The sequence below is a fragment of the Bradyrhizobium sp. WYCCWR15520 genome (genome assembly GCF_056174665.1).
On sequence record NZ_JBWBWM010000011.1, the window covers coordinates 115344 to 169996 of the forward strand.

A 54653-nucleotide genomic window follows, 5' to 3' on the forward strand; every position below is an offset into this window, starting at 1 on the left:
GCTCGGCGAAAAGCAGGCGGTCATTGTCGGCCATGACTGGGGCGCGCCGGTCGCCTGGCACGCGGCGATGTTCCGGCCCGATATCTTCACCGGGGTCGCTGGCTTAAGCGTTCCGCCACCCTCCCGCGGGCGCGGCCTGCCGCTCGAGACGCTCAGGCAGAACGACATCACCAATTTCTACTGGCAGTATTTTCAGGCTCCCGGCGTGGCGGAGGCCGAGTTCGAGCGCGACGTCGCGGCGACGATGCGAATCGTGCTGGCCGGGCGCGGGCTCTCCGATCCGGCGGCCCATCAGTTCGTGCAGGAGGGCAAGGGCTTCCTCGGCGATACCGACCCGAATCGACCTTTGCCGAACTGGCTGACCGAGGCCGACCTCGCCTATTTCGCGGCCGTCTATCAAGGGTCCGGCTTTCGTGGCGGGCTGAACTGGTATCGCAACATCGACCGCAATTGGGAACTGACGGCACCCTGGCAGGGCGCGCAAATCCACCAGCCCTCGCTGTTCATCGCGGGATCGAAAGACGGCGTCATTACCGGGCTGATTGGCGCCAAGCAGATCAAGGAAATGGAGCGCGTGCTGCCGAACTTGCGGCAGAAGCTGATTCTCGATGGGGCCGGACACTGGATTCAGCAGGAGCGGCCCGATGAGGTCAACGCCGCCCTGATCGCCTTCTTGAAGGGCTAGTAGAGGCCGCGGCCGCTGAGGACTTCGCTTGGCCCCCGCGGATCGACCGGCAGGTAAGCCTGGCTCGGGGCCGCATAGTTGGCCTCGTTCTCGTAGGACACCGCGCGCGGATTTTCCGCGGCACGGCCACGCGAACGGCTGGAGGCCGACATTTCCGAGGTGGCATTGACCGAGGCGTAGTCCGCCGAGGTATTGCCGAGGCTATAGGGCCTCCCCTCCGGCATCGGCACTTCGCCACGGATACGGCCCGCGGACGACGGCATCTCCGGAACAAACGGACGGGCCGAAGCCACCCGGACCGTGGCGGGGGACGGCGCGGGCTCGCCGGTCCGCAGCGTCGCCAGGAGCTGGCGGTCGTCGGAACCCTCGAGCGGGGCCCGGCCGACATATTCAACGCGGACCTTGGCGACGCCATTGGCTTTGAATTCAAGCAGTTCCGCGGCCTTGTTCGAGACGTCGATGAGCCGGTTGCCGTGATAAGGGCCGCGGTCATTGACGCGGACGATCAGCGACTTGCCGTTCCGGACGTTGGTGACACGGGCATAGCTTGGGATCGGAAGGGTCGGATGGGCTGCCGTTAGCGAGGTCATATCGAAGACTTCGCCATTGGCGGTCAGCCGGCCGTGGAAGTCATCGCCATACCAGGAGGCCATTCCCTCGGCGCGGTAGTTCGGGTCCTCTTCCGGCACGTAGACCCGGCCTGCGACGGTGTAGGGCTTGCCGACGCGGTAGGTTCCCCCGCCCTTCGGCACGGGATCGCCAAACGCCACGACGCGGGGGCTGGAGGAGACCCCGTATTTGGGATCGATGCGGCTGGCGAATTTCTCCGACGAGGCGCAATTGGCGAGGACAAGGCATGTTGCCACGGCAACAGTACCACGAACCGCCCGAACGATCGTTGTTGGCCGTCGAATCCCCATCACCCCAATTACCATTTTCAGCGGCCTGCTGCCTACGTTGAAGCGCTACGGCCTGATCCCCACGATGCGGCCCACCTCCGCATCACGTGGTGAAGATATCGCAACCGGAACACGGCGGAAATGGGGTGTGGTCGCGCGTGACGAATGATCTGGTCGCGTGTGGTGAATGAATGGTTGCCTGCTCTATCCGTTGATTTACGGGCACAGCGCCACGATTCATCGTGTATGCATCCTTCGTCTTAGGCCTTTCTGTGCCGCTTTCAGACAATCTGTTGCATCAAATCACCACTCACGACCGATCTGCGATTCCGCCCGGTGAATCTTTTTGACTGTGCAACGGTGGAGTCGTTCTGTGGATTGCAGGGGCGCAAAGGATTTGTGCGATGATCGAGACGGTTACAGCGGTGATGGGCCTGGTGAGCGCAGGCATTTTCTTAGCCCATGCATTTGAAGGCTATCGTTACAGAGCTTGAGTTTTGACGGCCGGGGTTCGGGTAGCCCGCCCGGACTTCAGACAGAGAAATGGCGATAGTTCGGATCAGGGATTCGGAAAGCTTTAATAAATTCGGACGAGCATCTGGTGTGGTAGGTGTCCCATGCGCAGCCACGACATAGTCTCCAACGGATTTCTCGCTCTGACGACGGCCAGTTTCGTGCTCCTCTGCTCGGGCCTGCTGGCAGTTGCATTCGGCTAGCGAAACGCCCGAACCAATTGGGGCAGCGATGCCGGGACGATGCGTCCCGGCGAAATTGGCAAGTGCCGACAGACCGCCGGCTAAGCGAACTGCCGCTGATCCGTCACCACCCTTTCCCGGTGCGTGCAGGGTGGCTTCTCCGGCTCAACCAGCGATACTGGTTCTTCGTGCCTACCGCCCCGGTGTTTCCCGACGAATCCAGTTTTCTTCTCTTGTGCTCCCACCTTCGCATCGGCTAAGCGCTTGATCGTAAAGGCAAGGAAGGGTGGCCGAGTGGTTTAAGGCACCGGTCTTGAAAACCGGCGTGCCTGCAAGGGTACCGTGGGTTCGAATCCCACCCCTTCCGCCAATTTAGCTAAATTACCGAAATTTCTGACCAATTCAGTCTTCTTACCCACACATCTGCCCACCCAGGTTCGCCAGCGGCGACTACCCCGAAGCAAGTAAATGCTGGTGTCGAGCGAACCTCTCGTATTCAAGCCGCGACGGAGTGATCATGGACACTCTCCTCATCGGCGCAGCGATCATCATCGCGCTCTATATCGCGCTCCGTCTTGTGCTGCGGTTCTACTTCCCGCCGGATACTTGATCTTGAATAGAGAGGCTAACCCCGCTTTCGATCTCACCCTCACCGGAAGTAGCAACGATCAAGAGTGGCGAATGGATATTGTCCGGCTCGCCACGTTCGTTCACCCACCAACGACTTCTCAGGATGAGGCTCTCAACGAGGTATGGGTAGTTCCCGGTTCGGACATTGGCAGGAGGCTCGATCACACGAGCGGCGATGCCGGGGAACGTGAGTCGGTAGACCTTCCCGATCTTTAGGCTTGATCCACGTCGCATCCAGCTCTCCTCCGTTCTCGCATTTTTTCAGCACGCATCTGAACTCGGTACCTTAACGATAGTTACGAGGGAGAATGGTTAAGAGAGGATTAATTTGGCCACCAAGCGAGACCTCCCCCTCTTCCGTCGACATGCGCCGGGGCGGCCGTCCCACTCGGGTCACCCACTGGAATGGTCTGGTCAGGCTGCGGGTGATCCTTGGCAGAAACAAGCGCCAACGAGCCCGAGCACCTAATGACGCCCGCTCACCGTCGAAGACGCCGTCTCCTCCGAAACTGGCTCATCATCGACAATCGCGCGCCACCCTGCCCCCTCCAAGTCGTCGTACTGGCCGTTCTTGAGCGACCAGAGAAAACCCGCCAGGCCGAGGGCGCCGAGCGTGAGTGCGAGCGGCACGAGAAATACCAGGACTTCCATCAGCAAAGCTCCCTCGCGCCGCGATGGGCGCGCAGCGCGTTCAAGATCACCAGCAGGGACGAGCCCGACATCGCGGCGGCGGCGACCAGCGGCGTGGCGAGGCCTGCGATGGCCAGTGGCACGGCAAGCAGGTTGTAGCCGGCGGTGAGCCACAGGTTCTGCCGCATCAGCAGCAGCGCCTTTTGCGAGAAGCCGATGGCCGCGACGACCGGCGCAAGGCGGTCGCCGAGGAACACCAGATCGGCGGTTGCCTGGCTCAAATGGGTCGCGCTGACCGGCGACATCGAGACATGCGCAGCCGCCAGCGCCGGCGCGTCGTTCATGCCGTCGCCGACCATCAGGACCTTGACGCCCTGACGTTTCAATTGCTCGATGCGGACAATCTTGTCTGCCGGCGTGACGCCTGCGCGCCATTCATGAATGCCGAGCTTTTCGGCCGCATGGCGCACCGCAGGTTCGCGGTCGCCCGACAGAATCTCGACTTCGATCCCGGCCCTGACGAGCGAGGCAATAGCGCCGGCCGCATCGGGGCGCAGGCGCTGCCTCACCGCAAAGACATGCCGCGTCTCGCCGTGACGGAAGGCGACGACGGAGGCCTCCGGATCGCGGTGCAGGATCTCGTTGGCGATCTGGTCCGCGCCGCAGAACGACGGCCGGCCCAACCGGACTTCGAGCCCGCGGACGAAACCGCGCACGCCCAGGCCGGCTACCTCCTCTACTCCGGCCAAGGGCGTCCTGGCGCCGGAGGCGCGGGCCACCGCGGCGGCGACGGGATGATGGCTGGCAAGGGCGAGCCGCCCGGCGAGCTCGAATACGTCTTGTGGCACGTCGACCGCATTGGTGACGTCAAGCTCCGGCAAGGTCAGCGTGCCCGTCTTGTCGAACACGGCGCGATCGACGTCGGCCAGCCGCTCGATGGCATCGCCGGAATTGAGCAGCACGCCGGTGCGGAACATGGCGCCCGAGACGACGGTCTGAACTGCCGGTATCGCCAGGCCCAGCGCACAGGGACAGGTGATGATGAGGACCGAGATAGCGGTAACGATAGCGTCGTGCCAGGTGGCGCCATAGGCCGCCCAGCCCAGCATGGTCAGCAGCGCCGCCGTATGCACCACAGGCGCATAGAGCCGCGAGGCGCGGTCGGCGAGCTGTACGTAGCGGGAGCGCGCCTGCACGGCATTGTCGAGCAGCCGGCTGATCTCCGCCAGCAGCGTGCCTTCGGACGCCGCCGATACCCGCACCCGCAAGGCGCCCGACAGATTGAGCGTGCCGGCATAGACGGCCGTGCCCGGCCCAGCCTTCACGGGCAGAGTTTCTCCGGTGATCAGGCTCTGGTCGATCTTGGACTGTCCCTCGATCACAGAGCCGTCGACGGCCGAGCGCTCGCCCGGACGTAGCAGGACGATGTCGCCGGCCTGTACCGCGGCAATCGGCACGACGCTGATTTCATCGGCGCCGATGAATTTGGTCGCCGTTTCTCCCTTGAGTGCGGCGAGGTTTCCGGCGACCGCCCGCGTCTTGCGGCGCATGCTCTGGTCGAGATAGCGGCCGGCCAGCAGGAAGGCGAGCAGCATCAGCGCGGCATCGAAATAGGCATGCTCGGCGTGGTGGATCGTCTCCATCACCGACATCGCCAGCGCCATCACGATGCCGATCGAGATCGGCACATCCATATTGGTGCGGCGCGCCCGCAAGGCGGTCCAGGCGGAGCGGAAGAACGGCTGCCCTGAATAGGCCGCCGCGGGCAAGGCAATCAGCGCCGACAGCCAGTGGAAGAAATCACGCTGTTCCGGGATCATGTCGCTGACGTTGCCGGACCATACCGGAATCGACAGCATCATGATGTTCATCGCGGCAAAGGCGGCAACACCGAGGCAGCGCAGCAGAAAGCTCGCCTGCTCGGTTTCGACAGCCTCGGCGCGGACAGGCTCGAACGGATAGGCTTTGTAGCCAAGCTCGGCCAGCCGGTCGATGAAGCGGGCCGGGTCGAGCGTGCCCTCCTTCCATTCCAGCGCCACGCGGCGGTCGGTCAGGTTGACGCGCGCCAGCGTGACGTTCGGCAGCGCGGAAAGACCGCGCTCGATCTTGGACATGCAGCCCGCGCAATTGACGCCCTCGACTGCCAGATCGATATGCGACAGCCCGGAGCCGAGATGCCGGACATAATGTGAAAAGTCTCGCGTCGCCTGCATTGATCGGGCCTTCCTAGTGCAACAACACGCGGTTTCTGGACAGGAACATCCGCTGTCCCGACGCGACACCTTCAAGCACCAGATCCCACTGCCCCGGCGCGATGGCGTCCGCGCTGCCGCGATAGATGCCGATCCCGACTTCGGCGAGCGATACCGGCAGATCGGCACGGCGGTCCGTCGGCCGCTCGAACCGGCCCTGGAATTTCAGGCCGGACATCGGCCGGCCGTCATGGTCGCGGGCCTCGACCTGTAGCGTCGCGCCGCCCTGCCCGCTGCGCTCGACATGGGCGTCGACCTTCCAGTTGCGCGCGCTCTGGGCATGGGCGGTAGCGATCTCCTTCTGATAGGCAAGGCTGGCAGCGTAGGCGCTGTCGACCTCGGTGCCCGGCAGGGTCTGGATCGCGAGCCGCATCATGAGGAGGTTGACCCCGATCACGACGCCGAAGAACACCACCATCATCACGAACACCGTGCGCCCGGTGATCGGTCTCGGCGTCCATGCCCTGTTCATGTGAATGCTCCCAAGGAATGTCATGGCGACACGAAATGGTCAGTCGCGGAGGCCACTTCGCCGAGCCCGATGTCGGTCACGCGGAAATTCACCGGAACGGATTTTCCGGGATTGCTCTCCGCAGGCGCTGTCACCAGCATCCGCAATTCCGTGGTGGTGTCGCGCGCCAGGATGATCATGGGCCGGTCCTGCGTCACGGAATCGGCTCCGATGACATGGAGCGTGGCGTTGACCGGGCCGTCGATATCGATCGCGATCACGCGGTCGAAGCCGCGCTTGTTCAATAGGCGCACGGTATAGGCGTTGCGGATCGATCCGTCGGAGAGTTTTACCGCGACTGGATTGCGGTCATGCAGCACGTTGATATCGAGCAGCGAGCGCGTCAGCAGCACATAGAGCATCACCGCGCCGACCGCAGCGATCATGGCGGCGTAGGTGACGGTGCGCGGCCGGATGATCCGGTAGATCGGCGGCTTGCCTTCCTGCCGCCGATGGATGTTGATGTCGTTGTCGTAGCCGATCAGGCGGGTTTCCCGACCGATCTTGGTCATCACGGTGTCGCAGGCATCAATGCAGAGGCCGCATTGGATGCAGTCGAGCTGCGGCCCGTTGCGGATGTCGATGCCGGTCGGGCACACGGCCACGCACTGATAGCAGTCGATGCAATCGCCGACTGGCTGACCGAGCGCGCGCAGTTCGTTCGCCTTCTTCAGCGATGTCCGCGCCTCGCCGCGATCGTATTTGTAGGTGACGTTGAGCGCCCATTCATCGGTGAGCGCGGCCTGGATGCGTGGCCATGGGCACATGTAGACGCAGACCTGCTCGCGCATGAAGCCGGCGAGCAAATAGGTCGTCGCGGTGAGAATGCCGATCCAGATATAGGCAATCATCGGCGCCTGGAAGGTGATGAGCTGCTTCACCAGTGTCGGCGCGTCGTTGAAGTAGAGCACCCAGGCGCCGCCGGTCCACCACGCGATCATCAGCCAGATCGAATGCTTCAGCAGGATCTCGGCAAAGCGCTCGAGCTTCATCGTGCCTTTGGCCGCATCCTTGCGCATGCGCTCGCGCCGGTCGCCTTCGATCATCCGCTCGATGGCATAGAATAAATCGGTCCACACCGTCTGCGGGCAGAGATAGCCGCACCAGATGCGGCCGCCGACAGCGTTCATCAGGAACAGCGTCAGGGCAGCTATGATCAACAGGCCGGTGAAGTAGTAGACTTCCTGCGGCCACAGCTCGATGAAGAAGAAATAGAAGCGGCTGTTCGGGAGATCGACCAGCACCGCCTGATCCGGGGCGCCGAGGCCTCTATTCCAGCGCACGAACGGCAGCAAGTAATAGACCCCGAGGCAGAACGCCATCAGTCCCCATTTGGTCCGGCGAAACGTTCCGGAAACGCTCTGCGGATAGACTTTCTTCTGCGCCGCATAAAGCGGCGCGTCGTCGTCAAGCTGCAGGTCGGTCGGGCTCACGGATTTGTTCATCGCCGGGTTGGTCTCGTCTCAGGCGTTCACTCTAGACCCAGCTCCATAGCCGCGTTTGATCCATCTCAAACAGAACGGCGACGCCGCATCGCCCTGTCGCTATTTGCCTCCACCGAGCGAGTGGACGTAGACCGTCAGCGCCTTGATCGTGGAGGGATCGAGCCGGCCGACCCAGGCGGGCATGACGCCGGCGCGGCCGTTGCTGATGGTCTCCACCAGCGTCGCCTCGTCCGATCCGTACAGCCAGATCTTGTCGGTCAGATCGGGCGCGCCGAGTTCCTGATTTCCCTTGCCGTTATCGCCGTGGCAGGACGTGCAGTTTTCCGCAAAGATCTTCGCGCCGGCGGCCTGATCGTACCCCGGCGCCGTCGGCAAGCCGGACAACGACCGGACATAATTGGCGACGGTCACGATCTGGTCCTTCTTGAGAACGCCCTCCTTGCCGAACGCCAGCATCGCGCTCTCATGCGCCTTCGGATGCCCCGAGCGGGCGCCGAACTGGATCGTCTGCATGATCTGGTCGAGGCTGCCGCCCCACAGCCATTCGTCGTCGTTCAGATTGGGATAGCCCTTGGCCCCCGCCCCGCCGCTGCCGTGGCAAGGCGCGCAATTGTCACCGAACACCGTCTTGCCGCGCGCGCGGGCGAGCGCCAGCAACGCGGGATTCTTCTCGATCTCCTCCAGCGAGGCAGCGCCAAGCGCCACCATCTTGTCGCCGCGGATCTTTTCCAGATTGGCCAGCTCGGCGGCAACCTCGGCGCGGGTGGAATAATTCCATATGCCCGTCGTGTGGCTCCAGAGCAGCGGCCACGCCGGATACACGATCCAGTAGCCGACCGCCCAGAGAATGGTCAGGTAAAAGGTGATCAACCACCAGCGCGGCAACGGCGTGTTGAGCTCCTTGATGCCGTCCCACTCGTGACCGGTGGTGGTTCTTCCGGATACATGATCGAGATCGCCGTGTTTCGTCATGATCGCATTACTCCTCGCGCAAAGGCATTTTCGCCGCTTCGTCGAAAGCGGCCTGGTTGCGCGGCCAAAGCGCGTAGGTCAGGATGGCGATGAAGATTCCGACGAAGATCGGCGTCCAGAACGTCGTGACCAGGTCCGACGCCAGGTTATGGACCGTGAGGATTGCTTTCATCGTTCTGCCTTCTCAGCGAAGATTTGCTTTTTCGTTGTAAAGTTTGAAGTCGACCAGCGTGCCGAGCATCTGTAAGTACGCGACCAGCGCATCCATTTCGGTCGGCGCGCCGCTCTTGCCGTCGAAATTGCGGGCAACCGCCTTCGGATAGCGCTTGGTGAAGGCATCCACGCCGGCATTGTCAGGATCGGCCTGTGCCTTGAGGTCGGCGATGGCATTGGCCACCTGGTCGTCCGAATAGGGCACGCCGACGGCGCGGTTGGTGCGCAGATGACCGGCCACGCTCGCCTCGTCGACTTCCGTCCGCGACAGGAAGGCGTAACCGGGCATCACCGACTGCGGCACGATCGCGCGCGGCTTGTTCAGATGCGTGACATGCCATTCGTCGGAATATTTGCCGCCGACACGAGCCAGATCGGGCCCGGTACGCTTGGATCCCCACTGGAACGGATGGTCATACATGCTCTCCGCCGCGAGCGAATAGTGGCCGTAGCGCTCGACCTCGTCGCGCAGCGGGCGAACCATCTGCGAATGGCAGAGGTAGCAGCCTTCGCGGACATAAACGTTGCGCCCGGCGAGTTCGAGCGGCGTGTATGGCCTGACGCCGTCGACCTTCTCGATCGTGCTCTTGAGATAGAACAGCGGGGTGATCTCGACGAGACCGCCGATGGCGATCACCACCAGAATTCCCGCGACCAGGACGATCGAGTTCTTTTCGAAGATTTGGTGCCGTGCCCAGAAAGACATTGTTGCGCTCCTCATTCCGCCGGCTGAAGAGCGACGGGCGAATGCACTTCCGCTTCGCCAACCCGCACCGTCATCCAGAGATTATAGGCCATGATCAGCGATCCGATCAGGAACAGCCCACCGCCTGCGGCGCGGATGATGTAGAAGGGATGCATCGCTTCCACGGTTTCGATGAAGGAATATTCGAGGAAGCCGAGCGAGGTGTAGGCGCGCCACATCAGGCCCTGCAGAATTCCCGACACCCACATCGCCGAGATGTAGAGCACGATGCCGATGGTCGCGGTCCAGAAGTGCCAGTTGACCAGCTTCAGGCTGTAGAGTCCCTTGCGATCCCATAGCCATGGAATCAGACAGTAGAGCGCACCAAAGGACACGAACCCGACCCAGCCCAGCGCACCGGAATGCACATGGCCGATGGTCCAGTCGGTGTAGTGGCTGAGCGAGTTGACGACCTTGATCGACATCATCGGCCCTTCGAAGGTCGACATGCCGTAGAAGGCGACCGACACGACCAGCATGCGCAATACGGGATCGGTGCGAAGCTTGTCCCAGGCGCCCGAGAGTGTCATCAGGCCGTTGATCATGCCGCCCCATGAGGGCATCCACAGCATGATCGAGAACGTCATGCCGAGCGTCTGCGCCCAGTCCGGCAGTGCCGTGTAGTGCAGATGGTGCGGACCGGCCCAGATGTAGAGGAAGATCAGCGACCAGAAATGGATGATCGACAACCGGTAGGAATAGACCGGCCGCTCGGCGCGCTTCGGAATGAAGTAGTACATGATGGCAAGGAAGCCGGCGGTCAGGAAGAAGCCGACGGCGTTATGCCCGTACCACCACTGGAACATGGCGTCCTGGACACCGGCCCAGGCAACGTAGGACTTCGAGCCGAATATCGACACCGGCAACGCGGGATTGTTGCCGAGATGCAGCACGGCGATAGTGACGATGAAAGCCAGATAGAACCAGTTGGCAACGAAGATATGCGGTTCTTTTCGCTTGATGATGGTCCCCAGAAAGACCAGCAGGTACACGACCCAGACGATCGTCAGCCATAGATCCGCGTACCACTCCGGCTCGGCATACTCCTTGGACTGGGTCACGCCGAGCAGATATCCGGTGCCGGCGACAAGAATGAAGAAGTTGTAGCCGATGACGACGAACCAGGGGGCCAGATCGCCCGCCAGGCGCACGCGGCAGGTCTTCTGCACGACATAGAGCGAGGACGCGATCAGCACGTTGCCGCCGAAGGCGAAGATGACGGCCGATGTATGCAGCGGTCGCAGGCGACCGAAGCTGGTCCATGGCAGATCGAAATTGAGCGAGGGCCACGCGAGCTGGGACGCGATCAATACCCCGACCGCAAACCCCGCGATGCCCCAGATCACCGACATCACGGCGGAGAACTTGATCGGGCCCATGTTGTAATTGGGCCGGCCGTTGATTTCCTGCGGCGGCAGCGACGGGCGGGCAAAGTACCGGTTGACGATCGCAATGACCGCCCAAAGGCTTGCGGCGGACGACAGCGCGGCATGGAATGCAAACGCCGTATCCTGCGCCATGGCCATGGCGAGCAGGCACAAAAATGCCATGAGCGAAAAGACCAGCACCAGACCGGCCTCGCCGTGTGTCATCGATTTTGCGGTTGAAGACTGGGTCATGAGCTAGCTTCTCTTCTGCGGATGCCTGACCTCACTGATCACAGCCTCGCGAGCGGGAAATTGATCGAGGTCAATCTTCTTGCGGTTTTGCGCAGTTTGTTGCTGATAGAGCTGGGCTGCGAGGATTCAGCAGCAACACGGGCCAATCGGCAGGCAAGCCTGCGTTGCCTTGGCACGTTTCAAAGGAACGTCGGCCCTGCTCACGGGCTCCTTCGCGAGGGAAGCAGCGCGTTCGGTCGACCCGTAAGCTTCCAGATGCGGGAGATCGGCATCCCGGACCGTCCGCTTGAATTCCGCGCGAGCGATGCGTTTGCTGAACTTGGTGATCATCGCGCGCCACCGGCGGCCCATGGCGGCAGCCAACCTTCCCGTATCGGCGGTCATGATTGTCACGACGAGACCTCGATGATCATGCGCGACCAGACCGCAGCCTGGCTGTGTCGCGCCCTGTCGGCGCGGGGTGACGATCAGCGCGATCAGAACGCACGGCGCTTGGCGGCGGAGGGACTGGCCAATTGTTTCGGGCGGGTTTGCAGGTCGCCCCAGAACAGCACCCCAGCAAACACCACGAACATCGTGACGACGAAGACGGTAACGAGCAACGAATCGGTCGGCATGCGGTTGATCTCCCCGTGATGGAGGCAGCATGCACGCGGGCTTCGATCGGGGCTTTGACCAAGATCAAATGCAACGTGACTTCCGCGGGATTTCTCATGCCGCAGCCATGGCGACAGCCCGGCCCGGGTCCAGCAGGCGGACACCACCCGCGACGATGATGAGCATCTTCTCGCGCTCGAACCGGGTCAGCGTCCGGCTCACGGTTTCGATCGTCAGCCCGAGATAATCCGCGATATCCTGCCGGCTCATCGGCAGCGTAATGGTCTGCCGTTCGTCGCCGATGTGGGCCAGACGCTTTCGCCAGCCGACAAGGAAGGACGCAACTTTCTCCTCCGCAGTGCGGCGGCCCAACAGCAACATCTGCTCCTGCGCCAGCATCAGTTCCCGCGCCGCGAACGCGTTGATCCGGATCAGGAAGTGCGGCCTCTGCTCGATGAAATGCGTGAACGTTTCCCTGGAGAAGCGGCACACTGTGATGGAATCGACTGCATCCGCCGAGAAACTGTAGCGATCGGACGGCGCCATGCCGAGAAAGTCGCCCGGCAGCGCAAAGCCGACGACCTGACGCCGCCCATCCGGCAGCAGCTTGTACAGACGCGCGACACCCGCCGCCACATTGTGGACCGAATGCGCGAGCTGACCCGCCGTGAACAGCGCTTCATTGGGAGCGAGATGAACGTGGCGGGCGATCCGCTCGAACTCGGCAAGGTCGGCCTGGTCAAGCGCGCCGCAGATGCTGAGCGAGCGCACGGTACAGGCTGAGCAGCGGCCGAAACTTGCCCGATTTGGAGAGATGGTTCGTATCATTTGCCGCTGTCCGTTCAAGCGCCGGATTGACGTCCCTGTCCGTGGCCGCCCCTCAACAACCAGGAGATATAGTTCATTGCAGTGAATCCAGCATGGGCTGGTTGATCCAGGTCAAATTCGCCGACGATTAAACCCTCACAATAGCAACCGGCTGGAGAATCCATTCGCCACGAGTTGGAGCTGCGATGATCAGACGAATCCTGATGCCACTGGCGTTCACGTTGATCTCGTTGGTGCCGGCAGCGGCTGCTTCGCCTCAGGAGCAGCGCGGCAAGACCTACGCGCTGAACAATTGCGCGCGCTGCCATTCGATCGACAAGGTTTCGCCAAGCCCGCTGAAGATCGCGCCGCCATTCCGGACGCTACACAAGCGCTATCCGATCGAGACCATTGCAGAGGCGCTGGCGGAGGGTATCTCTACCGGCCATCCCACCATGCCGGCCTTCCAGCTCGACCCGGACCAGATCGGCGACCTGTTGGCGTATCTGAAGACGCTCGAATAACGGCGCGGGTCATACGCCGCGCAAGTACGCGAGCAAAGCCTCATTGCGATGGATCAACTCTCGCAAACCGGCAGAGCGCTAGGTTGCGCCTCGGAAAAGGAGAGCCCCATGGCGTACAAGGACATTCTGCTGACTTTGACGAGTTATCCCGATCCCACCCCGACCTCGATCACCGAGGATGCCGTCGCGATCGCCGCGACCTTCGGAGCTCATCTGGCGGCGATAGCCTGCGAAGTGCATGTGGAGATACCCGGCCGTTTTCTTTCGGGCTCCATGGCCAACATTCCCGGCATCATCGCCGGCGAAGTCGAAAAAAGCCGGAATAGCGCCAAGGCCATGCTGGCCGCTTTCGACAATGCTGCGAACAAGGCCGGCATTCTGCACGAATGCTATCTCGAGAAATGCCCGACCTTCACCGTGCCGGACCTGTTGGTAGACCACGCACGGCTTCGCGATCTCACTATCGTGCCGGCGCCGGAAAACTATGATCAGTGGTACGCGGAAGCCGTCATCTTCGGATCGGGACGACCGACGCTCGTTTTGCCCGAGACAGCGCGTAAGCGTGGTTTCGAGTTAGGGACCGTCGCAGTCGCCTGGGATTTCAGCCGTGCTGCAGCCCGCGCGGTTTCCGACGCGCTGCCGCTGCTCGAAAAGGCCAGAAAGGTGCGGATCGTCACCGTCACCAACGAAAAGAAACTGGACAACAAGCATTCCGCCGAAGCGCTGGCCAAAAACCTGGCGCGCCATGGCATCGACGTGGTGCTCGACAAGGTCGATGCCGACGGCCGGTCGATCGGCGAGGTGCTCGAAGCCTACACGGTTTCGCATCAGGTCGACGTCCTCGTGATGGGCGCCTACGGTAATTCGCGATGGCGCGAGTTCATCCTCGGCGGCGCCACCAAGAGCCTGCTCTCGAAGCCGCCGCTGCCGATTCTGTTCTCACACTGACGACGGCTGGCTCCGTGCCGGAGAGATAGCAGCATCAGGCTGGCTCAAAGCGCCAGCCTGACATTGCAGATGTCATGCTCGACCGGGTCTGTCTTAACCTCGAAGCCGAGGCTACGGCACATCGCCAGCATGACCGTGTTCTCGGCGAGTACGTCGCCCGAGATCGCTTTCAGGCCTTCTGACTTCGCGTATTCGATGATCAACTGCATCAATACCCAGCCGAGGCCCCTGCCCTTGAGGTCCGAGCGCAACAGGATCGCGTATTCGCCGCTCTCGTAAATCGAGTCGGAATGAATCCTGACGACGCCGACGAGTTCATTGGTCGCTCCGTCGAAGGCGACAAAGGCCATTGCCCGGGCGTAATCGAGCTGGGTCAGGCGGGCGATGAACTCGTGGGAAAATTCCTTCATCGGAGCGAAAAATCGCAGCCGCAGATCGTGCATGGTGACGTGTTTCAACATCTCGTGGATCAGCGGCTCGTCCTCGGGCCTGATCGGGCGAACAAATACGCGCCAGCCGTCCTTGACCTCGATATGGCGCTGCCACTGCGAGGGATAGGGCCGCACGGCGAAATTCGCAGGCCCCGAACCGCGGAACTTGCGCTCGACCCGTCCGATCGCGACGCGTGCATCGACCGCCAGCACGCCGGCTTCATCAGCCAGCAGCGGGTTGATGTCGAGCCCGCGGACTTCGGGAATGTCGGCGGCCAATTGCGCGAGCTTGACCAGAACCATCGCCACCGCGTCCTGCTTCACCGCCGGCACGTCGCGATAGGCGCGGAGTAGCCGGGAGACGCGGGTGCGCTCGATCAGGCCGCGCGCCAATTGCAGGTCAAGCGGCGGCAGCGCCAGCGCCTTATCGTTGATGATCTCGACCGCCGTGCCGCCGCGGCCGAACACGACGACGGTACCAAACGTGGGATCGTCGGCGAGGCCGAGAATGAGTTCGCGCGCCTTCGCCCGCACCACCATCGCCTGCACCATCACGCCCGAGATCCGTGCCTCCGGCCGCAGCGATCGTGCCCGCGCGAGAATATCTGCGGTCGCCTTGCGCACCGCGTCGGCGCTGGTGAGATTGAGCACGACGCCGCCGACATCGGATTTGTGCACGATATCGCGCGACATGATCTTGAGCACGACCGTCGATCCCTGCGCAAAGATCGCATTCGCATGCGCGACCGCCTCCTCGGCATCAGCGGCGGCGAAGGTCGGCACGGCCGCAATATCGTAGGCATCAAGGAGCTGTTTAACCTCGATCGGATCAAGCCATGAGCGATCATCGGCCAACGCCGTGGCCACGAGCTTCCGCGCCGCGCCCACATCGGGCGCAAACTCGCTCGGCATCGCGGGCGGAACCTGCGCCAGCGCCTCCACGACTTCGCGATGCCGGACCAGATGCATGAAGCCGCGCACCGCGTCGTCCTCGGTCAGATAGTTCGGAATGCCAGCATCACTCAGCAACTTACCGATCGATGGCTCGGCGCCGACCCAGACTGCGAGTACCGGTTTGGGCAACATGCGGCGTTCGGCGCGGTACTTCTGGACCACGCCGGTCACGGCTGCGGCGATCTCATCGGCAGGCGCGATTGCGGTCTGGACATTCATGACAAGCACGGCGTCATTGCTCGGGTCGGCCAGCAGCGCCTCCAGCGCCACGGCATAGCGCTCGGCATCGGCGTCGCCGACGATGTCGACCGGGTTAGACTTCGACCACGTCGGAGGCAGCACCGCATCCAGTCGTTCCCGCGTCTCCGGCGAGAGCTGGGCGGAGATGCCGCCGAGTTCGGCCAGCCGGTCGATGGCCAGCACGCCGATGCCGCCACCATTGGTCAGGATCGCCAGCCGCTTGCCGGGCGGAGATTTGAGCCGTCCAAGCGTTTCCGCACAGTCGAACAGTTCGCCAAGATCGGAGACGCGCAGGACGCCGGCGCGCTGAAATGCGGCATCGTAGACGGCATCCGCCCCGGCCAGTGCGCCGGTATGCGTTGCCGCCGCCCGCGCGCCTTGCGCCATGCGGCCCGACTTGACGACGACGACGGGTTTGACCCGGGCGGCGGCGCGCGCCGCTGACATGAACTTGCGGGCGTCCTTGATCGCTTCGATGTAAAGCAGAATGGCGTGGGTCTTTTCATCCAGCGCGAAGTAGTCGAGCAGATCGGCGATATCGACATCGAGTTGGTCGCCAATCGAAACAATGCCGGAAAAACCAACAGAGCGCTGCGCCGCCCAGTCCACCATCCCCGCTGCAATGGCGCCGGACTGCGAGATCAGCGCCAGATGTCCCGCCACCGGCATGTGCGCCGAAAAGCTGGCATTGAGGCTGACGCCCGGCATCATGATGCCCAGGCAATTTGGGCCGATCAGCCGCATGCCGTATTTTTGCGCGGCTCGTTCCGCTGCCTCCGCCAGCGAATCCGGACCATGGCCGAGCCCGGCACTGACGATGACCGCACCTGCCGCGCCGCGGCGGCCCGCTTCATCAATCAGACCTGCGATGGTGCGGGCCGGCGTGGTGAGGACAACGAGTTCCGGCACAAATGTCAGTTTGGCGATGCTGTCAGCGGTCGCCACGCCATCGATCTCGTGATAGCGCGGATTGACGAGACCGAATTCGCCTTTGAACTGAGCTTTACGAATATTGTTGAGAATGGCGCGGCCGACCGAGCCCTGGCGCGGACTGGCCCCGACCAGTGCGACGGAATGCGGCGAAAGCAGATTGTTCAGACGATAGGTGGACATCGTTCTCCAGTATCGGCAGCTCGCGACCCCTGTGCGACAGGTTATCCGGAAACGGTCACGGCGCGATGATATATCGCGCCATGATCGTCAATTTCTGGGGCTGTTTTCCGATCAGTTCAGCGAGCGTCCGCTGATCAAGTTCGACGTAGCCGCGATCATCCGCTCACCATGCCTGAACAGCCGTTCGGAGTCGCGACGGAAGAAGTCGAGCTGGTGCTGGCTGCAGTCCTGGCACGTCGTCTTGATATCATTTACGGAGTGTGCGCTCGCCATCTTGGTGACGAACTCCGTGAACAAATGCATCTCGGTCTGCGTTCGCTCCAGCATCTCGTCGCCGAGGAACACCAGCTCCTCGAGCATCATCTTCTGCGCGCCAATCATGAACTCCAACGCGCCCTGATTCAGTTTGGTGGCTTCCGCTTCTGCATTTGCGGCTGCTGGAAGGGAGCCGGAAGCGGTCCGCTCAGACAACTCTGACATGACGATCTCCGATTTCTGAGTTTCCGCCGAAACGATTACCGGGGTCGGGGTGAACATTGAGGCGCATCAAACTGGCGTCATTGCGACCGCAGCCAGAGCCAGCGAACACAAGGCAAGGAACTCACCGGGACCAAAGGTCACATCCCTCCCCCGGGATCAGTGCGACATCAGGACCGGCACGGTCATGCAATCGAACATGCTGCGCGTGACGCCGCCCAGAATTCGTTCCTGCAAGCGCGAATGGCCGTACCCACCCATCACCAGAAGGCCCATACTGCTTTCGGCCGCGATCGACAGGATCGCGCCCTGGACGGCGCCGCGGTCCGTCGTCAGCCGTTGCACCCGGGCCGCAATGCCACGCCGCCCCAAATGCGCGGCGAGTTGGTCCGAGGAGGCGTCGCCCGCTTCCTCATTGACCGCAATCACGGTCACGGCGTTCGCGCCCATCAGAAACGGCATCGCATCGCGCAACGCGCGGGCCGCAAGGCGGCTGCCGTCCCAGGCGATGCCGACGTGATGGGCGTCGAGCGGTCCCTTGTGGATATAGGGAACCATCAGCATCGGCCCGCCGGAATTGAACAGGATCTGCTGCGGAATCTCATTGTCGTAGCTGGCTTTCGAGGGATCGGGCTGCAGCACGATCGTCATGTCGTAAAGCCGGGCAAGCGCGCTGATGGTCTTCCCGGCCTCGGCGGGAATTGCCGCAAAGGTCCTGATGCCGTAGGCGATCTTGGCAAGCTTGGCCTCGATCTCGAACACGGCGATCGCAGCGTTCGCCCGTTCTCGAGCGCGCTCCAGGTCAGCCCCCATGACGGCGGCTACGGCGGCGCCGCCGCCTTCCACCATCAATCCGGCGTTGCCCATCGCTTCATAGCCGATGGCCACGGCATCGAGGTGCGACCGGCGCGCAATGGTCAGCGCGACAGCGACGTCGATCACCGGCCTCACCTGACGCTCGGAGGGAATATGAACCAGAATGTTCCTGAACATCGCCGTTCTCCCACACATTCGCGGGGCGCTGACGCCCCCGTCCCGATTATGCCGGTAAAGATAAACGATGGACGGAGGGCCGGGGGTTGACCCACATCAAGCTCGAATTCGATCGCCTCCTCCGTGCTATCGCGGAATGAGCTGCAGCTCCAGCAGCGCCAGTCGTTGCAAGGCTACCGGATCGCACTCTCCGCCGTGAGCGGCGCGCAGAATCGCCTCGGCAATAGCCTGAACGTGACTGGAGCTGACCGGCTCGGGAAGCGAAGCCACCGCGGCATCAAACGCCGCTTCCATTACCGAGATGATCTCGGGCGGGAAGGACGCATTTGCAAAATCCTTCATGACGGTGGCTACAAAAGGAAGCGGCTGCCAATGCATCTTGGGGGGCGGGACTGCTATCAGCAGCCGCTCGAGTTTGCTGTGTCATCCCTTGGACACATATTGCATAATTTTCCCGAAGGTGAATCGTTCCCAAATTCAAGGAAATCAAATGGACAAAGCATCATTTCGCGGGACAGTTTCGCCATCCGCGGTCTTGCATATCTATTTCAAAGCGACGGATTCTGGTGGAGGTAACGGTCGTCGAACTGCGCCAATTCCCCGAGCTTTGCTTCGTCGAGTACCGTCACTCGGCCCCGGTTGATGTCTACGATCCGCTCCTCGCGCAGTTGCTTGATCACGCGGTTGGCATGCACGGGCGTGATGCCCAGTGCCTCGCCGATTTGTTCCTGCGTCAGCGGCATTTCGAAATTGTCGCCCGCCAGCCGACCGGTAACTTCAAGCCGCCTGCGAAGTTCGAGAACGATGTGGGCGAGCCGCCCAGTCGCCGGTCGCTGTCCGACATTGACGATCCATTCCCGGAACATCGCGGCATCAATCAGCGTGTCGCGCCAGAGCACTTCCGCGACGTTCGGCCTCGTCCGCGTCAACGCCCGCAACGACGCGTGGCTGATGAAGCCGAGCGTGGACGCGGTCAAGCTAACGAGATCGTGGTCCATACGGTGCAGGTGCAAGCTCTGCAGGTCGGGAATCTCCCCCGGAATATGGATCGAGAGAATTTGCCGCTGGCCGCTGGCTATGACCTTGGACCGAACGCAGAAGCCTTCGATTATCAGGCAGCATTCTGTCGGGCGCTCGCCGTCGGATACGATGGCTCTGGCCGCTTCCCAGTGACGAACGGCAATCGGAAGCCCTCGCAATGCAGCAATGTCCGCTTCTTCCAATCCTGAGACGGTATTGAGTCGTCGCAGCAACGCCGCAAACACAAGCTCCCGGTCCAAACCCCTGTCTCCTCCGTTCGGACGACCGTTCTCCAGTGAACGAAACGGACCGCTCGATGCGGGGTTCCCAACAAACGTTAAGGACGCCGCCGATGTGACGTGGGAGGTTTCAGGCCCCGCACGGAGGTCCGTCATGAAGAAAAAACGCAATCGCAGCCGCCCCGCCCTCCCGCTTCAGGAGCGGCTTGGCCAAGTCGCCCTTCGCGCGCGGGAAGAGGCAGCTGGCCTGCCGCCCGGTGAGGAACGCGACCGTCTGATCGAAATAGCGATGGCAAACGAGGCTGCAGCCACCATCGACCGCTGGCTTTCATCCCCGGGTTTGCAGGGCCCCAAATAGTCCAGCTTTCTGAATGTGCCTGCCTGCTCCCCGTTCCCGCCCGGCCAGGCGAAAGGACTCACGCTTGCGTTCATGCGGGACGTGACTTGGACTTACTTCGGGGCTTTTACTTCGGCTTTTCGGCGCAGACGTGAATGACGTAGACCGGATTGGAGAACTCGTCGGTTACCTCCATCCGCCAGTCCTTGCCCGGGCGCAACTTTCCGTCGAGATCCTGGATGATCTGCCCTGCAGTTACCGTTGCTTCCCGCCATGCTGCCCGCACGTCGGGTAATTCTTCCCCTTCCTCGTCAAGTTCGATCCTGTCGTAATACACGTTGAAAAAGTAACGTGGCATGAGGGCATTCCCTTACGGCGCATCCTTCTCGACCGTATGCAACTAAACTCCCTGGCTGGTGCCTACTTTTCGGCCGGCTTCGTCACCACCATCGTCAGTTACTTTAATGCGTGTTCGATTCCTGCCATTTGTCCGGGTCGGACTTGGTCGTGCCGGACCTCTGTTCCTTTTCGGGGTTGCCCTTCCACGGCTTGTCGGTTTGCCGGTGCGTTCCCCAGTCGGTCTGCTGACGCGGGTCGTCCTTGGGAGTTTCTTTGCTCATGCCGCTTACCTCCTTGGGGAGAATAGCCGTCAACCCGGCCAAAGGTTCCTGCGGCAGCGACCGCAGTACGCCCTGCCAGACGGCAGGTTCGTGGATCCCAGCCGGCGAGGCCCCGCGCGAATTTCTTGCTGACTTGGAGGAAGTTTCGTCCTCACAACGGCTTAGGTTGAATTCTGGAGAACGGAACCACGGAAAGACTTGGCCATGTCGCGATGAGACGCGAGCGCCGCACCGAGCAATTTTTCCGTGCGGCGGCGATAGCCCGGCGGACGCTTCTTGCTTGTTTTGCCCTTTTTTGCTTGCGGCCCGTCGCCCGCAAGGCTGGCAAAGCTCTTGATATCGCGGAGGTCGCCCAATGCGCGCTGCAGCTGCTTTGCCGGCTGATGCAGATGGCGCAATTCGCGGCGACCCCACAGATTGACAGTTTCCGTCAGTGCTTCAAGCATGTAGCGGAAGCGTTTGAACTTGATCCGTAGCCGGTGACGGCGCGACGCGCCCAAGGTATTCAGGCGCCGTCCCTTGCGGACCAATCGCCCGTGCCAGCGGTTGAGTTTACGGGCGCAATAAATTTGCAGAGCCTCCGCGTCCTTGCGCTGCTGGCAACGCGCGAGCCATGGCCCCTGTCTGATCCAGCCTGCCATTGCCGAGATCAGATGTTGCGTCCGAACCGAGCGCAGGGCGCGAACCAGTTGGCGATGGTTCCGCATCTGGCGTTGATCGAGCTGCTCCCCGATCATGCGCTGCGCCCATGCGCGGTATCGCTTGCGGCGCGCATATTCCACCAGGACATCGCTGTCGCGCGCAGCGCCGAGCGAGCCATTCAGCCACGCGATCTCCTTCTTCAGGCGCACCCATTCCTCATCGACCACGATCGGCGCGAAGAACGCCACCGCGGCGCGCAACCGCGTGATGGCGATGCGGATCTGATGCACGGCCTCGGCGTCGCCGGCGCATGCGCTACTGTGATGGGCCTTGATGGCCGCGACGCAATCGAGCGCCATCGTTTGGAATGCGGTTGCACAATCGAGGCTTGCCGCCGCGGCGACCTTGCGCCGGTTGGACGTTCTGGTCGGCACCGCCATCGTCAGCTCACCCCCCGCGCGACCAGCGCAGCACAAGCGTTGCGCAGCGACTGGTCCGGTGTTCCTGAGGCGTCAATTATATGCCAGTTTACCGCGCCGGTCGTATCCTGTTTCAGGGCGATATGCCGCGTCGCGTCGGATGCATCATCCCTGCGCTGCTCGATCCGCGCCAGCCTGGTCGCTAGATCAGCCGTCAGAAACAGGCCGACAAACCTTGCGCCCCGCTTGGCCGCGAGGCCGGCGATTTCGGTCCGTTCTCCTTCCTGCAAATACATGGCATCGAGCACGACCGAACAGCCCTGGGCAAGGATACGTTGCGCGGTGCTCGCGAGCGCATCGTATACACGTTTCGAAATATCAGCCCGATAGGCGGATTCCGGGAGAGCCGTGGTTTCGCTGGTACCGAACAGGCGCTTGCGGATGACGTCCGAGCGGACGATGACCGCGCCGGGTGGAGGCTCGATCAGGCCCGCGAGCCCGCGTGCAAGCACCGATTTGCCTGTTCCCGACAACCCACCGATTGCCACCAACAGCGGCTGCTTGGGCATGATGAGGCGCCCGGCCAGATCGAAATACCGTTTGGCCTCCCGCCACACCACGTCGCTCGCTTCGGCATGTTCGCTCTTCACGAACAGCACATGCGCCCGGATCGCTGCCCGCACCGACAGGAATAGCGGCAGCAGCTGGAGGCCATCGATCTGTTCCTCCCCCGCCTCCGCAAGGTAGCGATTAAAGACCGTGCTTGCCGCCGCAGGTTGATCGAAATGGATCAGATCCATCAGCGTAAAGGCGAGATCGTAAAGCACATCCGTCGTGGCGATGACGGGATCGAACTCGATGGCATCGAACAACAGCGGCCGGCCGTCCACCAGGGCAATATTGGCAAGATGCAGGTCGCCATGGCAACGGCGCACGAACCCCTGCTCGGCACGCTGCCTGAGCAACGGCTGCAACGTCGTTGCACATTCGCGGCTCGCTGCATCGAGCTGATCGATGGCCGCGGCAGCAAGCCCGCGCACCCGGCGAAACTTTGCGGTATTGCGGTCGATGATCGGGCGAATGGAGGCTAGCCAGCTTTCTCCGTCCGCGCGCGGCGCCTTGCCATGGGATTGCAGAATTGCGTCGGCCGTGGCCGTCGCAAGCGATGCATCGATCATCTTCGATTTCGCGACGCAATCCAGCGACTGCGTCTCGTCGAACCGCGCCATTTCGACCGCCCATTCGACCGGAGTGCCGGCGCCGCCGATTTCGAGAGCACCGTCGGAATTGCGCGTGATGGCGACGATGCGCCGGTAGAGTTCGGGAGCGTTGCCGGCGTTGACTTTCAGCTCTTCCTCGCAGGCGCGCTTGCGCTTCTCCAATGACGAGTAATCGAGGAATGGCAAGCGCACGGCGCGCTTGATTTTCAAGGCCCGGTCCGCGCCGAGAAAAACTATGGAGGCATGGGTATCGATCCGCCTGCCGCCCCTGGCCGGATCGAAGCTGGAGCCCTCGAGGAACTTCAGCACCTCCCGTTGCGGGTCGGCCTCAGTGGCGGCCGCATTGGCGGATGGCGGCACCGTCATGGCTGCAGCACGGCGGCGCCGGTGAGGTTCGCGACTGAAAGCAGTTGCCGTTCCTCCCGGAGCAGGCGGTAGTGCATTTCGTCGGATATCCTCCGCGAGTGCATGCAGCCTATCCCCGCGCGCTCTCGGTCAGCGCACGCATGATGTCCCCGCGCGAGATGATCCCGACCATCCGCTGCTCGGCATCCAGCACCGGCAGGCTCTTCATCCGGTGGTCCACCATCAGTTGGAGGACGCGGGTCAGTTTCGTTGCGGGGTCGACGTAGATGAATTCCGACGTCATCACATCCACCACCATCCGCGACAAAAGGTCGTCATAGGCCGGAACCATGCGGCCGGGGTTGAACGCGAAGCATTTCAGAAAATCGAAATTGCTCACGACGCCAACGATGTCATCGCCCTCGCGCACCGGATAGCAGTTGAAATCATCGGCCTCGAACATCCGATGCAGCTCGCGCATGGTGGTGTCGCGCGTAACCGTCTTCACCTGGCGCGTCATGAATTGCCCGGCGGTCGCTTCGAGAAATCTATGCACGGCGGTTCCTCGGGATGCAGATACTTAACGGGACAGGAACGCGCAACGGCGGGATTCAGTTGCAAGGTGGCGTGTCACGCCGCTCAGCACCCATTCGCGCAATCGCGAGTGACCGTAAGCGCCGGCGATCACCGCGCCCGCTCCGACATTGCCGGCGATCTTCTCTAGTTGTTCGGTCACGCCGCCGGCCTTTTCCGGAACGAGGGTGTTCGCCGCGATGCCGTGGCCGCGCAGCCATGCCGCCACGTCGGCAACATGCGACAGCGCATCCGCGCGACGGCCATCCTGCTCCGGAATCTCCGCAACCGTGACTTCCGCTGCAGCAGCCAGGATCGGCAGAGCATCGAACACGGCCCGGCGCGCTTCCCGCACGTCCTTCCAGGCGATCAGAACGCTTCTCAGATCGAGCCATTCGGCTCTGGGCGGCACCACCATGAGCGGCCGGCCCGCCTGCATCACCAGATCGCTCGGGTCGGGGCCCCACTGGGATCCACCTGGGCCTCGGAGCGGGCGCCGACCACGAGGATATCGGCGGCTCTTGCCTGCTGCAGCATGTAGGGGACCGGTAACATGCGGGTGGCGCGCCACTCCACCGCTGTTGCGCGCCTCTCGACCGATGCACGAAACTTCGATTCGAGTTCCGATAACTGTCGCTCGATAGCAGCGGTCTCCTCTTCGAGCAGCTTTTGCGCAAAGGCGCCACTCGCGAAGTACATTGGCGGCCTGAGAGCTGAAGCCGCAACGCCAATAATCCGCGCCCCGAATCGTTCGGCGATATCTCCGGCCACCCTGAGGCAGGCATCGTTGGGCCGGTCCAGCGCCAGACCGACCATGACGGTTTTGTAGTCCATAAACCTGCTCCACGCCTTCGGGCGAAATGCCGAACGGCCCCAACCCACACAGCGACATCCTAGAGGTCCGTGCCGATTTGAAGCTGACCTAGATCAAGAAATCTCGTTCGCCTCTTCGAGGCGTGCACTATCGCAGCATGGCGCTGGTGGAAATTCGAAAAATTGCGCATATTATCAAATGGATATCGAACCTTTATGATGTCGCTTCGCCGCTGTTTCCCACGCCCGATCTAATGCGGTATCTGATGAACCAGAGCAGCCCAAGGCGAAGCATGTTCAGCGCCGACCGACCCTTTCGAGATCAAGACCCGCTCGACGCGAACGCGCGCAGCGGTGCCGAGGGATCGGGCGTAGGCGCGTGGGATCTCGAGCTATCGACTCGCAAGTTGAGCTGGTCCAGCGCCGCACGGAAGCTCTTCGGCGTCGAGCCGGATGCCCCTGTCGATTACGATCTTTTCCTGTCCCTGCTCGATGCGCAGGACCGCGACCGAACAGCAGAGGCTGTACAACAGTCGATCGCTACCGGATGCAGTTTCGACGTTCAATACAGGGTGCGCCAGCATTCGGATGAAGGTCATTGGGTACGCGCGCTAGGCACGACCATCAATGGTCCCGACGGCGCTCCCGCCCGGCTTAGCGGCGTGATGATCGACATCAACCGCGAGAAGCGTCTTGAGGATGCGGTCAGGACGCGCGAAAGGCACTTCCGCTCGATTCTAGACACGATTCCGGATGCGATGATCGTGATCGACCAGCATGGCATCATGCAGTTCTTTTCCAGCGCCGCCGAGCGTCAGTTCGGCTACAGCGAACCCGAAGCGATTGGAAAGAACATCAGCGCGCTGATGCCAGAACCGGATCGCAGCCGTCACGACGGCTATATCGCGCGTTACCTGAAGACGGGCGAGCGGCGCATCATCGGCATCGGGCGTATCGTCACCGGCATGCGCAAGGACGGCACGACATTTCCGATGCATCTCACCATCGGCGAGATGCATTCCGCGGGAAGGCCTTTCTTTACTGGGTTTGTCCGCGATCTCACCGAGCAGCAACAGACCCAGGCGCGGCTGCAGGAGCTGCAATCCGAACTCGTTTACGTCTCCCGGCTGAGCGCGATGGGCGAGATGGCCTCCGCCCTCGCCCACGAACTCAATCAACCGCTGTCGGCCATCAGCAATTACATGAAGGGATCGCGCCGCCTGCTGGCCGGCAGCAGCGACGCCAACGCTCCGAAGATCGAGGTAGCGCTCGATCGCGCCGCGGAGCAGGCGATCCGCGCCGGCGACATCATCAGGAGATTGCGCAATTTCGTCGCCCGCGAAGCATCCGAGAAGCGCGTCGAAAGCCTTTCAAAAATGATCGAAGAGGCCGGCGCGCTCGGGCTCACCGGCGCCCGCGAACAGGGCGTATTCCTGCGCTTCAACCTCGATCCGACCTGCGATCTCGTGCTAGCCGACAGGGTCCAGATCCAGCAGGTGCTGGTCAACCTGTTCCGCAATGCGTTGGAAGCGATGGCGGCCTCGACGCACCGCGAACTGATTGCCTCAAATACCAGGGCCGCAGATGACATGATCGAAATTGCCGTTTCCGATACCGGGTCCGGCTTCGCGGGCGATGCGCTTGCGCACCTGTTCCAGCCATTTTTCACGACGAAGGAGACCGGCATGGGCGTCGGCCTTTCGATCAGCCGCACCATCGTCGAAACCCACGGCGGCCGGATGTGGGCCGAAACCAACCGGTCCGGTGGTGCGACCTTCCGCTTCACGCTGCCTGCCGCGCATGCCAAGGATATGACCGATGCCAGCGAACGCTAAGGTTTATGTCATCGACGACGATCCGGCGATGCGCGACTCGCTGGATTTCCTGCTGGGTTCGGCCGGCTTCCGCGTGCGTCTTTTCGATTCCGCGCAGGCTTTCCTGAGCGAGGTTGCGACCCTGGAGGCCGGCTGTGTGGTCACCGACGTGCGCATGCCCGGTATCGACGGCATGGAACTGCTGCGCCAACTGAACTCCGGCTCGCGAAAACTCCCGGTGATCGTCATGACCGGCCATGGCGACGTGCCGCTGGCCGTCGAAGCGATGAAGCTCGGGGCGCTCGACTTTCTGGAAAAGCCGTTCGACGACGACCGGCTGATCGGCATGGTCGAGACCGCCCTTGCGGAACGCGAGAGCGGCTCGAAAAGCGACGCGCTGTCGGCCGATATGGCAGCGCGCGTCGCCAGTCTCACCCAGCGCGAACGCCAGGTGATGCAGGGGCTGGTAACGGGGCAATCGAACAAGGCCATCGCCCGGGAATACGACATCAGTCCGCGCACGGTGGAGGTCTACCGGGCGAACGTGATGACCAAGATGCAGGCCGGTAACCTTTCCGAACTGGTACGGTTTGCGATCCGGGCCGGCTTCGTCGAAGATTGAGCCAAGTCAATTCGGGGACCGGAAAAGCGTCTATTTTTGTCGGCATGATCGACACCCGAAGCAGCACCACAGGTGAAGCCAGCGTCGGCCTTCAGCCCAGGAAGGCAATGATTTACGTTGTCGATGACGACTACGACGTCCGGACATCGCTGCGATTTCTGCTGGAGACCGAGGGTTTCGACGTCCGCACCTTCCGTAGCGGAACCGCGCTGCTCGGATCCTCCACGCGCAATCGAGCGGATTGTCTAGTCGTTGACTACAAGATGGCGGAACTCGACGGACTGGAACTGGCCTATCGGCTGCAAAGGCTCGACGTCTCCACCCCGATCATTCTGATCACGGGCTATCCAGACCAAGGCATTTCGGCCAAAGCGCATTTGGTCGGCGTGCGCCACGTGCTCTTGAAGCCCAACCTGGACGGCAATCTGGTCGATTGCGTTCGAAATGCCATCAATGCGCCGAACGTGGCGAGCCGGCCCTGAGGCCGGGCGCCCTCCGTGAAACCCCGTAGGGGATCTCCCTTAGGATATCGCCCCAAATATCGGACAGCTAAAATCCCAATTACACCAAGGCCATCCCGCATCGAGGAGATGGCAAAATGCTCACCCAGACGATCACCACCCCGGCAGTCCCGGCAGCCAAGGTTTTCCCCGCCCCGCGCGCCCAGAATGTTCCGGCCGTCGACCAGTTCAGCGTGATCGCGACCTGCGCGGGTGTAATTGCCAGCGAGTTCTCCTACCGCAAGGACGAGGAAATCTACGGCGAGGGCGAGCCTTGCGAATATGTCTATCAGGTGGTCCGCGGCGCGGTGCGCACCTACAAGCTGCTCAACGACGGACGGCGGCAAATCGGCGCGTTCCATCTGCCGGGCGACGTGTTCGGCCTCGATGCCGGTTCGATCCATCGCCTGACGGCCGAAGCGATTGGCGAGACCACGGTTCGCCTCGTGAAGCGGCGCAGCCTGGAAGCTGTCGCCGGGTTGAATGTCCAGGTAGCCCATAACCTCTGGATGATGACCGCAAGCGACCTCCGGCATGCCGAAGACCATATGCTGCTGCTGGGCCGGAAGACCGCGATGGAAAAAGTTGCCACCTTCCTGCTGGAGATGGACCGCCGGCTCGCCAAGGCCGGCATGGTGGCGCTGCCGATGTGCCGCCGCGACATCGGCGACTATCTCGGCTTGACGCTGGAGACCGTTTCGCGGGCGCTTTCACAGCTCAGCGACCAGGGCATTCTGGTGTTTTCCAGCGCCCGTCAAATCGTGCTGCGCAATCGCCAGCGACTGGCGGATCTGGACGCCTGAGAGTAAGCTGGGGGCACGATGCCGGAAGGATGGGAGTGCAGGATGAACAATTATCGCGTCTCCTTCTACAAGTACCTCTGTAATTCCGACGGGCACAGCTTCAAATGCCTGCAGCGCCAGATCGATGTCCAATCGGACGAACCTTCCCAGGCGATAGTGCTCGCAGCGCGGTTGGTCGATAACGAACGGATCAACGCCGATTGCGTCGAGGTCATGCACCTGAGCGGCCATCACGAGTTCGAACATCCCGCGGTCTATTCGCCCGCGCGCAGCAAGCAGGTATGGAACCGCGTCGCGTGACGAATTGATCGCGACGTTGATTGAAGCTCGAGCAGTTGCGAGCCTGCGCGGTCGGCTGCTCGTTGCGCGATGTGATCTCGTGCTGGCGGCTATTTGATCCACGTCAATGCGAAACCGGCGAAACGCAGGGATAGTCGATCTGCATGCCGGACGAGGATGTCCCGCATCACTCGGCGATCTCGCCGTTTTCTCCTAAGACTGCCCCGCCATCGTCGGTCATAGCGACCGCGTTGCGGGGCATTTTATTGATGTCCGCAAATTCGTTTACCGATTGGGTCCCGCTTCCAACTCGCGGACGGCCTTGAAGCCATGCGAAGCCGCCTGCAACGCCTCATCGATATCGGCTGCACGATGCGCCGAGGACAGGAACATGTTGTGCTGGGGATGAAAGAATGCGCCGTGACGTAGCGCGGCCGAGCAGAACGCCCTGCCCTTGCGTACCTCCGGATCACCCTCGAACAGCATCAGCGGCATCTGCGGCGGTCCGCTCTGGCGGATCGCGATGCCATGTTCGTTCGCCAGCGCCGCCAGTCCCTCGCGCAATCTCAGGCCGATCGCGCGGATATGTCCGGGCACATCGGTCTCGCGCGCGATCCGCAACGTCGCCCGCGCCGCCGCCATGGCTACCGTGCCGCACCAGAACGAGCCGGTGACGAATATCTTGGTAGCGGCCTCGCGGAAGCGATCGTTGCCGGTAACGGCGGCCAGCGCGTAGCCGTTGGCAATCGCCTTGCTCCAGGCGCACAGGTCCGGACGCACGCCGAGCGCTTCCCAACTCCCCCTGATATCCAGGCGCAGTCCCGCCCGCACTTCATCGACGATCAGAGCGGCGTCAGTCGCATCGCAAGCCGCGCGCGCAGCTACGGCAAATTCTTTCGTCGGCAATTCGAGATCGCGGCCCATGTCGTGGCGGAAAGCCGTCACCAGGATCGCAGCGAGATCCTTGCCCGCGTCCTCGACCGCTGCCCGCAGGCTCTGCACGTCGTTGTACTCGAAGTGCAGGAGATGCGCGCGGTCCTCGGCCGTCACGCCGGCCACGCTCGGCGAGCACCATGGCAGCGCGCCGTGATAGCTGCCCCGCGCGACCAGCACCTTGCGGCGTCCGGTGCCCGCACGGGCGATCGTGACGCAGCTCGTCGTCGCATCGCCGCCATTCTTCTGAAACATCGCCCAGTCGGCATGGGGCAGCATCGCCACAAGATCCTCGGCAAGCTCGACCATGACCTCGCCGGGACCGTTCAAGCAGTCCCCTTTGGCGGCTTGCGCCCCGGCTGCCGCCTGAACGTCGGGGTGGCGATGGCCGAGCAGGATCGGCCCCCAACTGCACATGAAGTCGATGTATTCGCGGCCATCGACGTCACGCACGCGGCACCCCTCTGCGGAGGCGAAGAATTGCGGATAGCCTTCCGGGAGCCGCGCGGCATTCAGATGGCCCCACATGCCGCCGGGCACGACCAGTTTGGCCCTGGCGCGCAACACGGCATCCGCTGTCTGCGTTTCGCTCAACCGCGCTATGTGCTGGGTCATGACGTTCTCGTAATGCATTTCACCAGGTGGAATCCAGCCTCGGTCGCGCGGATGAAGCGGCACGGGCGTCACACGACTATCAAACCATCGCGCATGACAGGCGACAAGGTCCCACGTCCGGCGTGGTCCGCAAATGCGCGGTTCCCAATGCGATCAAACCGATCGGGTGGCTTTTGGCTCGCCAAAGCAATAAAAGACGAGCTCCGTTCTATCATCCCTTACCACATTCGTTTCGGAGCAGCGTTGAACGTCCATCGTCCCATTGTTTTCGTCGCGCTCGTTGCATTCGCGTCGCTTGCCCTCGCAAACTCTGCGATGGCGCAAAGCGCGATCGCGGCTAACGTCGCCAAACCGGTGTCTCTCCCCGACATCGCCATCGGGTCTGAAAAGGCGCCGGTCACCATCACCGAATATTCGTCGATGAGTTGCCCGCATTGCGCAGCGTTCGGACAAAATGTTTTTCCGATGCTGCGTTCGAAATATATCGACACCGGCAAGGTGCGTTTCGTGTTCCGCGAGTTTCCGCTCGACATCAAGGCCGCCGCAGCCTCGATACTGGCGCGCTGTATCGGCAAGGGCGATTCCGAAAAGTACCTCGCAGCCGTCGAGCTGTTGTTCAAGTTGCAGGACCGCCTGATGACGCAGACCAAGGACACGCTGCTCTATGTCGGCAAGCAGCACGGTATGAGCGAGCAGGAGGTCAAAACCTGCGAGGAAGATCAGGCGCAGTTCGACAAGCTGAGTGCCGATCAGCAATACGCCCATCGGGAATTGAAGGTTACCTCAACGCCGACGTTCTTCCTCAATGGTGTAAAGCTGCAGGGGTCGATGTCGTTCGAGGAGCTGGAGGAGCGGATTACGCCGTTGCTCAAGAAATAGCACCGCGCGCCTCGCCGGAAGCCCCTTGTCCGGCGCCGCCGCCTCGCCGATGATGCCCCCAACAAACATACGGGGGATAACGCCATGACCGCGGCCGTACGGGTATTGTTGGCAGCCGCGTGGCTGCTGTCCGGCGTCGTGGCGTCATCGGCACAAACCTATCCGAGCAGGCCGGTGCGCGTCGTGGTCGGCTTTCCCGCCGGTGGACCGACCGACGTCATCGCCCGCCTCGTCGCGCAGAAGCTTAGCGACAGTCTCGGCCAGCAGTTTTTCGTCGAGAATATCGGCGGTGCCGGCGGCAACACCGCCGCCGGCCAGGTCGCCCGCATGGCGCCGGACGGCTACACCATCATGGTGGTCAGCACCGGCTTTGTCGTCAATCCCAGCCTCTACGCCAAGGTGCCGTATGATCCGGTCAAGGATTTTGCGCCGGTGACGATGGTTGCGGTTTCGCCGAATGTCGTGGTGGTCAACCCGCAGGTCGCTGCCAAGACATTGCCCGAACTGGTGCAACTCATCAGGGACAATCCCGGCAAATACAGTTTCGCCGGGCCCGGGGTCGGATCGACGCCGCATCTGGGCGGCGAACTGTTCCGCCTCGCCTTCAAGCTCGACCTGGTCCACGTCCCCTTCACGGGCGCCGCCCCGGCCATTCAGGCGACGGTCGGGGGACACACGCCGATCGCTTTCACGGCGCTGCCGCCTGCCCTGTCCGCGGTGCAGAGTGGACAGCTGCGCGCGCTCGGCGTGGCCTCGACCGAGCGTGCCGCGGGTCTGCCGGACGTGCCGACCTTTGCCGAACAGGGCGTGAGCGATCAGGAGGCCGACACGCTGACCGGCATTGTCGCGCCGGCCGGAACGCCGAAGGCGATCATCGATCTGCTCCATCGCGAGATCGCCGGGATCGTCGCGCAGCCGGACGTCAAGGAACGCCTCACGACGCTCGGCTTCAAGGCGGTTGCGAATACGCCGGATCAGTTCGGCGCACGGATCAGGCTTGAGATGGACAAGTGGGGCAAGGTCGTGCGCGATGCAAAGTTGCGGATCGAATAGCGCGTTCAGCACCCCCGGTTCGATGACGGCTGTTCTACAGCGGCATCCACGATGTTGACGAAGGTCAGGCCGATACGGTTCTTCTGGATCCAGGCGACCCGGCACTCGTGCACGATCGACGGATCCCTCGCCATCACCAGGCGAAAGTGCTTCGGGACGAAGGCCGGATTGTCGACGTCGATCGCCGCCCCTTCGCGTGAAATATTCCGCACCACGCACGGCATGACGGACCCCCCCGATGAAACATAGGCAGGCTCGTCGATCTCCGTTCGCGGATACTTTCGCTTCTCGTCCATCCTGTTCGTCCCGTTCCGGATCGATCCGGCTAAACCGCAAGGCTAGCGCAAAACCTTAAACACGGCGTGTGCGCCGCAGCGAACAGACCCAATCTGCCGAGGCCTCGATCCAAGCAATAGTCCGCGGAGCCATTGTGCAGAGCGGCACGAAATCCGATCGGTTATCTGCACATGTGCTCCGCGTCGCCATGGGCTTGCCGATTGCGGCGATGGCACGTTAGCTTTTCACCAACGACTGGCACGCGAACGCGACGGACCCACACATGATCTTGAATACAGCGATCGCAAGCTCTGCTGATCTCGCGGGCGACCGGGCGGTGATCGCCCGTGCCGAAGCCGTATGCGAGGATGTCGCGAAAGCGTCCGACGATATCGAAGCCGCGCGGCGGCTACCGCCGGCTCTGCTCGACAAGCTGCACAACGCGCAATTGTTCCGGCTGTTGCTGCCCCGTTCGACCAACGGGATCGAAACCGATCCCGTCACTTTCTTCCACGTCATCGAAACCATTGCCAAGGCAGATGCTTCCACCGCGTGGTGCCTCAGCCAGGCCGGTGGCTGCGCGATGTCTGCAGCGTATCTGGACCTGCCGGTGGCGCAGGCGATCTTCGGCGAACCGCGCGCGGTGCTGGCATGGGGTCCCGGCCCCAAGGTCCGCGCCGTCGAATGCGAAGGCGGCTACAGGGTGACGGGGGTGTGGTCGTTCGCATCCGGCGGCCGCCATGCGACCTGGCTCGGGGCGCACTGCCCGATCTACGCGGCCGACGGCTCGCCCAAATGCGATGCCAACGGAGCCCCGCTCGAGCGCACCATGCTGGTACGCGCCGAAGACGTCGAGTGGACCGACATCTGGAACACGGTAGGGCTGCGCGGCACGGCCAGCGACCAGTTCGCGCTCAGCGACTTCTTCGTGAGCGCGGACCATTCGATTACCCGCGAGTTCGAGCGCGAATGCCGCGAGCGCGGCCCGCTCTACCGCATGAGCAACCACACCTGTTACCAGGTGGGGTTCGCCGGCGTTGCCTGCGGCATCGCCCGCACCGCACTCGACAATTTCGTCGAGACGATGCGCAACAAGGTGCCGCGCGGCGCGAGGATGTCGCTGCGCGACAATGCCGTGGTTCAGAGCAACCTCGCGCAGGCGGAAGTCAATCTCCGCGCCGCGCGCGGCTACGTGTTGCAGTCGATGGCCGACACCTGGAAGGATCTTAGCGCCGGCGCGACCATCACGGTCGCACAGCGCATGAACATCCGCATGGCCTCGACCCACGCCATTCACAAGGCGCGCGAGGCGGTCGACTTTGCCTACAACGCCGCAGGCGCCACCGCGATCTTCGAGGACCATCCGCTGGAGCGGCGATTCCGCGATATCCACACTGTGACCCAGCAGCTGCAGGGCCAGATCAGGCATTTTGAAACCGTCGGTGCCTGGATGATGGGCGTCGATACCGATCTCAGCTTTGTTTAGGAGAAACGACCATGGGACTTGGCGCGCTGCAGCACTACACGATCGAGCCCTCCGATCTCGAGCGCGCCAAGGATTTCTATTGCGACGTCTTGGGGCTGGAGAACGGCGACCGCCCCCCGCTCGATTTTCCCGGCTACTGGCTCTACTCGGGCGGCACCGCCACGGTGCATCTGATGGGCACCCGCAAGCCGCGCGAAGGCATCGTGGTGCGCGGTACCGAGAGGAAGTATGAAGATACCGGTCGGCTTGACCACATCGCCTTTGCGGCGACCGACGTCGAGGGGATGCGCAAGCGCCTGCAGGCAAAAGGCGTCAAATTTCGCGAGAGCATCGTGCCGCGTACCGGCGATACCCAGTTCTTCCTCTACGACCCCGATGGCGTCGGCGTCGAACTGAACTTTCCGAAGACCTGAGGCCCTCCCGGCCCATGCCTGAGTTCAATGGACCGCACCAGCATGGACGCCGGTGCCGTACCTGATGTTGAGGGGCAACACTTGCAACCAAAGACTGAAGTTCCCGACAACGCCGCAAGTCAGCCACGACTATGGCGCCAGTCCGTCAGGGTTTCTTCATCATTGCAATGAGATTGGGGGAGCCGCGCCGCTGCGGCAGAATAGCCGGGTGCCGTGCCTTTCAACCTACCCCAGGGCCTGCGTACCCGGCTATTCGTCCGGCGAGCCAGCTATAGCGTTTTCGAGCGACACCGGTTCGCGTTAAGAAAACGCGTCAAAACGAGAGCCTAATCGAGCCCGCGTTCGTGGCTCAGATTGACCATTTCCTGAATGAAGACCGCCTTTTGCTTGTCGTCCAGGCTGGCGAATAGCGGCTCGGCCGCATCCGCCACGTTGCGCTGATCTACAGCGCGGTCGTTGAGAAACTGGGCCTCATTGCGCATCTGCTCGATGATGTCGTCAGGCGGATCGCGCTTGGCGCGCGCAACACGCAGGTTGAGCCGGTCAGCACCGTTATGACCGAGATAGTGCATCGCACTGTTGAACCCCGCCCAATGCTTTTCCTGCTCGGGCGTGAGGTTCAGCTCCTTCTTGATCCGTTCGATATTGGCATCGCTGTTGGCGACGATCTGTTCGGCCGTCAGTTGCGGCGCGCCGGTCTGGGTGAGGACGGGTCGCTGCTGCTGCGGTTGCTGCTGTTGTTGCTGCTTGGCGGTCTTGGTAGCCTTGCTTCCCTTCGCCGGCTTCGACGTGTCACCCTGCTTGGAAGGCTCGCCTTGTTTGGAAGCCTCACCCTGCTTGGCAGTATCCTTTGCCGCCGGCGCCTGTCCGCCCTTGTTGCCCCCGGTCAGCACACCGGTGACTCCGGTCACGACGCCCACGACGCCGCCAATGGCGCCGCCAAGCACGCCGCCGACCGGGCCCGCCGCCTTGTTACCCTCGCGGGCGCCCTTCTCGACACCCTGAACCAGCTGCGCATCCGCAAGCCGCGGCGCGCTGAGAAGCATGATGGCGGCCAACCCCATGGCCACGCACACTTTCCACCGCGTGCGCAGTTTGGACGTTGGGCTAGTCATGATTGGTCTCCGTGGTCGTTAACTAGGACTGATGTCCTCGAATCTGAATCTTATCGTTTTAGCGACGAGCAAGTCTAGCCGCGGTGCTGACCGTTATCGCTGGCGTCGAAATATCAAACCCGTAGACCGGGAACCCCGCGGCGCGACCGCAATCTCCAAACTCTCTCGCGTTCATCATGCCGTGTGCAACGCAATATGCCGCGCAGAGAGGCATTGCAGTATTCCGACCGCTGGAAAATTTACACGCAACGTTAGTTCTAGAATGTCGCACATGTCATTTCTCGACAGACGTGTTCAATTCTGTTCTGATTGCGCAACCAAATCTCCGCGGGGCAGCCATCCCAAATCGGCGCGATCGCGTGAATGCCAATAAGAATAAGAAGAGGAACAACGAGACGACAACAAGAAGCAAGCAAAGAGGAAACGCCATGTCACGCAAGAAGCTTTCTCGCCGACAATTCGTTGCTGCTACTGCGCTGTCATCTGCGGCGCTCATCACCGCGCCGTACGTGCGCGGCGCCCACGCCGCCGGCAAGCTCTCGATCGGTTTCTGGGACCACTGGGTTCCCGGCGCCAACAAGGCATCGACCGATATCGTCAACGCCTGGAAGGAAAAGGAGAAGGTCGAGGTTCAGATCGACTACATCCCGAGCCAGGGCAACAAGAACCTGCTGACCATCGCCGCCGAAGCACAGGCAAAATCCGGTCACGACATTCTGGCCATGCCGACCTGGTGGCCGCATGCGCAGGCCGAGCTGCTTGAACCCATGAACGACGTCATGGAAGGCCTCATCAAGCAGAACGGTGAACCCAACGGCACGGTGAAATATCTCGGTCAGTCCAAAGGCAAATGGCTTGCGGTGCCGGCGAGCGTCGGCAGCCAGATCAAGGGTCCCTGCTCCCGCATCGACCTGATGAAGCAGCATGCCGGCATCGACGTACAGGCGCTGTATCCCGCCGGTGCCCCACCGAAGGCCGATAGCTGGAATCTGGAGACCTTCCTGAAGGCCGCAGAGGCCTGCCAGAAGGCCGGCGTTCCCTTCGGTATCGGGCTTGGCGAGACTAGCGATAATGTCGATACGGCAGGCGCGATCTTCCAGTCGTTCGGTGCTGCCCTTGTCGATGAGAAGGGCAACCTCACTGTCAAAACCGACGCGGTGCGCCAGGCACTGGAATACTACAAGAAGCTGATCTCGTTCCTGCCGCCGGACGCCGGCGCCTGGGACGACTCCTCCAACAACAAATGGCTGGTCTCCGGCAGGGGCGCCATGATCATGAACCCACCGAGCGCCTGGGCAGTCGCCAAGCGCGACGCACCACAGGTAGCCGAGCAGTGCTGGACTCATGGCTTCCCGGCCGGACCGAAGGGCCGCTACGCGCCCTACCTCGCCTACTTCTGGGGCACCTGGTCGTTCTCCAAGAACAAGGAAGCGGCCAAGAGCGTGCTCAGGGCGCTTTCACAACCTGATGCGATCGAGAAGATGTGCGTGGCGAGCGGTGGCTACGACCTGCCCTGCTACGAAAAGCTCACTACCCTGACGGTCTGGCAAGAGGAAGGGCCGCCGAAGGGCACGCTCTACCACTATCCGAACCCGCACAACCACCAGACGCTTTCGATCGCCGCGGCGCCCGCTCCGCCGAAGATCGCACAGCAGATCTATACGCAGGCAACGTTGACCAAGATGTGCCTGCGTTATCACAAGGGCGAAGCGATGGAAAAGGTGCTCGCCTGGGCTGAAGGCGAGTGCGAAGGCTTCATGCGGAGCTGACGGAGGGGACGTCATGGCGGCCCGCCTGATCGCAGGCCGCCATTCCTTATCCGCTGTCAATCATAGGCGCGGCGAAACGTTACAGGGATAAAAACACACCATGGCTGACGTCGCATTGCAGCCGAACCGGGCCGCCGCGCAAGCTGCGCGCAAACGCTCGAGCCTGCACAGTATGATGAAGCGCAAATCGACTGTGGCGTTCCTGATGACGCTGCCGCTGATCCTCCTGATCGCGACCCTTGTGATCTATCCGGCATTCTACGCGCTGCACCTCGCGACGTTGAACAAGTCGATGCAGCGCTTCGTCGGGCTCAGCAATTTCGAATTCCTGTTCAAGCGCGAGACGTTCTGGCTCGTCGTCAAGCAATCCTGCATCTTCGCGATCACGGCCGTCATCTTCAAGGCGCTGCTGGGCTTTATCATTGCGCATTTCGTTCACAACATACCGGCCAAGGGCCAGCGCAAATGGCGCGGCATGCTGCTGGTACCGTGGGTAATCCCCCCGGCGATGAGCACACTGGCGTGGCTGTGGCTGTTTGACCCCTCCTACAGTGCGTTCAACTACACGCTCTCGTTCTTCGGCATCGGGCCGATCCCATGGACCGGCGATGCCATGTGGGCGCGCTTCTCGGTCATTCTCGTCAACATCTGGGTCGGCGCTCCGTTCTTCATGATCATGTATCTGGCGGCGCTGAAATCCGTTCCGGAACAACTCTACGAGGCAGCGGCCATCGACGGCGCCAACTGGTGGCAGCGCATCTGGTACGTCACGCTGCCGATGATGCGAAACATCATCGCGATTACGACGCTGTTCTCGCTAATCGTGACCTTCGCCAACTTTGACATCGTGCGCATCCTGACCGCGGGCGGCCCGCTTGATCACACCCATATCTTCGCGACGTGGGCGTTCCGCATCGGGATCGAGGGCAGCGATATACCGCTGGGCGCCAGCGTATCCCTCTTCATGGTGCCGATTCTGGCGGTCGCGGCGATCTTCATCCTGCGCGACGTCAACAAACGCGGGAATGAAGCCTGATGACAACGGTGACCATCGACAAGGCCGCGCCGACCCGCAAGGTCAAATACGGCAGCATGAGCCGCGACCGCGCCTGGGCACTGCGCTGGTCGTACTTCTTCCTGGTGATCTTCGCGATCTTCTTCCTGACGCCGCCGATCTACATGTTCATCACCTCGCTGAAGAGCAGCGCGGAGATTTCGGCGGCAACCAATCCGTGGTGGGTGTTCCACCCAACGCTCGACAACTATGTCGGTCTGCTGACCTCGAACCAGTTTCTGCGCTTCTTCTGGAATTCGGCGATCGTCTCGATCTTCGTTGTCACCATCACCATGCTGATAGCAGTACCCGCTGCCTTTGCGCTGTCGAGGATGCGGTTCTGGGGTTCGGCGACGCTCGCGACCGGCGTGTTCCTGACCTATCTCATTCCCGAGACGCTGCTGTTCATTCCGCTGTTCAAGATGTTCGCGGTGATCGGCGACTGGACCGGCATCCAGCTCATCAACAGATGGTACGTACTGCTGATCCTCTATCCGACACTTACGGTGCCCTTTTGCACCTGGATCATGATCGGCTACTTCGCCTCAATTCCGAAGGAGCTCGATGAAGCCGCCATTATCGACGGCGCATCCTGGTTCCAGACGCTGACGCGGATATTCATCCCGGTGGCATTGCCGGGCCTGATCGCAGCGACGATCTTCGCCTTCACAGTCTCCTGGGCGCAATTCCTCTATCCGCTGGTCTTCACTACGTCGACTGACCAGCTCGTGATGCCCGTTGGCATCATCACGACGCTGATCAAGGGCGACGTGTTCAATTGGGGACAGATCATGACCGGCGCCCTGCTCGGCGCCGCGCCACCGCTCATCATCTACGCATTCCTGATGGACTATTACATTGCCGGCCTGACCGCCGGTGCGACAAAGGGTTGATCTCATGGCTGACGTGACGTTGCGTAAGGTGGTGAAGCGTTATGACGAAGTCGAGGCGGTGCGCGGCATCGACCTCGATATCGCCGACCATGAGTTCGTCGTGCTGGTTGGGCCATCGGGCTGCGGGAAATCAACCACCTTGCGGATGATCGCCGGCCTGGAAGATATCTCCGACGGCGACATCATGATCGGCGGCGACGTCGTCAACGACGTGCCGCCGAAGGACCGCGATATCGCGATGGTGTTTCAGAATTACGCGCTTTATCCGCACATGACGGTCGCGGAGAACATGTCGTTCGGACTTCGGCTGAAACGCTATCCGAAGGCCGAGATCAAGAGTCGCGTCGACGAGGCCGCGCGCATGCTCGACATCGTCGAACTCGTCGACCGCAAGCCGAAGCAATTGTCAGGTGGCCAGCGCCAGCGCGTCGCGATGGGCCGCGCCATCGTGCGCAACCCGAAAGTTTTTCTGTTCGACGAGCCGCTGTCCAACCTCGACGCCAAGCTGCGCGTGCAGATGCGGATCGAGATCAAGAAGGTGCATCAGAAGGTCCGCACCACGACGGTCTACGTGACCCACGACCAGGTCGAAGCGATGACGCTGGCGGACCGCGTGGTGGTGATGAACCACGGCCGGATCGAGCAGATCGGCACGCCGAACGAACTCTATCACAAGCCGGCGACGAAATTCGTTGCCAGCTTCATCGGCTCGCCGGCGATGAATTTCGTCCCGTGCCGGCTGGAGGATCTCGCCGGCAAGTTGCACGTCCGGTTGACTGACCGCATCGCCTTCCCGCTGCCGCCGGCCCGTGCTGCCCGTTATCAAGGCATTCCGCGCACCGACAAATTGCTGCTGGGGCTGCGCCCCGAGCACATCACCGAGGCGAAGCCGCATCCTGAGCCCGGTGTGGAGGCCTTTGACGCGGTGCTCGACGTCACCGAGCCGATGGGAATGGAGACGCTGATCTATTTTACCCTGGAAGGTTCGCAGGTCTGCGGCCGGGTCAATCCCAATGCCGGCGCGCAGGATGGCGCTCCGCTCCGATTGGCTGTGGACCTCAATAATATGCACCTGCTAAACGAGGTGACCGGCGTCGTCCTTTGACGGCGCATTAGCGAGACCCAAGGGCAGGAAATGGCTACCAACAAGAAGAAAATCTTCATCACGGAATCGATGTCGCAGCAGGGAAGAGCGCTGCTCCATGCGCGCGACGACATCGAGATCGTCGAATTTCCCAACATGATTGCGCAGAAGGATTTCGAGGCCAAGCTGAAGGAGCATGCGCCGGTGCACGGTGTCGCCCTCGGCGGCACCCGCTTTGGCGAGCCCGAACTCGAAGCCTCGAAAGACATGCTGGTGGTTACCCGGATCGGCGTCGGCTTTGACGCTGTTGACGTCCCCGCGCTCAGCCGCCGCAAGGTCCCGCTGATGGTGGCCGGCACCGCCAATTCGCCGTCCGTTGCCGAGCATGCGGTATTCATGATGCTGACGCTCGCCAAGCGCGCGACAGAAATGCATTCGCTCGTTAGGGACGACAAATGGGCTGATAGGCTCGGAATGCTGCCCTTTGACCTCTTCGGCAAGACGGTGCTGATCGTCGGCTTCGGGCGCATCGGCACCCGCACCGCCAAGCGGTGCCTCGCGATGGAAATGAACGTGCTGGTTTTCGACCCCTACAAGTCCGCCGCCGACATCAAGGCCGCCGGCTGCGAACCGGTCGCCGACATCGACGCCGCGCTGCCGCGCGCTGACTTCCTCACCATCCATTGTCCGAAAAACCCGGAGACGGTCGGCATGTTCAATGCCGACAGGCTGAAGCGGCTGAAGCCATCAGCCTATCTGATCAACACGGCGCGCGGCGGAATCGTCGACGAGGCTGCGCTGCACGCAGCCCTGGTGTCCGGCAAGCTTGCCGGCGCGGGCCTCGACGTTTTCGAGCAGGAGCCGCCGCCGGCCGGTCAGGCATTGCTCGCCCTGCCGAATGTCATCATGGCGCCGCATGTCGCGGGAGTTACGGTGGAAGCCGTCGACCGGATGAGCGAACAGACCGCCCGCAACATTCTGAGCGTATTGGACGGCGATCCCGTGCGTCAGAACGTGATCAATCAGGACGTGCTCGGCTGAACCATCGGAGTGAATGGTCCGGCGCGGCCGTTGCATCGGCCCGCCGGCAAGCGAGGTATCTGCATGGCCTTCAAGGAATACGGCAATTTTGATGCGGTCGGCCTCGCCGAACTGGTTCGGAAGAAACAGGTCTCGGCCAAGGAATTGCTCGATGAGGCCATCGCCCGTACCGCGAAGGTCGATCCGCAGATCAACGCGGTTGTGGTCAAGCATTACGACTATGCCGAGCGTCAGATCGAGCGCGGCCTGCCTGATGGCCCCTTTACGGGCGTACCATTTCTGCTGAAGGACCTCGACCTCCTGGAGGGCACGCGCACGACCTCAGGCGCCACGGTCCTGAAGGAGTTTGTGGCCGACCACAGCGGCACGCTGGCGCAGCGCTTCGTCGACACCGGCGTGTCGATCTTCGGCAAGAGCTCGAGCCCCGAATTCGGCCTGATGCCGACGACGGAGTCGCGCCTGCACGGGCCGACCCGGAACCCCTGGAATCTCGAGCATTCTTCTGGCGGGTCATCGGGCGGCGCGGCGGCGGCTGTTGCCGCCCGCATCCTCCCCTTCGCGCATGCCAGCGACGGCGGCGGCTCGATCCGGATCCCCGCCTCCGCGTCCGGCGTGTTCGGCCTGAAGCCGACCCGGGCGCGCAATCCACTCGGTCCCGATCGCGGCGAAGGCTGGGGTGGCTTCGCCTGCGGCCATGTCGTCAGCATCAGCGTGCGCGACAGCGCGGTGATGATGGATGCGATCCACGGCCCGGAGCCGTCGAGCCCCTACATCGCGCCGCCGCCGGAGCGGCCGTTCTCGCAGGAAGTCGGCCGCGACCCCGGCCGGCTGCGCATCGCCTTCACCGATAAGTCGCCGTATGGCGACGCCATCGACCCTGAAATTGCGGTAGCGGTGCGCGAGATCGCAAGCCTGCTGGCGGGGCTCGGCCATCACGTCGAGGAACGCGCGCCGAAGCTTCCCGCCGATCCGGCCGCGACCATAACCACGATCGTCGGCGCCAACACCGCGCTGACGGTGCGGGTGCTTGAGCAGAGGTTCGGTCGAGAGATGACGGACAGGGATCTCGAGATCTTGACGCTCGCGCACTCGCACAACGCAAAGAAGAACACGGCGACCGACTATGTCGCCGCCCAGCTTGCCGCCTTCCAGATATCCCGTTCGCTGGCGACCTTCTTCGAGAGCTGCGACGTCTTCCTGTCTCCGACCTTGTGCGCGCCGCCGCTGCGCATCGGCGAACTCAACACCATGTCGAACGATCTGTCGCACATCGTCCCAATCCTGCGCCGCTATATGCCGGGGACCTCGATGTTCAACATGTCCGGGCAGCCGGCGATGTCGGTGCCGCTCGCATGGAACAAGGCCGGGTTGCCGCTCGGCATGATGTTCTCGGCCAGATTTGGCGACGAGGCGACCCTGTTCAGGCTGGCCGGCCAGCTCGAACAGGAGCGTCCCTGGAAGACCATGTTACCACCGGTATGCGCCTAATCGCGCCCAAAAAAAGCCACGGATTGACAAAGCCCGGCTTTATTCGGAAGCAAGGCAAGGGCCCGGGGCGGCAACGGTCACTGATTCCGTAACCGGGTTCGATCCGGAGGCTGAATCGTGATGCAAAACGACCCCACCGACAATGCCCTGGCAACCATCGCCAGCATTCTTGATCCGCCGGAAGCCCGTCGCAACCCCGAAAAAGCTGCGGTCGCCGAGCAACGCCAGGCGTCCCCTCCACCGCTCCCCACCACGCCTCCGCCGATCGAGGCTCATGGTTACTCGAAATATGGTCCCGGGCCGATGGCGGCGATCCGATTCAAATGGACGGTCCGCCTCGAGAATGGCGACTACTATGTCGACGAGACCATCGGAGAGAATTCCGCTCCGATCGTGAGCGGCCCGATGTCGAGGGAAGCCGCGATCCAGATGGTCGACGATCGCGAAAGCGACGCTCGCCGCCGCTTCGAGCTGTTCAAGAGCGAGATGACCGGGCGCGCGACCGCCAACAAGGAAAGCAGCGAAGCGTAGCGTTCCGCTCTCCTTTGACGACTATCTCGGCGGCCCCAAGAAGTCTTTCTTGGCCAGATCGACGCCGGCATGGCGCAGTATGTCGTACGCTGTCGTGACATGAAAGAAAAATTGCGGAACGCTGAACGTCAGCAGCAACGACTTTCCGGTAAATTTTCGCTGGGTCCCGTTCTTGAACGTGAAAGCGACTTCCTTGTCGGCTGCGTTCTCGATTTCCTCGCGCGGCAAACCTTGCACGAAATCAACCGTTGCCGATATCCGCGACTTGAGTTCGGCAATGTCAGGCTCCGCGTCTGAAAATGTGTGAGGCGCGCGGCCGGCCAGCAGCGCGCAGGCGACGATCGCATGCCGCTTGGCCTCTCCTGCCTGCTGTTTCAAATTGTACATCGTGGGTGAGAGTCGCATGTTCAGAAGAACGGCGGGCTCGATATTTCGCCCTTCGGCATGGGCCGCGGCCTTGTCGAGGAGACTGGACAGATTTTCGAGATACGGCACGAACACGCCGACGGAAGCCTCGTGGAGCGAGATGGTCACGATTTCATTTTCTCCGGGTGGCACCGCTGGCATATCTGGTCTAAATCGGCGCCATCGCTCCAGAGTGTCATCTAACTTGTCGGCGGAGAAGACCCGATGTTTCGCGTGTTCGTTAGTCTTGCAATAGCTGTCCTGTGGACCGTTGTCGCCCACGCTCAGCCGGCGAATTCCCGCCTCGACGACATCATCAAACGCGGCACGCTGCGGGTCGGCATGACCGGCGACTATCAACCGTTCACCTATTTCGACAAGGCGACGTCGCAATTCCGCGGCTTCGATGTCGACATGGCGGAAGCGCTTGGCAAGGCGCTCGGCGTCAAGGTCGAGTTCGTTCAGACGACGTGGCCGCAGCTGATGAAGGATTTCGAAGCCGACAATTTCGACATCGCGATGGGCGGCGTCTCGATCACGCTCGACCGGCAGAAGAAGGGAATGTTCTCGACGCCGATCATGCGCGAGGGCAAGACGCCGATCGCCCGCTGCGCCGACCAGGGCAAGTATGAGACGATCGCCGATATCGACAAGGCCGGCACCCGCGTCATCGTCAATCCCGGCGGCACCAATGAGCGCTTCGCCAAGGCGAACATCAGGAATGCCGAGATCAAGGTGTGGAACGACAATGTCACGATCTTCGACGAGATCGCCAAGGGCAATGCCGACCTGATGATGACGGACGCTTCCGAGACGCGCTACCAGCAGAAGAAGCACCCCGGCGTGCTCTGCGCGGTGCATCCGGAAAAGCCGTTCGATTTTTCCGAGAAAGCCTATTGGCTGCAGCGCGACATGCCGCTGAAGGCTTTTGTCGACCAGTGGCTGCATATCGCCATCCAGGATGGCAGCTTCAGGAAAATCTACGCCGTCTGGTTCGATTGACCTCTGATACGCCTGTTTCGCAGGAAATTGACCGTCTATCGGGCGCTATCTATTCTGCCCGGATTGAATTTGAACCGAAGCCGCTAGTACACGACATATAGTTTGAAAGTGATCTGGATCACGCTGGGTGAAGCTGCCACTGCGTAATAGCTTTGGCAGCTCGGGTCCCCCGCTCAGGAGGTCGTCATATGAAGAAGTGTCTCGCTATCGCCGCGCTTTTGCTGGCGAGCACCGTCACCGCCGCGCAGGCGCAGTACTCGTTTGAGTATAACGGCCGCACCATTACCATCGATCCCGATCGCGGCACCGTTTCCATTCCCGGCGTCTACGATAATACCGGCAAGAAGACCAAGCGCCCGCGTGGCGAGGAAGGCGACCTTGATCGTCCGACCAGGAAGGTCCCGCAGCAGGCGAAGACCGCTCCGCAGGCCGCACCGGAGACAGCCTCGCCTCCGGCTGCGACGGCACCGGCGGAGCAAGCGGCTGCCCCTGCGTTGGCGCCCGCGCCGGTTGCCCCTGCTCCAACCGCTGCACCGCCCGCACCGTCGAACAATACGGCGGCCGTTGCGCCAACGGACGCCCCTGCGCCTCCAGCGGCAGCGCCCGCTCCTCCGGTACAACAGAATGCCGCTCCGGCAGTCCCGCCCGCACCCGCTCCCGTTGCCGCGCCAGCACCACCGCCGCCGCAACAGAAGCAGGCCGCGGCCCCGCCAGCTTCGGCGCCCGCTACGAATTCACCGCTCGGCGTGTGGTTGACGGAGGAGAAGGAAGGCAAGATCAGAATCGAACAATGCGGCCAGAATCTCTGCGGCTATTCCGTCGACAAGAAGTCGAACCAGAATGGCGAGCAGATCCTGATCAACATGAAGCCCGGCAAGGACAAGTGGAGCGGCCGGATTTTCGACCCGAACACCGGCAGCACCTATGACTCCACGATCGCGCTGAAGGGCACCGACAGCCTGCGCGTCCAGGGCTGCGCGTTCGGCGGCATGTTCTGCGGCGGGCAGACCTGGACCCGCGTCAACTGATCGCAAGCCGCGGCCTCCCATACGACCAAAAGCCCCGCTGCAATGCGGGGCTTTTTCATTTCGGCACAGCGCGTGATGGCAATCACAGTCGCCAAAGAACCGCTATGAGACGCTGATCGTGTCCAAATTAAAGGGGCACGTCATGGTTAGGTCTCGGAAATCCGTAGTCGCCGTTGCATTGATTGCCGCACTGGGCATAGTGACGCCATCGGCAGCCGCAACCTTCGACGGCGACTGGAATGTGCAGATCACCTCATCGAACGCCGCCTGCAGCAGCGGCGCATCGGTCTCGATCGGAATCAGCAACGGCCAGGTTGCCTCCAACAGCACCGCTGTCACAGCGTCCGGCCGTGTGGCGGAAGCCGGCGCCATCCGCGTCACGCTTGCGAGCGGCATGAAGCGCGCGGTTGGCTCCGGCATGCTCACGGGCACGTCGGGATCGGGCACGTGGCGCGCGGCCATGTGCTCCGGCACCTGGACCGCGCAGCGGATGTGAGGCGACAGGTCCTCAGCCGACTTTCCCGGAATACTCCTCGTCGGTGACATGCTCCATCCAGGTGGAATAGACGCCGTCGAGCGCCTCCTGCATCGCGATGTGAGTCATGCTGTTTTGCGGTGAAGCGCCGTGCCAGTGCTTCTCGTTCGGCGGTATCCAGACGACATCACCGGGACGGATCTCCCTGATCGGACCACCCTTGGCCTGTACCCGGCCCACGCCGGAGATGACGTAGAGGGTCTGGCCAAGCGGGTGGGTGTGCCAGGCGGTGCGCGCACCAGGCTCGAAGGAAACTCGCGAGCAGTTCAGACGCGCCGGCGCGGGAGCCATGTTGATCGGATCCTGCAGCACCGTGCCGGTGAAATTCTCAGGCGGCGCCCGACGGGTCGGCCGGCTGCCCGCGAGATGGATATCCATGAAGTTATCTCCCTTCTTCGAACTTATTTCTTCGTCGCCGCGTAGCGCACCTTGGTCTCGGCGTTCATCGGATAGAGGCCGGGCAACGCCGCACCGTTGTTCACCTCGTTGACGATCCAGGCTTCCATCCGCTCCTGCTCCGGCCCTTCAGCCAGTACATGGTCGAGAAGCGCCTGCGGGATCAGCACCGCGCCATCCTGGTCGGCGACGACGATGTCGTTGGGAAATACCGCAACCCCGCCGCAGCCGATCGGCTCGCCCCAGCCGACGAATGTCAGCCCCGCGACCGACGGTGGCGCCGCGAAGCCATCGCACCAGACGGGCAGATTGGTACCGAGCACGCCTTCGACGTCGCGCACCACGCCATCGGTGATCAGTGCCGCAACGCCGCGCTTGACCATGCGCGCGCAGAGAATGTCGCCGAAGATGCCGGCATCGGCGACGCCCATAGCGTCGACCACGGCGATGCAGCCCTTCGGCATCGCTTCAATCGCGGTGCGGGTCGAAATCGGCGACGACCAGGATTCCGGCGTGGCCAAATCCTCGCGCGCGGGAACGAAGCGCAGCGTGAAGGCCGGCCCGACCAGCCGCGGCTGTCCCGGCCGTAGCGGCTTGGTGCCGCGCATCCAGACGTTTCGCAGGCCCTTCTTCAGCAGCACAGTGGTGATGGTGGCGGTGGACACGCCGGACAGGGTTGCGAGGGCTTCGGGGGACAGGGACATCTGGAATGCAGGCTCCGGAGGATGGATGAAAGGTAGCGCATCTTGCGAAGCGCTGATGTCACGTCAAGGGCTCGCGGAAAGAAGCGCGATCATAACATCTTATCGTCGGCATGCAGATTAATTTATTGAACTTACTGGCTGATTTCGTGCGAAGCGAATTCCACTCGCGCCCAAAACACGCTACAGGTTGAGTGAGCATGAGAGCTGCGAGACAGTTTAGAGGCCATGGCCGCGACGCTTCCCCCGCCCCGCCTTTTGCCGAGTGGCGACAGCGCCATCACGGTGGAATTCAGCCGCAACATCGACGATGCCGCCAACCGGCGGGTGCTGGCGCTCGACCGTGCCATGGCCGCCGAGCCGATCACGGGCGTCACCGAGACGGTGCCGACCTATCGCTCGCTGCTGGTGCATTACGATCCCGAGCAGATCGATTTCGACCAGCTTGGCGAAAAGATCCTCGGCTTTGCGCAGCGGCCGGTGCCGGCCTCGACAAAGACCCGGCGCTGGCGCATTCCGGTCGTCTACGGCGGCGAGCACGGCATCGACCTCGAGGACGTTGCCAAGACCCTCAACACCACGCCCGACGAGATCGTGGCGCGGCATATCGCTGGCGACTACCGCGTCGCCATGATCGGCTTTACGCCCGGCTGGTCCTATCTCAGCGGGCTTGCAGATAGCCTGCACATGCCGCGGCGGCAGAACCCGCGTCTGCTGACGCCGGCCGGCACCATCTCGATCGGCGGGGTCCAGACCGGCGTGCAGTGCCTCGCCGGCCCGAGCGGCTGGCACCTGCTGGGACGGACGGCGGTGCGCACCTATCAGCTTCATCGCGATCCGATTTTCCTGCTTGAGCCCGGCGACAACGTCACCTTTGCAGCGGTCGACGCCAAGACGTTCGCGGAGCAGGATCGCGCCGCCGAAGCCGGCGAATTCATTGCCGAGCAGATCGCCTCATGAGCAAGCTCGTCATTGCCTCGATCGGCCCAGCCAGTTCGGTACAGGACGGCGGCCGCCCCGGCGCCCAACGCTATGGCCTGGTGCCGAGCGGCGCCATGGATCGGCTGGCGCTGGCAGCCGCGAATACGCTGGTCGGCAATGAGCCGTTCACGGCGGCCATCGAAGTCGGTCCGTTCGGTGCAAAATTTACCGCGCGCGGCGGCGCCGTGCGCGTTGCCTTGGCGGGAGCCCCCCGCAATGCCGATATCGCCGGTCGCGCGATGGCGCCGGATACCTCCGCGACGCTTGCCGATGGCGAGACACTGACGCTCGGCTTCGCCCGCGACGGTTCGTTCAGCTATCTAGCAATCGAAGGCGGCATTGCCGGCGAGCCGATGTTCGGCAGCCTCGCCGTCAACGCCCGCGCCGGCCTCGGCAGCCCCTATCCGCGTCCGCTGCAGGCCGGCGACGAACTGCAGACGGAAGCCGCAAGCGGCGCGCCGGAACGGCGGATTGAATTGCCCGCGGCAACCGACGCGCCGATCCGGGTGGTCTGGGGCCCGCAGGACGACGAATTCGCCGACGAGACCAAAAAACTGTTTCTCGACAGCGAATGGAAGATTTCGGCGACCAGCGACCGCATGGGCTATCGGCTCGAGGGCCCCATGCTGAAGCATCTCCACGGCCACAACATCGTCTCCGACGGCACCGTCAACGGCAGCCTGCAGGTGCCTGGCAATGGCCAGCCGATCGTGCTGATGCGCGACCGCGGCACCAGCGGCGGCTATCCGAAGATCGCAACCGTGATTTCGGCCGACTTCGGGCGGTTGGCGCAGATCCCCGCCGGGCGCGCCTTTCGCTTTCGGGCCGTCAGCATGGCGGAGGCGCAGGCCGAGGCGCGCAAATTTGCGGAGTTGCTGCGCACCCTGCCCGAGCGGCTGCGCGCAGTCGAAAGCGTTGATCTCAACATCGACGCGCTGCACGATGCCAATGTCGCGGGCCACGCCGTCAACGCGGTCGATGCAGGAACCTGGCACGCGGTATCGATGGCCGAAATAGCGGGGCCGGACTGACCACCAATCCACTCACGAGAAGCGGACGGACACCATGACAACCATCGACCTCAATTGCGATCTCGGCGAAGGTTTTGGCGCGTGGGAAATGGGCAATGATGCCGCGATGATCGAACTGGCGACGTCGGTGAATGTCGCCTGCGGCTTTCATGCCGGCGATGCCGACATCATGCGTCGCACCGTTGAGCTAGCGAAAGCACGGGGTGTCTCAGTCGGCGCGCACCCTGGATATCGCGACCTGCACGGCTTCGGCCGGCGGCCGATCCCGGGCCTGAAGTCTTCGGAGATCGAGAACCTGATCGCCTACCAGATCGGCGCGTTGCAGGCGATTGCGACCGCGGCCGGTTACAAGGTCACCCACGTCAAGGCACATGGCGCGCTCTCCAACGTAGCCTGCGAGGACGACATGACCGCAAAAGCCATCGCCAACGGCATCAAGGCCGTCGATCCCAACTTGATCTTTGTCGTGCTCGCCAATTCCAAGCTGGTGCAGGCCGGCGAAGCCGCCAATTTGCCGATGGTGCACGAGGTGTTTGCCGACCGCGCCTATGAAGACAATGGCTCGCTGGTGTCGCGCAAGAAGCCGGGCGCCGTGCTGCATGATGCGAAGGAGATCGCCGACCGCGTGGTGCGGATGGTGCAGGACGGTGCGGTGGTCTCAGTCACCGGCAAGGTGATCAAGATGCGCACCGACACCGTGTGCATTCACGGCGACACGCCAGGCGCCGTCGATATCGCGCGTGGGGTACGTCAGGCGCTGAAGGATGCGGGGATTGCGGTCGCGCCGTTCAAGACGGCGCAGTAATTCAGTAATTCTCAGAACGGATGAACCGACAGCGTGCCGAACACGATGGCGGCAATGAGCGCGAACGCGCTGTAGAGCGCGGCGGTATGAAAGCCGGTGCCGGAACGGCGGGACACCGAGCGTGCGTAAAGGTGCAGGCGGGCTTCCGCCGATAGTTCGCGCATGGTCGATCTCCAACGCAGCATGGAGTGCATATGGAATATCGATCGCGCTCCGATGCAAGATGTCCGCCGAAATAGCGATATCGACGCTTCGGCGCCCACCATTTCGAGGGGAAAATTCCTCTCTGCCTGATCAGAGCGAGAATATTATTCGGGCCGATTTGAGCCGGTAGGAACCCCGAATAGTAAATCTCGTGGCGGAACCCGACAGCCGACCGGCTTAGGGCCTCCAATGCCCAATCTTGAAAGCCGCCAGATGCCCGGCGATGTCGGCTGGATCGAATGCGGGACCGGCAAAGGCACCGATCGCCTCGGAAGCGCCGGAGGCCCCGCCCCGATGCCCCATGGCGGCGTCGTAGAGCTCCGGCCTGAAGACCTCCATGGCGGTCCGCAGCGCCTCGGGGCGCATCGCTGTCTGCCCCCAGCGCACCATCTGGGCGTAAAGCCAGGCGGCCTGCGCCGGATCGGGCCGGCCTGCCCCTTCGCGCCCGACCAGCAGATAGCGGTCGCTCTCGCGCCGCTGGCCGTCGGGTGAGATCTTCAGCCGGCCGTCGAGGGTGCGCTGGATCACCTCGGCGCCAACGCCAAGCCGGTCCGGCCGCGCCAGCACATGAGCAGCCTCGGCGCGGTTTCCGGGATCCTCGATGTATTCGGCAGCGTGGGCAGCCGCCCGGATCAGGGCGGCCAGCACCTCGGGATTCTTTTCCGCCCACTTTTCCCTGACCGCGAGAACCTTTTCGGCCGCGCGCACCAGGATGTCAGAGACGAAATGCAGGATGTGGCCGACGCCGAGATCGACCGCGACCGAGTTCCAGGGCGCGCCGACGCAAAACGCATCGACATGGCCGTTGGCGAGGCTGTCCACCATGTAGGGCGGCGGCAGCACCACCAGGCGAACGTCCTCGTCGGGATCGACGCCGCCTGCCGCCATCCAGAACCGAAGCTGGTAATTGTGAGTCGAGAACGGGAACGTCATGCCGAATGTCAGCGGTTCCGCGCCGCTCTTGCGCCTGGCGGCCACGACACGGGCGAGCGCCAGAGCGGTAGCCATGGGATCAAGGGCGTCGCCGTCGATCTCGCCCATGATTGCGGCATGCAGCGCCGGCGACACCGTGATCGCATTGCCATTGAGGCCCAGATTGAACGGCGCCACGATCGGCACCTTGACGTGGCCAAGCCCGAGGCTCGAGGCGATCGCCACGGGCGCCAGCAGATGCGCCGCGTCGAACATGCCGATATTGAGCTTGTCGCGGACATTGGACCAGGACACTTCCCGCACCAAGGTAACGTCGAGCCCTTCGGCGGCGGTAAAACCCTTGTCGACGGCGATGATCAGCGCGGCCGCATCGACCAGCGGAATGAAGCCGATATGCAGCGGTGTTTTCATTTCAACAGCTCCGACGCGGTCAGGATCGACTGCGCGATCTCTCCGATCTTCTTTTTCTCGCGCATCGCCGTGGAGCGCATGAGCACATAGGCCTCGTCTTCGGTGAGGCCCTTCACCTTCATCAGGATTCCCTTGGCCCGGTCAATCACCTTGCGTTCCTCAAGTGCGGATTTGGTGCGGTCGAGTTCGTCCTGCAGCTTCGAGAAGGCGTTGAAGCGGGAGATGCAGAGATCGAGGATCGGCTTGATCCGCTCCTTCTTCAGGCCATCGACGATATAGGCGGAAACGCCGGCATCGACGGAGGCCTGGATCGAGGCCGCATCGCTCTGGTCGACGAACATGGCGATCGGCCGCCGCACCGCGCGGCTGACCTGGAACATCTGTTCCAGAACGTCGCGGCTGGGGTTTTCCAGGTCGATCAGGATGACATCGGGATCCAGCGCGTAAATCCGCGCCAAAAGGCTCTGCATTTCGCTGATATGCACAACGCCGGTAAAACCCGCCTCCCGCAACCCCTCTTCCAGGATGGCGGCCCGGATCGGGCTTTCGTCGACAATGACGATTTTCGGCGATGACTCAGCGCTCATCGATCAACTCATAACCCGGCGGGGCATCCATAGCACGGAAGACCGCCGCGCAAAGCCTTGTAATTGTGGGAAATTGGGACTAGTTCGTGCTCATCAATCAGGCAGATCTAGATATGCAACAGGCCGCTGCGCCCAAAGTCAGCTTTGTTTCGCTTGGGTGCCCCAAGGCGCTGGTGGATTCCGAGCGCATCATCACGCGGCTGCGCGCCGAAGGCTATGAGCTGGCGCGCAAGCATGACGGCGCCGACATCGTCATCGTCAACACCTGCGGCTTCCTCGACAGCGCCAAGCAGGAATCGCTCGGTGCCATCGGCGAGGCGATGGCCGAGAACGGCAAGGTGATCGTCACCGGCTGCATGGGCGCCGAGCCCGAGCAGATCGAGGCGGCCTATCCCGGCGTGCTGTCGATCACCGGCCCGCAGCAATATGAGAGCGTACTGGAGGCCGTGCACCGCGCGCTGCCGCCGGTGCATAATCCGCATCTCGATCTGGTGCCGCCGCAGGGCGTCAAGCTGACGCCGCGGCACTACGCTTATTTGAAGATTTCCGAAGGTTGCAACAACCGCTGCAGCTTCTGCATCATCCCGAAACTGCGCGGCGACCTCGTCTCGCGTCCGGCCAATGACGTGCTGCGCGAGGCGGAAAAGCTCGTGGCGGCCGGCGTCAAGGAATTGCTCGTCATCTCGCAGGACACTTCGGCGTATGGCGTCGATGTGAAGTATGCCGAAAGCCCGTGGAAGGACCGCCAGGTTCGCGCCAAATTCTTCGACCTCGCCAGGGAACTCGGCGATCTCGGCGCCTGGGTCCGGCTGCAGTATGTCTACCCCTACCCGCATGTCGACGAAGTCATCGGCCTGATGACCGAGGGCAAGATTCTGCCCTATCTCGACATTCCGTTTCAGCACGCAAGCCCGGACGTCCTCAAAGCGATGAAGCGTCCGGCCGCGCAGGAAAAGACGCTGGCGCGGATCAAGAAGTGGCGCGAGGAATGCCCCGACCTGACGCTACGCTCGACCTTCATCGTCGGCTTTCCCGGCGAAACCGATTCCGACTTCGCCTATCTGCTCGACTGGCTCGAAGAGGCCGAGATCGATCGTCTGGGCTGCTTCAAGTATGAGCCGGTCGCCGGCGCCGCGTCCAACGCGATCGAAAATGCCGTGCCAGACGAGGTCAAGCAGCAGCGCTGGAACGCGCTGATGGCGCGGCAGCAGAAAATCTCAGCCCGCCGCCTCAAACGCAAGGTCGGCACCAGGCAGCAGATCATCATCGACGAGGTCGGACCGACGGTCGCGAAAGGCCGCTCAAAGGCCGACGCGCCGCAGATCGACGGCGCGGTCTATCTTTGCAGCCGCCGCCCGCTGAAGGTCGGCGAGATCGTCATCGCAAAGATCGAACGCGCCGATCAATACGATCTGCACGGTAGCGTCGCGGGGTTCTGACCCCGGCTCAGGAAGTAGCGAGCCACGGCGGCGGCAGCGCTCCGGCGGGGCTTCCGCTTGACACGGCCAGCCCTTCGGCTGTATGGGCCATCGCCATGAAGCTGAACCGGACCAACCGCCGCCCCTGCCTGCGTCGTCGCTCCCGCGACGATGATGGGGCGCGCCATGTCCGACGACAACGCTGATCAGCTAGTTTCAGCCAAGTTCTCGAGAAGGCCGCACCCTCAAAAGTGCGGCCTTCTTGCGTTTCGGCCTCACCTTTCACCCACTACCCAGAGGAGATCGACATGACTGACGCCACCCATCCGTTCGACGCGCTGATGGAGATTACCGCTCGCCCGCCGGTGGTGTTCGTCCGCGGTGCGGGCTCCTTTCTCTGGGACGACTCCCGCAAGCGCTATCTCGACTTCGTGCAGGGCTGGGCTGTCAACGCACTCGGCCATTCGCCGCCTGCCGTTGCGGAAGCGCTTGCCGCACAGGCCAACAGGCTGCTGACGCCAAGTCCCGCCTTCTACAATGGTCCGAGCCTCGAGCTGGCGCAGGCGTTGGTCGAAAAAAGCTGCTTCGATCAGGTCTTCTTCGCCAATTCCGGCGCCGAAGCCAATGAAGGCGCCATCAAGCTCGCGCGCAAATACGGCGCCAAATACAAGAACGGCGCGTTCGAAATCATCACCTTCGAAGGCGGATTTCACGGCCGCACGCTCGCGACCATGTCGGCCTCGGGCAAGAAGGCGTTCGAACCACTGTTCGAACCCAAAGTATCGGGCTTCCGGAAAGCCAAGCTCAACGATCTCGATTCAGTGAAGGCGCTGATCTCGGACAACACGGTCGCGGTGATGTTGGAGCCGATCCAGGGCGAAGCCGGTGTCTGGCCGGCCACCGATCAATTCCTGAAGGAGTTGCGCGCGTTGACGAAGCAGCACGGCCTGCTGCTGATCG

58 protein-coding genes, 1 tRNA gene and 1 pseudogene (2 of these 60 cut by a window edge) are annotated in these 54653 nt (G+C 62.5%); 30 read left to right on the forward strand and 30 right to left on the reverse strand.

Annotated elements, in window-relative coordinates:
* Positions 1-685 carry the 3' portion of an alpha/beta fold hydrolase gene (locus AC0QUY_RS14440; RefSeq protein WP_475387325.1) on the forward strand. It extends 260 nt beyond the left edge of the window, so only the last 685 of its 945 coding nucleotides appear in the window; its start codon lies beyond the left edge, outside the window; its stop codon occupies positions 683-685.
* Here the strand turns inward: AC0QUY_RS14440 and AC0QUY_RS14445 are convergent.
* Positions 682-1605, reverse strand: a complete 924-nt coding sequence (locus AC0QUY_RS14445) for a septal ring lytic transglycosylase RlpA family protein (RefSeq protein WP_475387326.1) — start codon at positions 1603-1605, stop codon at positions 682-684. The genes AC0QUY_RS14440 and AC0QUY_RS14445 overlap by 4 nt on opposite strands.
* A gap of 954 nt (positions 1606-2559) precedes the next feature.
* Here AC0QUY_RS14445 and AC0QUY_RS14450 point away from each other — a divergent pair.
* Positions 2560-2649 (forward strand) — tRNA-Ser (locus AC0QUY_RS14450).
* A 725-nt stretch (positions 2650-3374) separates the two neighbouring features.
* Here the strand turns inward: AC0QUY_RS14450 and ccoS are convergent.
* The 8 genes from ccoS to ccoN all read right to left on the reverse strand — a co-directional run bounded on the left by ccoS (position 3375) and on the right by ccoN (position 11296).
* A complete protein-coding gene (ccoS, locus tag AC0QUY_RS14455; RefSeq protein ID WP_475387327.1) occupies positions 3375-3560 on the reverse strand; it encodes a cbb3-type cytochrome oxidase assembly protein CcoS in 186 nt (61 codons plus the stop codon).
* A complete protein-coding gene (locus AC0QUY_RS14460) occupies positions 3560-5752 on the reverse strand; it encodes a heavy metal translocating P-type ATPase (RefSeq protein ID WP_475387328.1) in 2193 nt (730 codons plus the stop codon). The genes ccoS and AC0QUY_RS14460 overlap by 1 nt, the downstream gene beginning before the upstream one ends.
* A gap of 13 nt (positions 5753-5765) precedes the next feature.
* Positions 5766-6263, reverse strand: a complete 498-nt coding sequence (locus AC0QUY_RS14465; protein ID WP_475387329.1) for a FixH family protein — start codon at positions 6261-6263, stop codon at positions 5766-5768.
* Between the two features lie 20 nt (positions 6264-6283).
* The gene (gene ccoG / locus AC0QUY_RS14470) at positions 6284-7747 is read right to left on the reverse strand and encodes a cytochrome c oxidase accessory protein CcoG (protein ID WP_475387330.1); all 1464 of its coding nucleotides are present in this window, start codon (positions 7745-7747) and stop codon (positions 6284-6286) included.
* A 99-nt stretch (positions 7748-7846) separates the two neighbouring features.
* Positions 7847-8719, reverse strand: a complete 873-nt coding sequence (gene ccoP, locus AC0QUY_RS14475) for a cytochrome-c oxidase, cbb3-type subunit III (RefSeq protein WP_475387331.1) — start codon at positions 8717-8719, stop codon at positions 7847-7849.
* Between the two features lie 7 nt (positions 8720-8726).
* A complete protein-coding gene (locus AC0QUY_RS14480; RefSeq protein ID WP_161854634.1) occupies positions 8727-8891 on the reverse strand; it encodes a cbb3-type cytochrome c oxidase subunit 3 in 165 nt (54 codons plus the stop codon).
* 12 nt (positions 8892-8903) lie between these two features.
* Positions 8904-9638: a cytochrome-c oxidase, cbb3-type subunit II gene (gene ccoO / locus AC0QUY_RS14485; protein WP_475387332.1), complete on the reverse strand. Its 735-nt coding sequence runs from the start codon at positions 9636-9638 to the stop codon at positions 8904-8906.
* An 11-nt stretch (positions 9639-9649) separates the two neighbouring features.
* Entirely contained in the window at positions 9650-11296 is a 1647-nt protein-coding gene (gene ccoN / locus AC0QUY_RS14490) for a cytochrome-c oxidase, cbb3-type subunit I (RefSeq protein ID WP_161854636.1), read from the reverse strand.
* Between the two features lie 60 nt (positions 11297-11356).
* Between ccoN and AC0QUY_RS14495 the strand changes: the two genes are divergently transcribed.
* Positions 11357-11932: a hypothetical protein gene (locus AC0QUY_RS14495; protein ID WP_161854637.1), complete on the forward strand. Its 576-nt coding sequence runs from the start codon at positions 11357-11359 to the stop codon at positions 11930-11932.
* Positions 11933-12007: 75 nt separating this feature from the next.
* Here the strand turns inward: AC0QUY_RS14495 and AC0QUY_RS14500 are convergent, their stop codons facing one another.
* Positions 12008-12721, reverse strand: a complete 714-nt coding sequence (locus AC0QUY_RS14500; protein ID WP_161854638.1) for a Crp/Fnr family transcriptional regulator — start codon at positions 12719-12721, stop codon at positions 12008-12010.
* A gap of 185 nt (positions 12722-12906) precedes the next feature.
* On the opposite strand from AC0QUY_RS14500, the gene AC0QUY_RS14505 reads away from it, so the two are divergent.
* Together AC0QUY_RS14505 and AC0QUY_RS14510 are read left to right on the forward strand one after the other, a co-directional pair.
* Positions 12907-13224, forward strand: coding sequence for a c-type cytochrome (locus AC0QUY_RS14505; protein WP_202639091.1), 318 nt, complete (start codon positions 12907-12909; stop codon positions 13222-13224).
* A gap of 108 nt (positions 13225-13332) precedes the next feature.
* Complete coding sequence (locus tag AC0QUY_RS14510) at positions 13333-14172, forward strand: universal stress protein (protein ID WP_475387333.1); 840 nt, start codon at positions 13333-13335, stop codon at positions 14170-14172.
* Between the two features lie 44 nt (positions 14173-14216).
* Here AC0QUY_RS14510 and AC0QUY_RS14515 read toward each other — a convergent pair whose 3' ends face one another.
* The 5 genes from AC0QUY_RS14515 to AC0QUY_RS14535 form a co-directional block, all read right to left on the reverse strand.
* The gene (locus AC0QUY_RS14515; RefSeq protein WP_475387334.1) at positions 14217-16910 is read right to left on the reverse strand and encodes a bifunctional acetate--CoA ligase family protein/GNAT family N-acetyltransferase; all 2694 of its coding nucleotides are present in this window, start codon (positions 16908-16910) and stop codon (positions 14217-14219) included.
* Positions 16911-17021: 111 nt separating this feature from the next.
* Positions 17022-17447: a hypothetical protein gene (locus AC0QUY_RS14520; protein ID WP_161854641.1), complete on the reverse strand. Its 426-nt coding sequence runs from the start codon at positions 17445-17447 to the stop codon at positions 17022-17024.
* 99 nt (positions 17448-17546) lie between these two features.
* A complete protein-coding gene (locus AC0QUY_RS14525; protein WP_475387335.1) occupies positions 17547-18380 on the reverse strand; it encodes a universal stress protein in 834 nt (277 codons plus the stop codon).
* Positions 18381-18506: 126 nt separating this feature from the next.
* On the reverse strand, positions 18507-18722 hold the full coding sequence (locus AC0QUY_RS14530; RefSeq protein ID WP_161854643.1) for a hypothetical protein: 216 nt from the start codon (positions 18720-18722) through the stop codon (positions 18507-18509).
* A gap of 206 nt (positions 18723-18928) precedes the next feature.
* Positions 18929-19810: a Crp/Fnr family transcriptional regulator gene (locus AC0QUY_RS14535; protein WP_475387336.1), complete on the reverse strand. Its 882-nt coding sequence runs from the start codon at positions 19808-19810 to the stop codon at positions 18929-18931.
* Here AC0QUY_RS14535 and AC0QUY_RS14540 point away from each other — a divergent pair.
* Positions 19794-19997 (forward strand): hypothetical protein, encoded by a 204-nt coding sequence (locus AC0QUY_RS14540; protein ID WP_161854644.1) that lies wholly within the window; start codon positions 19794-19796, stop codon positions 19995-19997. The genes AC0QUY_RS14535 and AC0QUY_RS14540 overlap by 17 nt on opposite strands.
* Positions 19998-20103: 106 nt before the next feature.
* On the opposite strand, the gene AC0QUY_RS14545 is transcribed toward AC0QUY_RS14540, so the two are convergent.
* The 6 genes and pseudogenes from AC0QUY_RS14545 to AC0QUY_RS14570 all read right to left on the reverse strand — a co-directional run bounded on the left by AC0QUY_RS14545 (position 20104) and on the right by AC0QUY_RS14570 (position 24629).
* The gene (locus AC0QUY_RS14545) at positions 20104-20334 is read right to left on the reverse strand and encodes a DUF6894 family protein (protein ID WP_161854645.1); all 231 of its coding nucleotides are present in this window, start codon (positions 20332-20334) and stop codon (positions 20104-20106) included.
* Positions 20335-20437: 103 nt separating this feature from the next.
* The gene (locus AC0QUY_RS14550) at positions 20438-20596 is read right to left on the reverse strand and encodes a hypothetical protein (RefSeq protein ID WP_202639092.1); all 159 of its coding nucleotides are present in this window, start codon (positions 20594-20596) and stop codon (positions 20438-20440) included.
* Between the two features lie 161 nt (positions 20597-20757).
* Complete coding sequence (locus AC0QUY_RS14555; RefSeq protein ID WP_475387337.1) at positions 20758-21597, reverse strand: CHAD domain-containing protein; 840 nt, start codon at positions 21595-21597, stop codon at positions 20758-20760.
* 83 nt (positions 21598-21680) lie between these two features.
* Complete coding sequence (locus AC0QUY_RS14560; RefSeq protein ID WP_475387338.1) at positions 21681-23243, reverse strand: bifunctional aminoglycoside phosphotransferase/ATP-binding protein; 1563 nt, start codon at positions 23241-23243, stop codon at positions 21681-21683.
* 109 nt (positions 23244-23352) lie between these two features.
* Positions 23353-23778: a CBS domain-containing protein gene (locus AC0QUY_RS14565; protein WP_161854647.1), complete on the reverse strand. Its 426-nt coding sequence runs from the start codon at positions 23776-23778 to the stop codon at positions 23353-23355.
* A 24-nt stretch (positions 23779-23802) separates the two neighbouring features.
* Positions 23803-24629 (reverse strand): annotated as a pseudogene (locus AC0QUY_RS14570) (universal stress protein).
* 272 nt (positions 24630-24901) lie between these two features.
* Between AC0QUY_RS14570 and fixL the strand changes: the two are divergent.
* The 5 genes from fixL to AC0QUY_RS14595 all read left to right on the forward strand — a co-directional run bounded on the left by fixL (position 24902) and on the right by AC0QUY_RS14595 (position 28647).
* The gene (fixL, locus tag AC0QUY_RS14575) at positions 24902-26443 is read left to right on the forward strand and encodes a sensor protein FixL (protein WP_475387339.1); all 1542 of its coding nucleotides are present in this window, start codon (positions 24902-24904) and stop codon (positions 26441-26443) included.
* Entirely contained in the window at positions 26427-27044 is a 618-nt protein-coding gene (gene fixJ, locus AC0QUY_RS14580) for a response regulator FixJ (RefSeq protein WP_475387340.1), read from the forward strand. The genes fixL and fixJ overlap by 17 nt, the downstream gene beginning before the upstream one ends.
* Before the next feature lie 107 nt (positions 27045-27151).
* Positions 27152-27526: a response regulator gene (locus AC0QUY_RS14585; RefSeq protein ID WP_475387342.1), complete on the forward strand. Its 375-nt coding sequence runs from the start codon at positions 27152-27154 to the stop codon at positions 27524-27526.
* Between the two features lie 116 nt (positions 27527-27642).
* A complete protein-coding gene (locus AC0QUY_RS14590) occupies positions 27643-28347 on the forward strand; it encodes a helix-turn-helix domain-containing protein (RefSeq protein ID WP_161854651.1) in 705 nt (234 codons plus the stop codon).
* A gap of 42 nt (positions 28348-28389) precedes the next feature.
* Positions 28390-28647, forward strand: coding sequence for a hypothetical protein (locus AC0QUY_RS14595; protein ID WP_161854652.1), 258 nt, complete (start codon positions 28390-28392; stop codon positions 28645-28647).
* 264 nt (positions 28648-28911) lie between these two features.
* On the opposite strand, the gene AC0QUY_RS14600 is transcribed toward AC0QUY_RS14595, so the two are convergent.
* Entirely contained in the window at positions 28912-30174 is a 1263-nt protein-coding gene (locus AC0QUY_RS14600) for an aminotransferase class III-fold pyridoxal phosphate-dependent enzyme (protein WP_475387343.1), read from the reverse strand.
* A 243-nt stretch (positions 30175-30417) separates the two neighbouring features.
* Here AC0QUY_RS14600 and AC0QUY_RS14605 point away from each other — a divergent pair, with 243 nt between their 5' ends.
* On the forward strand, positions 30418-31053 hold the full coding sequence (locus AC0QUY_RS14605; protein ID WP_475387344.1) for a DsbA family protein: 636 nt from the start codon (positions 30418-30420) through the stop codon (positions 31051-31053).
* A gap of 84 nt (positions 31054-31137) precedes the next feature.
* Positions 31138-32106, forward strand: a complete 969-nt coding sequence (locus AC0QUY_RS14610) for a Bug family tripartite tricarboxylate transporter substrate binding protein (protein WP_475387345.1) — start codon at positions 31138-31140, stop codon at positions 32104-32106.
* 5 nt (positions 32107-32111) lie between these two features.
* On the opposite strand, the gene AC0QUY_RS14615 is transcribed toward AC0QUY_RS14610, so the two are convergent.
* On the reverse strand, positions 32112-32402 hold the full coding sequence (locus AC0QUY_RS14615; RefSeq protein WP_475387346.1) for a PilZ domain-containing protein: 291 nt from the start codon (positions 32400-32402) through the stop codon (positions 32112-32114).
* 263 nt (positions 32403-32665) lie between these two features.
* Between AC0QUY_RS14615 and AC0QUY_RS14620 the strand changes: the two genes are divergently transcribed.
* Together AC0QUY_RS14620 and AC0QUY_RS14625 are read left to right on the forward strand one after the other, a co-directional pair.
* Positions 32666-33868: an acyl-CoA dehydrogenase family protein gene (locus AC0QUY_RS14620; protein WP_475387347.1), complete on the forward strand. Its 1203-nt coding sequence runs from the start codon at positions 32666-32668 to the stop codon at positions 33866-33868.
* A gap of 11 nt (positions 33869-33879) precedes the next feature.
* Complete coding sequence (locus AC0QUY_RS14625) at positions 33880-34281, forward strand: VOC family protein (protein ID WP_161854658.1); 402 nt, start codon at positions 33880-33882, stop codon at positions 34279-34281.
* 326 nt (positions 34282-34607) lie between these two features.
* Here AC0QUY_RS14625 and AC0QUY_RS14630 read toward each other — a convergent pair whose 3' ends face one another.
* The gene (locus AC0QUY_RS14630) at positions 34608-35396 is read right to left on the reverse strand and encodes a Spy/CpxP family protein refolding chaperone (RefSeq protein ID WP_161854659.1); all 789 of its coding nucleotides are present in this window, start codon (positions 35394-35396) and stop codon (positions 34608-34610) included.
* A 428-nt stretch (positions 35397-35824) separates the two neighbouring features.
* Here AC0QUY_RS14630 and AC0QUY_RS14635 point away from each other — a divergent pair, with 428 nt between their 5' ends.
* The 7 genes from AC0QUY_RS14635 (at position 35825) to AC0QUY_RS14665 (ending at position 43256) form a co-directional block, all read left to right on the forward strand.
* Complete coding sequence (locus AC0QUY_RS14635; protein WP_475387348.1) at positions 35825-37165, forward strand: ABC transporter substrate-binding protein; 1341 nt, start codon at positions 35825-35827, stop codon at positions 37163-37165.
* A gap of 100 nt (positions 37166-37265) precedes the next feature.
* Positions 37266-38201, forward strand: a complete 936-nt coding sequence (locus tag AC0QUY_RS14640; RefSeq protein ID WP_161854661.1) for a carbohydrate ABC transporter permease — start codon at positions 37266-37268, stop codon at positions 38199-38201.
* Entirely contained in the window at positions 38201-39112 is a 912-nt protein-coding gene (locus tag AC0QUY_RS14645) for a carbohydrate ABC transporter permease (protein ID WP_161854662.1), read from the forward strand. The genes AC0QUY_RS14640 and AC0QUY_RS14645 overlap by 1 nt, the downstream gene beginning before the upstream one ends.
* 4 nt (positions 39113-39116) lie before the next feature.
* Positions 39117-40217, forward strand: coding sequence for an ABC transporter ATP-binding protein (locus tag AC0QUY_RS14650; RefSeq protein WP_161854663.1), 1101 nt, complete (start codon positions 39117-39119; stop codon positions 40215-40217).
* A gap of 30 nt (positions 40218-40247) precedes the next feature.
* Positions 40248-41237, forward strand: a complete 990-nt coding sequence (locus AC0QUY_RS14655) for a hydroxyacid dehydrogenase (RefSeq protein ID WP_475387350.1) — start codon at positions 40248-40250, stop codon at positions 41235-41237.
* Positions 41238-41300: 63 nt separating this feature from the next.
* Positions 41301-42725, forward strand: a complete 1425-nt coding sequence (locus tag AC0QUY_RS14660) for an amidase (protein ID WP_475387351.1) — start codon at positions 41301-41303, stop codon at positions 42723-42725.
* Positions 42726-42845: 120 nt separating this feature from the next.
* Entirely contained in the window at positions 42846-43256 is a 411-nt protein-coding gene (locus AC0QUY_RS14665) for a hypothetical protein (protein ID WP_475387352.1), read from the forward strand.
* A 21-nt stretch (positions 43257-43277) separates the two neighbouring features.
* On the opposite strand, the gene AC0QUY_RS14670 is transcribed toward AC0QUY_RS14665, so the two are convergent.
* On the reverse strand, positions 43278-43823 hold the full coding sequence (locus AC0QUY_RS14670; protein WP_475387398.1) for a DUF1993 domain-containing protein: 546 nt from the start codon (positions 43821-43823) through the stop codon (positions 43278-43280).
* A 63-nt stretch (positions 43824-43886) separates the two neighbouring features.
* Here AC0QUY_RS14670 and AC0QUY_RS14675 point away from each other — a divergent pair, with 63 nt between their 5' ends.
* From AC0QUY_RS14675 to AC0QUY_RS14685, 3 genes are all read left to right on the forward strand, one after another.
* On the forward strand, positions 43887-44663 hold the full coding sequence (locus AC0QUY_RS14675) for a transporter substrate-binding domain-containing protein (protein ID WP_475387353.1): 777 nt from the start codon (positions 43887-43889) through the stop codon (positions 44661-44663).
* A 188-nt stretch (positions 44664-44851) separates the two neighbouring features.
* Positions 44852-45691 carry a DUF2147 domain-containing protein gene (locus AC0QUY_RS14680; protein WP_475387354.1) on the forward strand — a complete coding sequence of 280 codons (840 nt, stop codon included), beginning with the start codon at positions 44852-44854 and terminating at the stop codon, positions 45689-45691.
* Between the two features lie 142 nt (positions 45692-45833).
* Entirely contained in the window at positions 45834-46187 is a 354-nt protein-coding gene (locus tag AC0QUY_RS14685; RefSeq protein ID WP_161854669.1) for a hypothetical protein, read from the forward strand.
* A 12-nt stretch (positions 46188-46199) separates the two neighbouring features.
* On the opposite strand, the gene AC0QUY_RS14690 is transcribed toward AC0QUY_RS14685, so the two are convergent.
* Both AC0QUY_RS14690 and AC0QUY_RS14695 read right to left on the reverse strand, forming a co-directional pair.
* Complete coding sequence (locus tag AC0QUY_RS14690; RefSeq protein WP_475387355.1) at positions 46200-46604, reverse strand: (R)-mandelonitrile lyase; 405 nt, start codon at positions 46602-46604, stop codon at positions 46200-46202.
* A gap of 23 nt (positions 46605-46627) precedes the next feature.
* Positions 46628-47326: a ribonuclease activity regulator RraA gene (locus AC0QUY_RS14695; RefSeq protein ID WP_475387356.1), complete on the reverse strand. Its 699-nt coding sequence runs from the start codon at positions 47324-47326 to the stop codon at positions 46628-46630.
* 225 nt (positions 47327-47551) lie between these two features.
* Between AC0QUY_RS14695 and pxpB the strand changes: the two genes are divergently transcribed.
* Genes pxpB through AC0QUY_RS14710 form a run of 3 tightly spaced genes read left to right on the forward strand, consistent with a single transcriptional unit; the run spans position 47552 to position 50140 of the window.
* A complete protein-coding gene (gene pxpB / locus AC0QUY_RS14700; RefSeq protein WP_475387357.1) occupies positions 47552-48283 on the forward strand; it encodes a 5-oxoprolinase subunit PxpB in 732 nt (243 codons plus the stop codon).
* Positions 48280-49335, forward strand: a complete 1056-nt coding sequence (locus AC0QUY_RS14705) for a 5-oxoprolinase subunit C family protein (protein ID WP_475387358.1) — start codon at positions 48280-48282, stop codon at positions 49333-49335. Before pxpB ends, AC0QUY_RS14705 begins: the two co-directional genes overlap by 4 nt.
* Positions 49336-49369: 34 nt before the next feature.
* Positions 49370-50140 (forward strand): LamB/YcsF family protein, encoded by a 771-nt coding sequence (locus AC0QUY_RS14710; protein ID WP_334437604.1) that lies wholly within the window; start codon positions 49370-49372, stop codon positions 50138-50140.
* Positions 50141-50151: 11 nt separating this feature from the next.
* Here the strand turns inward: AC0QUY_RS14710 and AC0QUY_RS14715 are convergent, their stop codons facing one another.
* From AC0QUY_RS14715 to AC0QUY_RS14725, 3 genes are all read right to left on the reverse strand, one after another.
* On the reverse strand, positions 50152-50304 hold the full coding sequence (locus AC0QUY_RS14715) for a hypothetical protein (protein ID WP_176721835.1): 153 nt from the start codon (positions 50302-50304) through the stop codon (positions 50152-50154).
* A 217-nt stretch (positions 50305-50521) separates the two neighbouring features.
* Complete coding sequence (locus AC0QUY_RS14720; RefSeq protein ID WP_475387359.1) at positions 50522-51688, reverse strand: CmpA/NrtA family ABC transporter substrate-binding protein; 1167 nt, start codon at positions 51686-51688, stop codon at positions 50522-50524.
* The gene (locus AC0QUY_RS14725) at positions 51685-52275 is read right to left on the reverse strand and encodes an ANTAR domain-containing response regulator (protein ID WP_057852587.1); all 591 of its coding nucleotides are present in this window, start codon (positions 52273-52275) and stop codon (positions 51685-51687) included. The genes AC0QUY_RS14720 and AC0QUY_RS14725 overlap by 4 nt, the downstream gene beginning before the upstream one ends.
* 113 nt (positions 52276-52388) lie before the next feature.
* Here AC0QUY_RS14725 and rimO point away from each other — a divergent pair, with 113 nt between their 5' ends.
* Together rimO and AC0QUY_RS14735 are read left to right on the forward strand one after the other, a co-directional pair.
* On the forward strand, positions 52389-53714 hold the full coding sequence (gene rimO, locus AC0QUY_RS14730; RefSeq protein ID WP_475387360.1) for a 30S ribosomal protein S12 methylthiotransferase RimO: 1326 nt from the start codon (positions 52389-52391) through the stop codon (positions 53712-53714).
* 287 nt (positions 53715-54001) lie between these two features.
* Positions 54002-54653: the 5' portion of an acetylornithine transaminase gene (locus AC0QUY_RS14735; RefSeq protein ID WP_475387361.1), read on the forward strand. 545 nt of this gene lie beyond the right edge of the window; the window shows 652 of its 1197 coding nt (coding positions 1-652); the start codon lies at positions 54002-54004; the stop codon falls past the right edge of the window.

What these genes read in the sequence shown, in the direction of transcription:
- AC0QUY_RS14445 (WP_475387326.1), bottom strand. Translation starts at nt 1,605, where the DNA reads ATGGGGATTCGACGGCCAACAACGATCGTTCGGGCGGTTCGTGGTACT.
- ccoS (WP_475387327.1), bottom strand. Translation starts at nt 3,560, where the DNA reads ATGGAAGTCCTGGTATTTCTCGTGCCGCTCGCACTCACGCTCGGCGCC.
- AC0QUY_RS14460 (WP_475387328.1), bottom strand. Translation starts at nt 5,752, where the DNA reads ATGCAGGCGACGCGAGACTTTTCACATTATGTCCGGCATCTCGGCTCC.
- AC0QUY_RS14465 (WP_475387329.1), bottom strand. Translation starts at nt 6,263, where the DNA reads ATGAACAGGGCATGGACGCCGAGACCGATCACCGGGCGCACGGTGTTC.
- ccoG (WP_475387330.1), bottom strand. Translation starts at nt 7,747, where the DNA reads ATGAACAAATCCGTGAGCCCGACCGACCTGCAGCTTGACGACGACGCG.
- ccoP (WP_475387331.1), bottom strand. Translation starts at nt 8,719, where the DNA reads ATGACGAAACACGGCGATCTCGATCATGTATCCGGAAGAACCACCACC.
- AC0QUY_RS14480 (WP_161854634.1), bottom strand. Translation starts at nt 8,891, where the DNA reads ATGAAAGCAATCCTCACGGTCCATAACCTGGCGTCGGACCTGGTCACG.
- ccoO (WP_475387332.1), bottom strand. Translation starts at nt 9,638, where the DNA reads ATGTCTTTCTGGGCACGGCACCAAATCTTCGAAAAGAACTCGATCGTC.
- ccoN (WP_161854636.1), bottom strand. Translation starts at nt 11,296, where the DNA reads ATGACCCAGTCTTCAACCGCAAAATCGATGACACACGGCGAGGCCGGT.
- AC0QUY_RS14500 (WP_161854638.1), bottom strand. Translation starts at nt 12,721, where the DNA reads ATGATACGAACCATCTCTCCAAATCGGGCAAGTTTCGGCCGCTGCTCA.
- AC0QUY_RS14505 (WP_202639091.1), top strand. Translation starts at nt 12,907, where the DNA reads ATGATCAGACGAATCCTGATGCCACTGGCGTTCACGTTGATCTCGTTG.
- AC0QUY_RS14510 (WP_475387333.1), top strand. Translation starts at nt 13,333, where the DNA reads ATGGCGTACAAGGACATTCTGCTGACTTTGACGAGTTATCCCGATCCC.
- AC0QUY_RS14515 (WP_475387334.1), bottom strand. Translation starts at nt 16,910, where the DNA reads ATGTCCACCTATCGTCTGAACAATCTGCTTTCGCCGCATTCCGTCGCA.
- AC0QUY_RS14520 (WP_161854641.1), bottom strand. Translation starts at nt 17,447, where the DNA reads ATGTTCACCCCGACCCCGGTAATCGTTTCGGCGGAAACTCAGAAATCG.
- AC0QUY_RS14525 (WP_475387335.1), bottom strand. Translation starts at nt 18,380, where the DNA reads ATGTTCAGGAACATTCTGGTTCATATTCCCTCCGAGCGTCAGGTGAGG.
- AC0QUY_RS14530 (WP_161854643.1), bottom strand. Translation starts at nt 18,722, where the DNA reads ATGAAGGATTTTGCAAATGCGTCCTTCCCGCCCGAGATCATCTCGGTA.
- AC0QUY_RS14540 (WP_161854644.1), top strand. Translation starts at nt 19,794, where the DNA reads ATGAAGAAAAAACGCAATCGCAGCCGCCCCGCCCTCCCGCTTCAGGAG.
- AC0QUY_RS14545 (WP_161854645.1), bottom strand. Translation starts at nt 20,334, where the DNA reads ATGCCACGTTACTTTTTCAACGTGTATTACGACAGGATCGAACTTGAC.
- AC0QUY_RS14550 (WP_202639092.1), bottom strand. Translation starts at nt 20,596, where the DNA reads ATGAGCAAAGAAACTCCCAAGGACGACCCGCGTCAGCAGACCGACTGG.
- AC0QUY_RS14555 (WP_475387337.1), bottom strand. Translation starts at nt 21,597, where the DNA reads ATGGCGCTCGATTGCGTCGCGGCCATCAAGGCCCATCACAGTAGCGCA.
- AC0QUY_RS14560 (WP_475387338.1), bottom strand. Translation starts at nt 23,243, where the DNA reads ATGACGGTGCCGCCATCCGCCAATGCGGCCGCCACTGAGGCCGACCCG.
- fixL (WP_475387339.1), top strand. Translation starts at nt 24,902, where the DNA reads ATGTTCAGCGCCGACCGACCCTTTCGAGATCAAGACCCGCTCGACGCG.
- fixJ (WP_475387340.1), top strand. Translation starts at nt 26,427, where the DNA reads ATGCCAGCGAACGCTAAGGTTTATGTCATCGACGACGATCCGGCGATG.
- AC0QUY_RS14585 (WP_475387342.1), top strand. Translation starts at nt 27,152, where the DNA reads ATGATTTACGTTGTCGATGACGACTACGACGTCCGGACATCGCTGCGA.
- AC0QUY_RS14590 (WP_161854651.1), top strand. Translation starts at nt 27,643, where the DNA reads ATGCTCACCCAGACGATCACCACCCCGGCAGTCCCGGCAGCCAAGGTT.
- AC0QUY_RS14595 (WP_161854652.1), top strand. Translation starts at nt 28,390, where the DNA reads ATGAACAATTATCGCGTCTCCTTCTACAAGTACCTCTGTAATTCCGAC.
- AC0QUY_RS14600 (WP_475387343.1), bottom strand. Translation starts at nt 30,174, where the DNA reads ATGACCCAGCACATAGCGCGGTTGAGCGAAACGCAGACAGCGGATGCC.
- AC0QUY_RS14610 (WP_475387345.1), top strand. Translation starts at nt 31,138, where the DNA reads ATGACCGCGGCCGTACGGGTATTGTTGGCAGCCGCGTGGCTGCTGTCC.
- AC0QUY_RS14615 (WP_475387346.1), bottom strand. Translation starts at nt 32,402, where the DNA reads ATGGACGAGAAGCGAAAGTATCCGCGAACGGAGATCGACGAGCCTGCC.
- AC0QUY_RS14620 (WP_475387347.1), top strand. Translation starts at nt 32,666, where the DNA reads ATGATCTTGAATACAGCGATCGCAAGCTCTGCTGATCTCGCGGGCGAC.
- AC0QUY_RS14625 (WP_161854658.1), top strand. Translation starts at nt 33,880, where the DNA reads ATGGGACTTGGCGCGCTGCAGCACTACACGATCGAGCCCTCCGATCTC.
- AC0QUY_RS14630 (WP_161854659.1), bottom strand. Translation starts at nt 35,396, where the DNA reads ATGACTAGCCCAACGTCCAAACTGCGCACGCGGTGGAAAGTGTGCGTG.
- AC0QUY_RS14635 (WP_475387348.1), top strand. Translation starts at nt 35,825, where the DNA reads ATGTCACGCAAGAAGCTTTCTCGCCGACAATTCGTTGCTGCTACTGCG.
- AC0QUY_RS14640 (WP_161854661.1), top strand. Translation starts at nt 37,266, where the DNA reads ATGGCTGACGTCGCATTGCAGCCGAACCGGGCCGCCGCGCAAGCTGCG.
- AC0QUY_RS14645 (WP_161854662.1), top strand. Translation starts at nt 38,201, where the DNA reads ATGACAACGGTGACCATCGACAAGGCCGCGCCGACCCGCAAGGTCAAA.
- AC0QUY_RS14650 (WP_161854663.1), top strand. Translation starts at nt 39,117, where the DNA reads ATGGCTGACGTGACGTTGCGTAAGGTGGTGAAGCGTTATGACGAAGTC.
- AC0QUY_RS14655 (WP_475387350.1), top strand. Translation starts at nt 40,248, where the DNA reads ATGGCTACCAACAAGAAGAAAATCTTCATCACGGAATCGATGTCGCAG.
- AC0QUY_RS14660 (WP_475387351.1), top strand. Translation starts at nt 41,301, where the DNA reads ATGGCCTTCAAGGAATACGGCAATTTTGATGCGGTCGGCCTCGCCGAA.
- AC0QUY_RS14665 (WP_475387352.1), top strand. Translation starts at nt 42,846, where the DNA reads ATGCAAAACGACCCCACCGACAATGCCCTGGCAACCATCGCCAGCATT.
- AC0QUY_RS14670 (WP_475387398.1), bottom strand. Translation starts at nt 43,823, where the DNA reads ATGCCAGCGGTGCCACCCGGAGAAAATGAAATCGTGACCATCTCGCTC.
- AC0QUY_RS14675 (WP_475387353.1), top strand. Translation starts at nt 43,887, where the DNA reads ATGTTTCGCGTGTTCGTTAGTCTTGCAATAGCTGTCCTGTGGACCGTT.
- AC0QUY_RS14680 (WP_475387354.1), top strand. Translation starts at nt 44,852, where the DNA reads ATGAAGAAGTGTCTCGCTATCGCCGCGCTTTTGCTGGCGAGCACCGTC.
- AC0QUY_RS14685 (WP_161854669.1), top strand. Translation starts at nt 45,834, where the DNA reads ATGGTTAGGTCTCGGAAATCCGTAGTCGCCGTTGCATTGATTGCCGCA.
- AC0QUY_RS14690 (WP_475387355.1), bottom strand. Translation starts at nt 46,604, where the DNA reads ATGGATATCCATCTCGCGGGCAGCCGGCCGACCCGTCGGGCGCCGCCT.
- AC0QUY_RS14695 (WP_475387356.1), bottom strand. Translation starts at nt 47,326, where the DNA reads ATGTCCCTGTCCCCCGAAGCCCTCGCAACCCTGTCCGGCGTGTCCACC.
- pxpB (WP_475387357.1), top strand. Translation starts at nt 47,552, where the DNA reads ATGGCCGCGACGCTTCCCCCGCCCCGCCTTTTGCCGAGTGGCGACAGC.
- AC0QUY_RS14705 (WP_475387358.1), top strand. Translation starts at nt 48,280, where the DNA reads ATGAGCAAGCTCGTCATTGCCTCGATCGGCCCAGCCAGTTCGGTACAG.
- AC0QUY_RS14710 (WP_334437604.1), top strand. Translation starts at nt 49,370, where the DNA reads ATGACAACCATCGACCTCAATTGCGATCTCGGCGAAGGTTTTGGCGCG.
- AC0QUY_RS14715 (WP_176721835.1), bottom strand. Translation starts at nt 50,304, where the DNA reads ATGCGCGAACTATCGGCGGAAGCCCGCCTGCACCTTTACGCACGCTCG.
- AC0QUY_RS14720 (WP_475387359.1), bottom strand. Translation starts at nt 51,688, where the DNA reads ATGAAAACACCGCTGCATATCGGCTTCATTCCGCTGGTCGATGCGGCC.
- AC0QUY_RS14725 (WP_057852587.1), bottom strand. Translation starts at nt 52,275, where the DNA reads ATGAGCGCTGAGTCATCGCCGAAAATCGTCATTGTCGACGAAAGCCCG.
- rimO (WP_475387360.1), top strand. Translation starts at nt 52,389, where the DNA reads ATGCAACAGGCCGCTGCGCCCAAAGTCAGCTTTGTTTCGCTTGGGTGC.